49 protein-coding genes, 1 tRNA gene and 1 pseudogene (1 of these 51 running past the window's edge) are annotated in these 57671 nt (G+C 63.6%); 18 read left to right on the forward strand and 33 right to left on the reverse strand.

Annotated elements, in window-relative coordinates; translation table 11 throughout:
- Positions 1-551 precede the first annotated feature (551 nt).
- From R3F72_RS08710 to R3F72_RS08730, 5 genes are all read right to left on the reverse strand, one after another.
- The gene (locus R3F72_RS08710) at positions 552-1538 is read right to left on the reverse strand and encodes a 2-hydroxyacid dehydrogenase (RefSeq protein ID WP_303853857.1); all 987 of its coding nucleotides are present in this window, start codon (positions 1536-1538) and stop codon (positions 552-554) included.
- Positions 1539-1748: 210 nt separating this feature from the next.
- Complete coding sequence (msrQ, locus tag R3F72_RS08715) at positions 1749-2387, reverse strand: protein-methionine-sulfoxide reductase heme-binding subunit MsrQ (RefSeq protein ID WP_087720075.1); 639 nt, start codon at positions 2385-2387, stop codon at positions 1749-1751.
- Positions 2387-3418, reverse strand: a complete 1032-nt coding sequence (gene msrP / locus R3F72_RS08720) for a protein-methionine-sulfoxide reductase catalytic subunit MsrP (RefSeq protein WP_087720074.1) — start codon at positions 3416-3418, stop codon at positions 2387-2389. The genes msrQ and msrP overlap by 1 nt, the downstream gene beginning before the upstream one ends.
- Positions 3419-3572: 154 nt before the next feature.
- Positions 3573-4913: an SLC13 family permease gene (locus R3F72_RS08725; RefSeq protein ID WP_332779450.1), complete on the reverse strand. Its 1341-nt coding sequence runs from the start codon at positions 4911-4913 to the stop codon at positions 3573-3575.
- 116 nt (positions 4914-5029) lie between these two features.
- A complete protein-coding gene (locus tag R3F72_RS08730) occupies positions 5030-5899 on the reverse strand; it encodes a DMT family transporter (protein ID WP_087720072.1) in 870 nt (289 codons plus the stop codon).
- Positions 5900-6047: 148 nt separating this feature from the next.
- Here R3F72_RS08730 and R3F72_RS08735 point away from each other — a divergent pair, with 148 nt between their 5' ends.
- Positions 6048-6872 (forward strand): sugar phosphate isomerase/epimerase family protein, encoded by an 825-nt coding sequence (locus R3F72_RS08735; protein WP_332779451.1) that lies wholly within the window; start codon positions 6048-6050, stop codon positions 6870-6872.
- Positions 6873-6890: 18 nt separating this feature from the next.
- On the opposite strand, the gene R3F72_RS08740 is transcribed toward R3F72_RS08735, so the two are convergent.
- Both R3F72_RS08740 and R3F72_RS08745 read right to left on the reverse strand, forming a co-directional pair.
- Positions 6891-7832 carry an AEC family transporter gene (locus R3F72_RS08740; RefSeq protein WP_332779452.1) on the reverse strand — a complete coding sequence of 314 codons (942 nt, stop codon included), beginning with the start codon at positions 7830-7832 and terminating at the stop codon, positions 6891-6893.
- Between the two features lie 195 nt (positions 7833-8027).
- Entirely contained in the window at positions 8028-8813 is a 786-nt protein-coding gene (locus R3F72_RS08745) for an IclR family transcriptional regulator domain-containing protein (RefSeq protein ID WP_087720069.1), read from the reverse strand.
- A gap of 612 nt (positions 8814-9425) precedes the next feature.
- Here R3F72_RS08745 and R3F72_RS08750 point away from each other — a divergent pair.
- The 4 genes from R3F72_RS08750 to R3F72_RS08765 all read left to right on the forward strand — a co-directional run bounded on the left by R3F72_RS08750 (position 9426) and on the right by R3F72_RS08765 (position 13270).
- Positions 9426-10244, forward strand: a complete 819-nt coding sequence (locus R3F72_RS08750) for a CoA transferase subunit A (protein WP_087720161.1) — start codon at positions 9426-9428, stop codon at positions 10242-10244.
- Complete coding sequence (locus R3F72_RS08755; protein WP_087720162.1) at positions 10241-11050, forward strand: CoA-transferase subunit beta; 810 nt, start codon at positions 10241-10243, stop codon at positions 11048-11050. The genes R3F72_RS08750 and R3F72_RS08755 overlap by 4 nt, the downstream gene beginning before the upstream one ends.
- Positions 11047-12252 (forward strand): 3-oxoadipyl-CoA thiolase, encoded by a 1206-nt coding sequence (pcaF, locus tag R3F72_RS08760; protein WP_087720163.1) that lies wholly within the window; start codon positions 11047-11049, stop codon positions 12250-12252. Before R3F72_RS08755 ends, pcaF begins: the two co-directional genes overlap by 4 nt.
- A gap of 193 nt (positions 12253-12445) precedes the next feature.
- On the forward strand, positions 12446-13270 hold the full coding sequence (locus tag R3F72_RS08765; RefSeq protein ID WP_087720164.1) for an alpha/beta fold hydrolase: 825 nt from the start codon (positions 12446-12448) through the stop codon (positions 13268-13270).
- A 402-nt stretch (positions 13271-13672) separates the two neighbouring features.
- Here R3F72_RS08765 and R3F72_RS08770 read toward each other — a convergent pair whose 3' ends face one another.
- The 5 genes from R3F72_RS08770 to R3F72_RS08790 all read right to left on the reverse strand — a co-directional run bounded on the left by R3F72_RS08770 (position 13673) and on the right by R3F72_RS08790 (position 18789).
- Entirely contained in the window at positions 13673-14206 is a 534-nt protein-coding gene (locus R3F72_RS08770; protein WP_332779453.1) for a LysR substrate-binding domain-containing protein, read from the reverse strand.
- Positions 14088-15482, reverse strand: a complete 1395-nt coding sequence (gene shiA, locus R3F72_RS08775) for a shikimate transporter (protein WP_332779454.1) — start codon at positions 15480-15482, stop codon at positions 14088-14090. The genes R3F72_RS08770 and shiA overlap by 119 nt, the downstream gene beginning before the upstream one ends.
- Before the next feature lie 153 nt (positions 15483-15635).
- Positions 15636-16676 (reverse strand): ABC transporter substrate-binding protein, encoded by a 1041-nt coding sequence (locus tag R3F72_RS08780; RefSeq protein WP_332779455.1) that lies wholly within the window; start codon positions 16674-16676, stop codon positions 15636-15638.
- Positions 16673-18091, reverse strand: coding sequence for a sensor histidine kinase (locus R3F72_RS08785; RefSeq protein WP_332779456.1), 1419 nt, complete (start codon positions 18089-18091; stop codon positions 16673-16675). Before R3F72_RS08785 ends, R3F72_RS08780 begins: the two co-directional genes overlap by 4 nt.
- On the reverse strand, positions 18088-18789 hold the full coding sequence (locus tag R3F72_RS08790) for a response regulator (protein ID WP_087720168.1): 702 nt from the start codon (positions 18787-18789) through the stop codon (positions 18088-18090). Before R3F72_RS08790 ends, R3F72_RS08785 begins: the two co-directional genes overlap by 4 nt.
- Positions 18790-18978: 189 nt before the next feature.
- On the opposite strand from R3F72_RS08790, the gene R3F72_RS08795 reads away from it, so the two are divergent.
- The 5 genes from R3F72_RS08795 (at position 18979) to R3F72_RS08815 (ending at position 23110) form a co-directional block, all read left to right on the forward strand.
- The gene (locus R3F72_RS08795; protein WP_332779457.1) at positions 18979-19968 is read left to right on the forward strand and encodes a Bug family tripartite tricarboxylate transporter substrate binding protein; all 990 of its coding nucleotides are present in this window, start codon (positions 18979-18981) and stop codon (positions 19966-19968) included.
- Positions 19965-20423 carry a tripartite tricarboxylate transporter TctB family protein gene (locus tag R3F72_RS08800; RefSeq protein ID WP_071230786.1) on the forward strand — a complete coding sequence of 153 codons (459 nt, stop codon included), beginning with the start codon at positions 19965-19967 and terminating at the stop codon, positions 20421-20423. Before R3F72_RS08795 ends, R3F72_RS08800 begins: the two co-directional genes overlap by 4 nt.
- Complete coding sequence (locus R3F72_RS08805; RefSeq protein WP_110650437.1) at positions 20424-21935, forward strand: tripartite tricarboxylate transporter permease; 1512 nt, start codon at positions 20424-20426, stop codon at positions 21933-21935.
- Positions 21936-22142: 207 nt separating this feature from the next.
- Positions 22143-22874, forward strand: coding sequence for a transporter substrate-binding domain-containing protein (locus tag R3F72_RS08810; RefSeq protein ID WP_110650436.1), 732 nt, complete (start codon positions 22143-22145; stop codon positions 22872-22874).
- 146 nt (positions 22875-23020) lie between these two features.
- Positions 23021-23110 (forward strand) — tRNA-Ser (locus tag R3F72_RS08815).
- A gap of 65 nt (positions 23111-23175) precedes the next feature.
- Here R3F72_RS08815 and R3F72_RS08820 read toward each other — a convergent pair.
- From R3F72_RS08820 to R3F72_RS08830, 3 genes are read right to left on the reverse strand one after another with little or no spacing between them, the layout of a single operon-like run.
- The gene (locus R3F72_RS08820) at positions 23176-24096 is read right to left on the reverse strand and encodes a DMT family transporter (RefSeq protein WP_239496299.1); all 921 of its coding nucleotides are present in this window, start codon (positions 24094-24096) and stop codon (positions 23176-23178) included.
- Between the two features lie 30 nt (positions 24097-24126).
- Complete coding sequence (locus R3F72_RS08825) at positions 24127-25305, reverse strand: phosphoglycerate kinase (protein WP_332779458.1); 1179 nt, start codon at positions 25303-25305, stop codon at positions 24127-24129.
- Positions 25302-26366, reverse strand: coding sequence for a type I glyceraldehyde-3-phosphate dehydrogenase (locus R3F72_RS08830; RefSeq protein WP_332779459.1), 1065 nt, complete (start codon positions 26364-26366; stop codon positions 25302-25304). The genes R3F72_RS08825 and R3F72_RS08830 overlap by 4 nt, the downstream gene beginning before the upstream one ends.
- Positions 26367-26542: 176 nt before the next feature.
- On the opposite strand from R3F72_RS08830, the gene lhpI reads away from it, so the two are divergent.
- Positions 26543-28420 carry a cis-3-hydroxy-L-proline dehydratase gene (gene lhpI, locus R3F72_RS08835; protein WP_332779460.1) on the forward strand — a complete coding sequence of 626 codons (1878 nt, stop codon included), beginning with the start codon at positions 26543-26545 and terminating at the stop codon, positions 28418-28420.
- 77 nt (positions 28421-28497) lie between these two features.
- Here the strand turns inward: lhpI and R3F72_RS08840 are convergent, their stop codons facing one another.
- The 3 genes from R3F72_RS08840 to R3F72_RS08850 form a co-directional block, all read right to left on the reverse strand.
- Positions 28498-29256 carry an alpha/beta fold hydrolase gene (locus R3F72_RS08840; RefSeq protein ID WP_332779461.1) on the reverse strand — a complete coding sequence of 253 codons (759 nt, stop codon included), beginning with the start codon at positions 29254-29256 and terminating at the stop codon, positions 28498-28500.
- A 201-nt stretch (positions 29257-29457) separates the two neighbouring features.
- Positions 29458-30186, reverse strand: coding sequence for an LrgB family protein (locus R3F72_RS08845; protein ID WP_332779462.1), 729 nt, complete (start codon positions 30184-30186; stop codon positions 29458-29460).
- On the reverse strand, positions 30179-30562 hold the full coding sequence (locus tag R3F72_RS08850) for a CidA/LrgA family protein (RefSeq protein ID WP_332779463.1): 384 nt from the start codon (positions 30560-30562) through the stop codon (positions 30179-30181). Before R3F72_RS08850 ends, R3F72_RS08845 begins: the two co-directional genes overlap by 8 nt.
- A 552-nt stretch (positions 30563-31114) precedes the next feature.
- Between R3F72_RS08850 and R3F72_RS08855 the strand changes: the two genes are divergently transcribed.
- The 4 genes from R3F72_RS08855 (at position 31115) to R3F72_RS08870 (ending at position 35551) form a co-directional block, all read left to right on the forward strand.
- Positions 31115-32167 (forward strand): class I fructose-bisphosphate aldolase, encoded by a 1053-nt coding sequence (locus R3F72_RS08855; protein ID WP_087720179.1) that lies wholly within the window; start codon positions 31115-31117, stop codon positions 32165-32167.
- A gap of 260 nt (positions 32168-32427) precedes the next feature.
- Positions 32428-33480, forward strand: coding sequence for an ABC transporter substrate-binding protein (locus R3F72_RS08860; RefSeq protein ID WP_332779464.1), 1053 nt, complete (start codon positions 32428-32430; stop codon positions 33478-33480).
- A 92-nt stretch (positions 33481-33572) separates the two neighbouring features.
- The gene (locus R3F72_RS08865; protein ID WP_087720181.1) at positions 33573-34016 is read left to right on the forward strand and encodes a tripartite tricarboxylate transporter TctB family protein; all 444 of its coding nucleotides are present in this window, start codon (positions 33573-33575) and stop codon (positions 34014-34016) included.
- Between the two features lie 32 nt (positions 34017-34048).
- Positions 34049-35551, forward strand: a complete 1503-nt coding sequence (locus R3F72_RS08870; RefSeq protein ID WP_332779465.1) for a tripartite tricarboxylate transporter permease — start codon at positions 34049-34051, stop codon at positions 35549-35551.
- 74 nt (positions 35552-35625) lie between these two features.
- Here the strand turns inward: R3F72_RS08870 and R3F72_RS08875 are convergent, their stop codons facing one another.
- Positions 35626-36123, reverse strand: coding sequence for a 6,7-dimethyl-8-ribityllumazine synthase (locus tag R3F72_RS08875; RefSeq protein WP_332779466.1), 498 nt, complete (start codon positions 36121-36123; stop codon positions 35626-35628).
- 613 nt (positions 36124-36736) lie between these two features.
- On the opposite strand from R3F72_RS08875, the gene R3F72_RS08880 reads away from it, so the two are divergent.
- Together R3F72_RS08880 and R3F72_RS08885 are read left to right on the forward strand one after the other, a co-directional pair.
- Positions 36737-37723 carry a sugar-binding transcriptional regulator gene (locus tag R3F72_RS08880; RefSeq protein WP_087720184.1) on the forward strand — a complete coding sequence of 329 codons (987 nt, stop codon included), beginning with the start codon at positions 36737-36739 and terminating at the stop codon, positions 37721-37723.
- A 140-nt stretch (positions 37724-37863) separates the two neighbouring features.
- Positions 37864-38660 (forward strand): annotated as a pseudogene (locus R3F72_RS08885) (ISAs1 family transposase).
- Positions 38661-38913: 253 nt separating this feature from the next.
- Here R3F72_RS08885 and R3F72_RS08890 read toward each other — a convergent pair.
- Genes R3F72_RS08890 through R3F72_RS08920 form a run of 7 tightly spaced genes read right to left on the reverse strand, consistent with a single transcriptional unit; the run spans position 38914 to position 47087 of the window.
- Complete coding sequence (locus R3F72_RS08890) at positions 38914-40416, reverse strand: CoA-acylating methylmalonate-semialdehyde dehydrogenase (protein WP_332779467.1); 1503 nt, start codon at positions 40414-40416, stop codon at positions 38914-38916.
- A 39-nt stretch (positions 40417-40455) separates the two neighbouring features.
- The gene (locus tag R3F72_RS08895; RefSeq protein WP_332779468.1) at positions 40456-41658 is read right to left on the reverse strand and encodes a mandelate racemase/muconate lactonizing enzyme family protein; all 1203 of its coding nucleotides are present in this window, start codon (positions 41656-41658) and stop codon (positions 40456-40458) included.
- Positions 41659-41686: 28 nt separating this feature from the next.
- A complete protein-coding gene (gene araD, locus R3F72_RS08900) occupies positions 41687-43417 on the reverse strand; it encodes an L-arabinonate dehydratase (RefSeq protein ID WP_332779469.1) in 1731 nt (576 codons plus the stop codon).
- A 9-nt stretch (positions 43418-43426) separates the two neighbouring features.
- Entirely contained in the window at positions 43427-44191 is a 765-nt protein-coding gene (locus R3F72_RS08905) for an HpcH/HpaI aldolase family protein (RefSeq protein WP_332779470.1), read from the reverse strand.
- Positions 44192-44194: 3 nt separating this feature from the next.
- Positions 44195-45688, reverse strand: a complete 1494-nt coding sequence (locus tag R3F72_RS08910; RefSeq protein WP_332779471.1) for a tripartite tricarboxylate transporter permease — start codon at positions 45686-45688, stop codon at positions 44195-44197.
- Between the two features lie 12 nt (positions 45689-45700).
- Entirely contained in the window at positions 45701-46189 is a 489-nt protein-coding gene (locus R3F72_RS08915) for a tripartite tricarboxylate transporter TctB family protein (RefSeq protein ID WP_332779472.1), read from the reverse strand.
- A gap of 28 nt (positions 46190-46217) precedes the next feature.
- Complete coding sequence (locus R3F72_RS08920; protein WP_332779473.1) at positions 46218-47087, reverse strand: tripartite tricarboxylate transporter substrate binding protein; 870 nt, start codon at positions 47085-47087, stop codon at positions 46218-46220.
- A 246-nt stretch (positions 47088-47333) separates the two neighbouring features.
- Between R3F72_RS08920 and R3F72_RS08925 the strand changes: the two genes are divergently transcribed.
- Positions 47334-48017, forward strand: a complete 684-nt coding sequence (locus R3F72_RS08925; protein WP_332779474.1) for a FadR/GntR family transcriptional regulator — start codon at positions 47334-47336, stop codon at positions 48015-48017.
- A 62-nt stretch (positions 48018-48079) separates the two neighbouring features.
- Here the strand turns inward: R3F72_RS08925 and R3F72_RS08930 are convergent, their stop codons facing one another.
- The 7 genes from R3F72_RS08930 to R3F72_RS08960 form a co-directional block, all read right to left on the reverse strand.
- Complete coding sequence (locus tag R3F72_RS08930; protein ID WP_332779475.1) at positions 48080-49582, reverse strand: CoA-acylating methylmalonate-semialdehyde dehydrogenase; 1503 nt, start codon at positions 49580-49582, stop codon at positions 48080-48082.
- 54 nt (positions 49583-49636) lie between these two features.
- The gene (iolE, locus tag R3F72_RS08935) at positions 49637-50536 is read right to left on the reverse strand and encodes a myo-inosose-2 dehydratase (protein WP_040244949.1); all 900 of its coding nucleotides are present in this window, start codon (positions 50534-50536) and stop codon (positions 49637-49639) included.
- Between the two features lie 79 nt (positions 50537-50615).
- Entirely contained in the window at positions 50616-52463 is a 1848-nt protein-coding gene (gene iolD / locus R3F72_RS08940) for a 3D-(3,5/4)-trihydroxycyclohexane-1,2-dione acylhydrolase (decyclizing) (protein WP_040244645.1), read from the reverse strand.
- Positions 52460-54412, reverse strand: coding sequence for a bifunctional 5-dehydro-2-deoxygluconokinase/5-dehydro-2-deoxyphosphogluconate aldolase (locus R3F72_RS08945; protein ID WP_040244643.1), 1953 nt, complete (start codon positions 54410-54412; stop codon positions 52460-52462). Before R3F72_RS08945 ends, iolD begins: the two co-directional genes overlap by 4 nt.
- Positions 54413-54457: 45 nt before the next feature.
- Positions 54458-55633, reverse strand: coding sequence for a phytanoyl-CoA dioxygenase family protein (locus tag R3F72_RS08950; protein WP_332779476.1), 1176 nt, complete (start codon positions 55631-55633; stop codon positions 54458-54460).
- Between the two features lie 104 nt (positions 55634-55737).
- A complete protein-coding gene (locus R3F72_RS08955) occupies positions 55738-56568 on the reverse strand; it encodes an SDR family oxidoreductase (RefSeq protein WP_040244947.1) in 831 nt (276 codons plus the stop codon).
- Between the two features lie 19 nt (positions 56569-56587).
- A protein-coding gene (locus R3F72_RS08960) for a Gfo/Idh/MocA family protein (RefSeq protein ID WP_040244640.1) crosses the window boundary here: on the reverse strand, positions 56588-57671 show its 3' portion. The gene runs 47 nt beyond the window's last position; the window shows 1084 of its 1131 coding nt (coding positions 48-1131); the start codon falls outside the window, past its right edge — the gene reads right to left on this strand; it ends in the stop codon at positions 56588-56590.

The raw sequence follows: 57671 nt of genomic DNA on the forward strand, positions 1-57671 counted from the left end.
ATGGCAAGCTCGCAGTTTGTTGGTGTCGGAACCTGTATTCTGCGAGTTTGCCCCTATCCTGCCAATGCTATCCCTCAAAACGTCAACAGGCCCTACAAGAGGTGTTCGGGGGAGATCTTCATCACGAGAGACAGGCAAGTGCGCCACTGACTTCACCTGTCATGCCATGTCTCGATGGCATAAGGGCGATGCGTGGGCGACGAACTGTCGCCCACGCAATTTGCATGCTTGCTACTTCTTGCATGTTCGCTACTTCGTCTGACACTCCGCTTCGGCCTTGGCCGAATTGGCACAGTCATCCGTTTCTCCCCAATGGGAGATCAAGTAGATACAGCCAATCAAACTCAGCACCAAAACCACGATGGCTATTTTCATGGTGTCCCTTTGTCACTATCGGATGTCGCTATCGGAAAGACCCAATCATCGTAGTTGAAGTCCGATAGAAATCTCCGGGATCTTGCCCATTCATAAGCGCGATTCCCGAGTCATGAAGGCCGCGTTTTACCTTGATCAATGGCCAAAGTGCCGCTTTCCATAGAGGGGACGGTGTCTCAGTTCAGCCTGTCGCCCCAGGCTTCCTCGTTGAACGGGCTGATCGGGCGTTTGCCATCCAGCGCGAGCATGATGTTGTCGACTGCGCGCTGGGCCATGGCGGTGCGTGTTTCATGGGTAGCGGAGCCGATGTGCGGCAGTGCGACCACGTTGGGCATCTTGGGCAGCGGAGAATCCGCCTGGAGCGGTTCCTGCTCGAACACGTCGAGACCGGCGCCGCGAATCTGGCCGCTTTCGAGGGCCTGGATCATGGCCTGTTCGTCGACCACCTGCCCGCGGGAGATGTTGATGAAGATGGCGCTCTCCTTCATCAGCTCGAACTCGCGGGCGCCGATCAACTGACGGGTTTCCGGGGTCAGCGGCACGATGGCGCAGACGAAGTCGGACTGCTGCAGCAGCTCGTCCAGTTCGCAGCGGCGCGCGCCCAGCTCTGCTTCCAGAACCGGTTTGGGCGAGGCGTTGGAGTAGAGGATCTTCATGCCGAAACCGAGGGCGCCGCGGCGGGCCACCGCCTGGCCGATGCGTCCGAAGCCGACCATGCCCAGCGTCTTGCCATGAACGTCGCTGCCGAACTGTTCGGGGCCGATGCTGGACTTCCAGTCGCCGCGCTTGACGTACTCGGCCAGTTCCACCACCCGGCGGGCACTCGCCATGATCAGCGAGAAGCCGGTATCGGCGGTGGTTTCGGTGAGCACGTCCGGCGTGTTGCAGAGCAGGATGCCGCGCCGGGTCAGTTCCTCGACCGGATAGTTGTCCACACCCACCGAGATACTGGCGATCGCTTCCAGATTGGGCGCGGCATCGAGCAGTTCCGGGGTCATGTTGACCCCCGCGCCGATCAGCCCGTGAGCTTGTCCCAGCGCCTCGCGGAATGCCGGATCGTCGGCCGATTCGAGCTTGCCGAAGTAGTCGACGTGAAAGCGTTCGCGTAGCTGGTCGAGTTGCTGGTCGTTGAGGCGACGGTACGCCAGGATGCGCTTGCTCATGAAAGACTCTCCGGCTGAAAAATCGAAATATCCGCAGGCGACGACATCGCCGCCTGCGAGGTGAGGGACGCACGAGCTTACCGACAAACCCGGCCCCCTGAGGCAGTGCTTCGACGAAAGTCTAGCGGGAAGGACGCGGTCGGAGACAAGTCCGAACGAAGGAATCTTGGTGTTTGTCACCGGTCACGCGCCCAGCAGGCGCTCGACGCGTTATACGGAGGCCCGCCCGGGCCGCTTGATCAATTGGCGGAATTTCGGCAGCTGCCGGGCGATGGGCGGAATGCGCAGAATCATCAACAGGGCGCCAACGGCGGCATAGAGGCTCCACTGCTCCAGGTCGGCACGGACCACCCAGAGAAAGTGCAGCAGCCCCAGACCCAGCACCAGGTAGACGATCTTGTGCAGCGTCTTCCAGCGCTTGCCCAGCTTGCGCATGGACCACTTGTTGGAGGTCACGCCCATCGCGATCAGCCCGACGAGAGCGAGCATGCCGACGATGATGTAGGGGCGTCGGACGATCTCGCTGCCGAGCCGGGAGAGATCCAGCCCCAGAATGAAAACGGCGTAGCAGAACAGGTGCAGCAGCGCATAGGTCAAGGTCCACAGGCCGAGCTGGCGGCGGATCAGGGTGAAGCCTTTCCAGCGGGTCAGCTTGGTCAGCGGGGTCAGGCTGAGAGTGGAAAACAGCATCCACAGTATGCCCTGGCCGATGTTGAGCAGCAGGTAGCGGCCGGGTTCCGGGCCGGCGGCGTTGATCGCGACCTGGGAGCTCCACCAGGCCAGCGGCACCAGCGCGGCGATGAACACCGCGATGCGCCAGAGCGTCAGCGTGTAGCGGGGCGTCGGCATCAGAAATGCTTCCTCAGATCCATGCCCTGATAGAGACTCGCGACCTCCTCGGCGTAGCCATTGAACATCCGCGTATCGATGATGTTGGGATTGAACAGGCTGTTGGGTAGCCGGCGCTCGGTGGCCTGGCTCCAGCGTGGGTGATCGACCTCGGGATTGACGTTGGCATAGAAGCCGTACTCGTCCGGGGCGATCGCCTGCCAGGAGTTGACCGGCTGTTCCTCGACCAGCGAGATCCGCACGATCGACTTGATGCTCTTGAAGCCGTACTTCCACGGCACGACCAGCCGGAAGGGCGCGCCGTTCTGGTTGGGCAGTTCGCGCCCGTACATGCCGAGCCCGAGAATCGCCAGCGGATGCATCGCCTCGTCCATGCGCAGGCCCTCGGTGTAGGGCCAGTCGATCAGCGCGAACGACGAGTCCTGGCCCGGCATCTGTTCCGGTGCGACCAGTGTCTCGAACTTGACGTACTTGGCCTTCGACGTGGGCTCGGCGCGTTTGATGACGTCACCCAGCGGAATCCCCAGCCACGGAATGACCATCGACCAGGCCTCGACGCAGCGCAGCCGATAGATGCGCTCCTGCAGGCGGGAAGGCTTGGCCAGATCCTCGAGATCGAAGCGCCCGCCGTTATTGACCTCGCCGTCGATCACCACGCTCCAGGGCTGGGTCTTGAGCGCGTCGGCATTGCGGGCGGGGTCGCCCTTGCCGGTGCCGAATTCGTAGAAGTTGTTGTAGTGGGTGGCGTCGTCGAAAGGCGTGAGTTTGTCCAACTGGCGATCGGCAGGCACCACGCTTTCCCATTCGGCGTTGGCCAGCTTGGGCTCGAGCCAGCCTGGCGGATTGCCGGCCGGTACGTCCTGATAGTCGGAGGCGGCCGCCAGAGCGCGTCCCGACAGTGCCAATCCTGCTCCTGCACTCAGGCCCAGGCCAGCCAGCCCGCCCATGAAGCGGCGACGCGAGAGGTAAACCGATTCCGGGGTGACGTCCGATTCGCGCAGGTCGCCGGGTTTGGCAATCTTGATCAACATGATGAGTCTCCAACCGCCGATGATGGCATAGGGTGGATACGCTGGCGGTGCGCGCCTGGATGCGTGTACCGAGACGCCGGCGTACGCCGTGACACCGCATGAGGCTCAGTTTAGGTGATCCATGCCCCGTCCTGCCGGAAAACGCCGGTCGCGTTCAGATCACGCCCAGCCAGCGCCACCAGATGAAATCGAGCGGCCACAACAGCAGGATCGTGACCACCGCCAGCGGCAGCGTGATGCGCATGGCCTGACGGATGCTCACGCCGGAAGTGAGCAGGCCGATGATCAGCGGCGGCGACTGATAGGGGAACACCACGGTCGAGAATCCGATCACCTGAGACATCACCACCGCGGAAGGCGACCAGCCGGTGACATCGGCCAGTTGCGGTGCCAGTGGCGTCATCACCGCGGGAACGCCGGGCAGCGTGACCAGCATGCCCAGGATCGTGCCGATCACCGAGAGCCAGGCGAAGTTGCCGGCAGTCGATTCGGGCGAGAGCGGCAACACGTCGAGAAGCTGGCCGGCGATCGCCTCGCCCAGCCCGCTGTCGTGCGCCAGCGCGCCCAGGCTGACGATCCCGGCGACGTAGATGAACGGTTCGAGGTTCATCTGCTGCAACGGTCTGGCCGGCAGCAGCCCGCTGCCCGGGAACAGGCAGACCAGCGCCACCAGCATGCCGATCCAGGCCGGCGAGATGCCGTGCCAGGCATCGGTCATCCACATCACCACGGCGAAGGCCAGCAGCACGCTCATCAGATTGCCGCTGCCTCCCAGCCTGGACGGCGGCTCGGCCGTAAAGGGCGACGGCGCCACGGCGCGGAACTGCCACAGGATCAACCCCATGATCAGCACCCACTTGAGCAACCCCAGCACGGGAAAGTGCAGCAGCAGATATTCGCCATAGCTGGGCGAGAAGCCGAGCACCGCTTCGCTGGCCCCCATCAACACATTGTTGGGCACGTTGGCCGGCAGAATCGTGAAGGTGGGCAGAAAGCTCGACATGATGCCGCTGAGCAGGACGCCGCTGCGGCCCGGATTGCCCGGGGCGTAGCCGAAGCGGTCGGCCAGAGTCAGCAGGATCGGCACCAGCAGCACGATCCGGCCCATCGCCGACGGCATGAAGAAGGAGGCAATCAGCCCCAGCAGCCCCACGCCGACGACCGCCTGTGGATAACCTGACGCGAGATGAGGTCCGATCCGGGCGGCGACGCGTTCGCCCAGGCCGGTGTGATTGATCGCGGCGCCGATCACCATGCCCGAGAACACCAGCCAGGTCGCGGCCGACTCGAAACCGACGAACGCCGTCGAGGCCGGCGCGACCTTCGCCACGGTGCAGAGGGTGAAGAAGATGAGCGCCGTCAGCCACTGCGGCAGCCAGCCGGTGGCCCACAGGCCGATGCAGAGCACCACTACGATCCCGGCCTGCAGGACCGAGCCGTCGGCGCTGCCCAGCAACAGCCAGCCGAGCGCGCCCAGCAGAGCCAGCAATGACATTCCCTGACGCCAAGGCAAAACGGTAATCGAAGAGGACATCACGACAGATCCGAAGGCGAGCGAGGCGGCAGTATACCAGCGTGAAAAGCGACCATCGGTCGAATCGGGGGGCTGGATCAGCGCTGCAGACTCAGCAGAGTAATGGTGATCAGAATGATCGCCATGCCGAAAAGTTGCAGCGGGGCGAGAGTCTGTCCCAGCACGACGAATCCGAACAGCGAGGCCGTGACCGGCTCCACCATGGCGATCATGGAGGCCGCCGAGGGGGACGTCCGTCTCAGCCCGGGCAGATAGAGATAGAAGGAGATGCCTGCGCCGAACAGTCCGAGCAGCAGAAACCCGTAGGCGTCGCCGGTGAACGGCACTTTCTGCATCTGCCCGATGTCGACGAATGCGAACAGCAGCAGCGTCAGGGTCAGGAAGGCGATCGTCAGGACCGCCTGCGCCGGTCCCTGGGCTCTGGCGTAGCGAAAGCCGAAGATGAACAGGGCGTAGGACAAGCCGGACAACAGGCCGCAAGCGATACCCCAGACCGAAACCTGGCCCGTGCCGCTGCGCAGGATGTCGGTCAGCAGCACGATACCCACCATCACCGCCGTGATCGACGCCCATTTGCCTAGCGTCGGCTTCTCCAGACCGCATGCGAACGACACCAGAAAGACGAACAGCGGCGCGGTGTACATCAGCGTGGCGGCGATCGCCACGTTGGCGTTCGAGATGCTCAGGAAATAGAAGGTGAAGTTGCCGGCCACACCAACGCCAGCCACGACCGACCAGGCGATGAGCCGCCAGTCGAATCGCAGGTTGCGCAACGGATGGAGGACGAACCAGGCCAGCATGCAGACCAGGCCGATCGCGCCGCGATAGAAAGAGATGACGTAAGGATCCCAGCCCTCGTCCATCAGCAGGCTCGCAACGCCGCCCGACAGGCCCCAGAACATGGCTGCAAGCGTGATGTGGACGGTGCCCTTCACCGAATTCGACATGGTTTGATGCCCTCCTTGGCAGATGTTGTCTGTCGTCAGCGTAGATGACGAATCGGATTCGCGAACCTGTGGCGTCGTGACGGTTTCCTTCTAGGCTGAACATCCAGACGGGCCAGATGGGTGGCTCCTGCCAGCCGGGAGAGAATGCGTGAAGCAGGTAACGACAACCGCGATGGCGACGCTCTGTCTGAGCGGAGAATTGACGAACAAGCTGGAGGCGATCGCGCGGGCCGGATTCGACGGCGTGGAGGTTTTCGCCGATGACCTGCAGTCGAGCGGTCTGGCGCCGCGAACCGTGGGGGAGCGTTGTCGGGAACTCGGACTGACGGTCGTCGCGCTACAGCCGTTCCGCGATGCCGAGGCGCTGCCGCCGGCATGGCATCGGCAGATGCTGGAGGAAGCCAGGCGACAACTCGATACGCTGGCCGATCTCGGTGGCGACTTCCTGCTCGCCTGCAGCAACACCCGCGAAGAAGCCCAGAACGACCGGGGCCGATCCGCCGACAGCCTGCGCGACCTGGCCGAACTGGCGGCCGAACGGGAGATGCGCGTGGGCTTCGAGGCGCTGGCCTGGGGACGGCATGTCTTCGACTATCGCGAGGCGTGGCGGATCGTGCAGCGGGCGGATCATCCGGCGCTTTCCATCGTGCTGGACAGCTACCATATCCTGGCTCGCGAACTCGAGCTGGAAACCCTCGCCACGATTCCTGGCGACAGAATCGGCCTGGTGCAGCTGGCCGATTCGCCGTGGCCGCGCGGGCAGGATCTGCAATCGCTGAGCCGCCATCGACGGGCGTTTCCCGGCGACGGCGAATTACCCCTCGAACGATTCATGGAGGCATTGGGCAGGACAGGATATGCCGGGCCGCTGTCGCTGGAAATCTTCAGCGATGCACTGGCGGTCATGCCGACGGGCATGGCCGCGCTCCAGGGCAAGCACGCGCTGGATTCGCTACTGGCCTCGCAGCCATAACAACGCCTCGTTCGGCGGCTATATCAGCCACAGATGGCTCAGCCAGATTCCCAATGCCAGTGTCAGCGCCGACAGCACCGTCGCCATTACCATCGCCGCCGTGCCCAGCTCGCCGAACCCGTAACGCTGGCCCAGCAGCGGATACATCGAGAGCATCGGCGCGCAGGCAAAGATGATTGCCGCGGTGGCGAATACCGGATCGAGCCCCGGGATCAGCAGTACCATCAGCAGTATGCAGAGCGGGTGCAGGGAGAGCTTGGCGAGCGCAATCCGAGTCACACGCTTGACCATGCCGCGCACGCGCAGGCCGCATAGCGTGCCACCGATGACGAACAGCGCCACCGGCGAGGACGAGGCGGCGAGCATCTCGAGCACCCGGGCAATCGGGGCCGGCGGATGCAGGTTCAGCGCGGCGAGCAGCGTGCCCACGGCGATGGCGATGATCAATGGGTGGCGCAGAATGCGTACGGCCACCGGTTTCACCGTCTCCCATACGCCTCCCTTGGCCTGGCGGCCGAGTTCGGCGAGTACCAGCGCCGTGGGAATCACCAGCAGGTTCTCGATCAGCATGTTGAGCGCCAGAGCGATGCCCGCCGTGGGGCCGACCACCAGCACCGCCACCGGATAGCCGATGAAGCCGCTGTTGGAGGCCGACGTGCCCAGGGCATACATCGCCCGGCGCTCCAGCGGCGCATTGCCGCGCAGCGTTACCATGGCGAAGGTGATGGCGAAGGCGAGCCCGGAACCCAGTCCGTAGACCAGCAGATAGGGCACGTTGAAGACCTCGTCCAGCGGACGCTGGAGCAACGCCTGGATCACTAGCGCGGGCAGGGCGATGTTGATCACATAACGGCCCATGCCCTGGATATGGGCTTTGTCGACGATGCGCTTGAGCACCGCGAGATAACCGATGCCCAGCAGGATGAAGATGGGAACGATGGCGCCGAAGATGGTGTTCACGAAACGTTGACCGCTGCCAATTAGACTTATGCCTAATAGCATGAGCCCGAGACGGGCTACCGGCAAGTGGATTCACTCGTACGGCGCCCGTCGTCCTCGGTCAGCAAATGTTTGCAATCAGCGTTGCCAGCCGATGACCTCCAGCGCCTGCTGGCGATGTGTCGCCGTGATCTGGCCGATTGCCCGTGCGAGTTTTCAGTTGACCTGCTGGGCTATCAGTTTCGCCTTCTCGCGAAGCAGGGGCAGGAAGTCTTTCGTTAACGTCTGCATGTCGATCCGCGCCGCGTTGGTGCTGATATTGATGGCGCCCAGCAACCCACCATTGGCGTCGAAGGCCGGGAGAGCCAACGAGCGAAGTCCCGAGTCCAGCTCCTGATCCAGAATACAGTAACCCTGCTGGCGAATCTCGACGAGGCGCACCTCCAACGCCGCTTTGTCGGTGATGCTGTGCTCGGTGTGTCGCGAGAGAGTGACCCGCTCGAGATAGGCGGCGCGCTCTGCGTCCGGTAACTGCGCCAGCAGGACGCGGCCCATGGAGGTATAGGCTGCCGGAAGGCGGGTGCCGATCGACAGTGAAATGGACATCAAGCGGTGATGAGCCGCCGATCGCGCCACATAGGTGACGTCGTCGCCATCGAGTACGCCCATCGACGAGGACTCGCCGGTAACATCGGTGATGTCCTCGAGGTGTTGTTGAATGACGCTGCGATAACCGTTCGAGGAGAGAAAGGCATAACCCAGCTGTAGCGCCTTGGGTGCCAGCTCGAACGAACGATATTGTTTACGCACGTAGCCCAGCGCGTGCAGCGTCAGCAGAAATCGCCGTGCACGCGCACGATTCATTCCCGTCTTGGCAGCGACCTCGCTCAACGTCATCCGTGGTGACTGCTGATCGAACGCGAGTATCACCTCGAGTCCGCTGGCCAGTGCGGTGACGAAGTCGCGATCATCAGGGTTGAGCGTTTCTTCCTTGCTATGCATGCCTGAAGTTCCTCGATATCGATCCAGTCAGTTGCCACGAGCTTAAGGGGTACAAGAAAAGTTCGAAAGCCGAACATCTGTTCTGGAAAGTGCGCGCAGCAAGCCTGCACGATTAACTTGCTGTCGTCGGAAGCCTCCATGTCAGTGCAATAGTGGCTGCCTCGTAGGATGACAGCCTTCGAGTCCTAGATATGCAGGGGGGGCCAAAGCCAGCGTCGTCATGGCATTCCCTTGCACTTCATGATTCGAGGTATTGAAGCGATTCGAACGATCAAATGTCGGATCCGAACATGAACTCGAGCCGCGCACTTCTCCCCTCACGCACTTCTCTCCTACTTCAGGAGGAGTCGTTGCTTTTCCTGGCAACCTTGAATACCAAATCTTGTCACGTCTTATACATTGGTCGTAATCAAGTCTTGTGGCCAAACCGGATATTGGCTCGATAAGTAATATTTAAGTAAATGAATTTCAAGCAATTATCGAGTTTTTCTGCGTTCTTGAAGAGAAAGTATCAATCTAAACCTCCGTTTGACCGGTCAATACCAAAGCGATAGCGTTGTTCGTATCACAAACCTATGTTCGTTATGCGAACGCTATTTGAGAGTCGGACATATGGCTGAATTTCTTTCTCTGCACGACGCCGTCGCGCGTTATGTCGAAGATGGCGCGACCCTTGCCATGGAAGGGTTTACCCATCTGATTCCCTTTGCCGCCGGCCATGAGGTGATTCGTCAGCGGAAGCGCGATCTCACTCTGATCCGCATGACGCCGGATCTGCTCTATGACCAGATGATCGGTGCCGGTTGCGCCAAGCGCCTGATCTTTTCCTGGGGTGGGAATCCTGGTGTCGGTTCGTTGCATCGGCTGCGCGATGCGGTCGAGAAGGGCTATCCCCATCCAGTCGAAATCTTCGAGCATAGCCACGCTGCCATGGCCTGCGCCTTCGAGGCCGGCGCTGCCGGGCTACCCCTGGCGGTGCTGCGTGGTTATATCGGCAGCGATCTGCCCAAGGTCAATTCACAGATCAAGTTCATCGAATGTCCGTTCAGCAGTGAGCGTCTGGCGGCGGTGCCGTCGATACGACCCGACGTAGGCATCGTCCACGCTCAGCGCGCAGATCGACAGGGCAACGTGCTGGTCGAAGGAATTGTCGGTGTGCAGAAGGAAGTCGTGCTGGCGGCCGGCCGTAGCATCGTCACGGTCGAGGAGGTCGTCGATGATCTCGCCGCGGGTCCCAACGCCTGCGTGATTCCGGCCTGGGCAATCGATGCCATCTCGGTGACCCAGCACGGGGCCTACCCGTCCTATGCCCATGGTTACTACCCCCGCGACAACGCCTTCTACAAGGCTTGGGATGCCATCGCCCGTGACCGCGATGCTTTCGATGCGTGGCTTCAAGATCATGTCTTCACTCAGGGAGACGACGCATGAGTGACCGTTATACCGCTGCCGAAATGATGACCGTGACCGCGTCCCGAGCGCTGAGCAACGGCTCTACCTGTTTCGTGGGCATCGGCCTGCCCAGCGAGGCGGCCAATCTCGCCCGCCTGACACACGCACCGGAAGTCGTGCTGATCTACGAATCCGGCACCTTGCAGACCAAGCCGGATGTATTGCCGCTTTCAATCGGTGATGGCGAGCTGTGCGAGACCGCACTGACTACGGTCTCGGTGCCGGAGATGTTCCGCTACTGGCTGCAGGGCGGCCATGTCGATGTCGGCTTTCTCGGCACGGCGCAGATCGACCGTTACTGCAATCTCAACACTACCCTGATCGGCGATTACCGCGAGCCCAAGGTGCGCTTGCCGGGCGGTGGCGGAGCGCCGGAGATCGCGACCAACGCCCGCGAGGTATTCATCACCGTAAAACACTCGACGCGCACCTTCGTCGAGGCGGTGGATTTTGTCACCACGGTCGGGTTCGGGCGTGACGGGACGGCGCGTGACGGCGTGCCCAACATTGGCCGCGGTCCGACTCGTGTCATTACCGATCTATGTGTGATGAAGCCGGATGCCGAGACCAAGGAACTGGTGGTGGTCTCGCTGCATCCCGGCGTCACCCGCGAGCAGGTGCAGGAGGCGACCGGCTGGGAAATCCGGTTCGCCGAGTCTCTCGAGTCGACCCCGGAGCCGGATGATAACGAATTGACGATTCTGCGCGAGCTCAAGGCGCGGACCGATCGCCATCACACGGGTGGTCAGGCCGCCGATCAATCTGACAGAGGGAGCAAGGCATGAACGACGTCTTTCTATGTCGGCCGTTGCGTTCGCCGGTGGGCCGCTTTGGTGGCGCGCTCGCCAGTGTGCGTCCCGATGACCTCGCCGCGCGCCTGTTCGAGGCCGTCCTGGCCCAGCATCCGCAGGTGGATCCAGAGGCGATCGATGACGTGATTCTGGGCTGTGCCAACCAGGCCGGAGAAGACAACCGCAGTGTGGCCCGTATGGCGGCGTTGCTGGCGGGCCTGCCGACTTCCGTGCCCGGCTCGACCATCAATCGGTTGTGCGGCTCGAGCATGGATGCCATCGGCACGGCGGCGCGGGCGATCCGGGCTGGCGAAGCCGACCTGATCCTGACCGGCGGCGTCGAGTCGATGTCGCGGGCGCCCTATGTCATCGGCAAGGCGCAGTCACCCTATTCGCGCAGTCAGAAGATGGAGGACACCACGATCGGCTGGCGTTTCGTCAATCCTCTGATGGAGAAGCGCTACGGCACCCACTCGATGCCGGAAACCGCCGAGAACGTCGCCGAGCAGTTCGGCATTTCGCGCGAGGATCAGGACCGCTACGCCTACCGTTCGCAGCAACTGACCAAGGTTGCCCAGGAGAGCGGAAGGCTCAGCGATGGCATCGTGCCGATCGAGATACCTCGGCGTAAGCAGGAACCGCTGATCTTCGATACCGATGAGCATCCGCGCCCGGACACCACGCTGGAGAAACTGGCCAGGTTGCCGGCGCCGTTCCGCGAAAACGGCACCGTGACAGCCGGCAACGCTTCCGGCGTCAACGACGGCGCAGCGGCGATGTTCGTCGCCAGCCAGGCAGCCGTCGAGCGGTTCGGTCTGGAACCTGTCGCGCGCATTCACGGTATGGCCACGGCCGGTGTCGAGCCCCGGATCATGGGAATCGGTCCTGTGCCGGCAACGCGCAAGTTGCTCGGCAAGCTCGGCATGACGCTCGAGCAGATGGACGTGATCGAACTCAACGAGGCATTCGCCGCTCAGGTGCTCGCCTGCGCCCGCGAACTCGGTATTGCCGATGATGACCCGAGGCTCAACCCCAACGGTGGCGCCATCGCGCTGGGGCACCCGTTGGGCATGTCCGGGGCGCGTATCGTCGCTTCTGCGGCCAATGAGCTGGTCCGTAATAATCAACGCTTCGCGCTTTGCACCATGTGTATTGGCGTTGGACAAGGGATCGCCACTGTCATCGAACGGGTGTGATCGACGTCGAAAGACTGCACGAATAAGGTATTTACGATGGAAGCGGTCACCCAATTTTCCGTACGCATTGTCCAACGCTATCTGCCCAGCGCATTCGTGCTGGCTGTAATGCTAACCGCTATTGTGTTTGCCTTCGGCAAATGTAGAGCCCTTTTGCCTGACCGCACACACTGACTTCTCGAGGAACGTGACAATGCCTTTTGCCAACATTGAAAAGCGTACCGTTGCCTACCGATTGCTGGGTGCCGAGGCCAACCCGCTGGTCGTTCTCGCTCACCCGCTCGGAATGACACAGGCAGTGTGGGACGAGATATTATCGCAACTGCTGCCGCATTATCGTGTGCTCACCTGGGATCTGCCGGGACACGGGGCTAGTCAGGCCTGGCCGCCGGAGGGCGGCGCGATAACGCCGGCCGATCTGGCCGCTGAAGCGCTGGCGCTGGCCGATATCGCCGGTGCCGAACGCTTCCACTTCGTCGGCACCTCGATCGGTGGGGTGATAGGCCAGCAGCTGATCGCCGCGCATGGCGAACGTCTGCTGACCGCCACGTTGACCAACACCGGGGCGGTGATCGGGAACGCCGAATTGTGGAATACCCGAGCCGGCCGCGTGCGTACCGAAGGGCTCGCAGCCATGACGGGGGAGATCGTGCCTCGCTGGTTTGCGCCAGCCCGGATCGAAGCCGAACCGGCGCTGCAGGACGGATGGTGCGTTCAGATGGGACGCGGCGATGCCGAGTCCTACGCCCGGCTGTGCGAGATGCTGGGGCGAGACACGTTCACAGGACGCCTGCATGGCAAGCGTGTATCGATCCTCTTGCTCGGTGGTCTCGAGGATGCGGCCACGCCGCCGGCCACGCTCGAAGCATTGGCGCAGGAGTGCGATCAGGCGCCGCTCGAGATCTTCGAAGGCGTGGCGCATGTGCCCTCTATCGAAGCCCCGGCACGCTTCGTCGCGGCACTCTTGAGGCACTGGGCAGGGCGTGATGATGTCGAAGATCAGGACGTCAGCGAATAGGGTATCGATCGCACTTCCGGTTTCGAAATTCTGAAAGCGGATATTGGATATGGTGGCGCACTTGGAATGTGCCACTGTCATCCCTTTATTGTTCGGCCGCCCTTACTAGCAGACGGCACGCGGCTGGCATGAGACATTTTATGGATAGGCGAGGCTGCCCTGTGAAACCTTGTCGTAGCGCATGGATTACAAAGGCTGAGTCGATGTGTCGCCTGATGAAATGGCCCGTTCTGCGCTATCAGCGGTGGCTCGAGCGGCGAGCGCGTGATGCCGCTCAGGAGCCGATATCGTGGCTGTGATCAGCCCGGGCGGGGATAAGAATGTCCTGCAGTGTCGGTATCGCCAGCTAATCTGGACGGATGTCAATACGAGGATGTTTTAAACATTACGGCGTGTCTCACGTCATGGATAACGCCCCTTCACTCGATTTTCTACCAGCTCCCGCAATATATCGTTGGTCATTTGCATCGCCGGTGTCACAGGTTCACGACGACGGCTGCAGATGATCGGTGAGGTGATGTTGCGCTCCGCCAGCCGTACATAGGTAACTTCGTCACGCTGCATGCGCATGACCTGCTCCGGCACCAGACTGAAACCAAGATCCGAGGCGACCAGACCGATCGCGGTCTGTAGTTCGTTGGTTTCCTGAATGACCTTGACTTTCAAACCCCTGAGTCTGAACAGGCTGAGCACGGCATCGGCATAGCTTGGACGAGGCGATGCCGGATAGATGATCAGAGGATACTCGGCTAACTGAGCCAGTGTCGGGATGGTACCCACCAAGGGATGATGTGCCGGCAGTGCAGCCACGATTGGCTCATCGAACAGCACCTTCTGCGCGATATCGGGATCGTCCAGACGTATACGGCCGAAACCGATATCGATTCTCCCCGCCTTGAGCGCCTGGACCTGATTGACGGTCGTCAATTCCAACAACAGCTACGGCAGAAACCAGACAGCCGGCGGCCAGATAGACGGCAACCGGGACCCAGCTGCCGTCGTAGAGGTCGACCAGGGCGGCGGCGATGAACGGGGTAAAGCCGCCGCCGATCACGCTGGCGACCTGATAGCCGACCCCGGCGCCGCTGTAACGGTAGGCGGCGCCGAACAGCTCGGCGAAGATTGGCTGCTGCACGCTGACCACCATGTCGTGGGCGAGATTGGCCAGTGCTACGGCGAAGATCACGATCCACAGGATCGAGCCGGCCTGCAGCGCTATGAAGAACGGGAAGGCGGCCAGCACGCCGACGATGGCGCCGGTGATATAGACGCGCCGACGCCCCAGCGTGTCGGCCAGCCAGGCGAACAGCGGGATGGTGACGCAGCTGATCGCGCCGACCAGCAGGCCGATGTGCAGAAACAGGTCCCGCGATAGATCGAGATAGCCGGTGGAGTAGCTCAGCGCGAAGGTGGTCACGATATACATCGTGAACAGCTCGGCCAGGCGCATGGCGATGATCGTCACGAAGGCGCCGGGGTGGCGTTTGAGCGCTTCGAGTATCGGTGGTCTGGCCGGCTTCTGGTCGTTGCGCTCGACCGCTTCGACGAACTCCGGCGACTCTTCGAGGCTCGAGCGGATCTTCAGCGCAACCAGCACCAGCACCACGCTGAACAAAAACGGCAGGCGCCAGCCCCAGGCCGTGAAATCGGCGTCGCTCAATCCGTAGCTGAGCAGCGAGACGCTACCGGTGGCCAGGATCAGACCCACGCCGTAGCCCACCTGCACCCCGCTGGAGTAGAACGCACGACGGCCGCGTGGTGCGCTTTCCACCGCCATCAGCGCCGCACCGCCCCATTCGCCGCCCACCGCGAAGCCCTGGATCGCGCGCAGCGTGACCAGCAGAATCGGCGCCCACACGCCGATCTGTGCGTAGGTCGGCAGCAGCCCGATCAGTGCCGTCGCGCCACCCATCAGGATCACGGTCAGGATCAGCATGCGCTTGCGTCCCAGGCGATCGCCGTAATGACCGAAGACCAGGCCGCCCAGCGGGCGGAACAGAAAGCCGACGCCAAAGGTGGCCAGCGCGGCCAGCGTGCCGGCGGCGGGGCTGACGTTGGGGAAGAACTGCGAATTGAAGACCAGCGCGGCGACGATGCCGTAGAGCAGAAAGTCATACCAGTCGACCACGGCACCGACGAAGCTGCCGATGGCGGCGCGTTTGGCCTGGTTTGTCGACTGGGCGGGGGCGGTGGTCGCTGCGGTTACGCTCATCCGGAACTCTCGGTCATCGGTGTCTTGGCATCGAGGCGCCTGCTTCGGTCGCTGTATCGATGTGGCGGCGCCGTATCTTACGGCATTGCGACGACGGGCACAGGGGCAATTCGGGAGCCGTCGCCATATCGGTATCGCCCATTCCGACATCCCTCATTCTGAAAGGATCTGGATCTCCCGATCCCAGCGGCGCAGGAACGCCTGGCGGCGCAGCGGGTCGACGAATGCCAGCAGCGTGGCGTTGATCGGAATCGGGTAGAGATGGTCGCCGACCTGATCGCGCAGCCGCTGGGCGGTGTAGGGGCCGACGACATCGTCGCGCACGCTGAACAGCGGCGTCTGGCCGGCCAGGATGTGCTGGCCGCGCCGGCTCAGAAGGAAGCGGACGAAGCGTCTGGCGGCGGCCGGGTGTGGCGCGTCACGGTGGACGAATGCCATCCGCATCAGCACCAGCGAGTAGTCGTTGGGGACCTGGACGATGATGTCGGGATGGGTCTGTGCCCAGAGCATCGCATAGGAACCCAGCAGGTTGTAGCCGAGCCAGTACCGGCCGTCACTCAAGCCTTCCAGCATGCGCTGGGTGGTGGTTTCGAGGTTGACGGTGGCGGCGCCCATGGCGGCGATCAGATCCCAGATTCGCGGTGTGTAGCGAGCATCCTGCTGGAACAGGGTGTAGCCGACGCCACTTTCCTGCGGCGAGTAGCTCACCACGCGACCATCGAGCCACTGGCGATAGTGAGTCAGCAGATCGAGCAGGTCGCGGTGGGTTTCCGGTGGCGGCATGTGTGAAGCGAGCTCGAGGCGATAGGCCATCACCACCGGCTCGAAGGTGAAGCCGAACACTTCGTTGCGCCATTTCGCCCATGCCGGCCACTGGTCGACTTCCGGCGTGTCGAGGGGCTGAGCCATGCCTTCGTTGCTGAGCGCCAGTTGCCACGGCATGGCGGAACTGATGACCACGTCCGGCGGCGATTCACGGTCCCGGGCACGTCGGTCGGCCTCCAGCGTCGAGCGGTCTCGATAGTCGAGATCGATCTGCGGATTCTCGGCGGCGAAGGCGTCGAGTACCGGATCGACGATCTGGCGATCCAGCGCGGCTTCGATGATCAGCTTTTCGCCGGCTCGGGCGGTGCCAGTCCCGACAAGAATCAGCCACAGAGCAAAGCCGAGCATCACCTGCAGGCGTCGTTTCATGTCCTGCTCTCCTCGGGTGGCCGACAGCGGGCCAGCGTCAGGGTGACCCGGAGTCCTCGCGGCTGCCGGTTGGAGACCGACAGCTGGCCGCCGTGGCGCACGGCGATGGATTCGGCGATGGCGAGCCCCAGCCCGGAGCCGCGCGTATCCTGGCGCCGGCCGCGTTCGAACGGCTGGGTCAGGCGGCCGAGCGATTCGGCATCGACGCCGGGGCCGTCGTCCTCGATGGAGAGCGTGACCCGCTCGTCGTCGCCGTCGTCGTGGGCGAGTCCCAGCGTGATTTCGCTGCCGGGCGGCGTGTAGCGACAGGCATTGTCGAGCAGGTTGTTGAGCAGTTCGTGCAGAGCCCAGCGTTCTCCTTCGACCCATACCGGCGTGGGCATGTCGATGACCAGGCCGAGATCGTGATCGCGGCTGTCCTGACGGTCGGCCCAGTCGGTAGCGACCTCGCGCATCAGCCGATCCAGCGCCAGCGGCTGGCGTTCGTGTCCCGGCCCCAGGTGCTGCAGCCGGGTCAGGCTCAACATCTGGCCGGCGAGACGGCTGGTGCGTCCGGCGCTGTCGTGAACGGTCTCGAGCGCCTGACGCCAGATGGCCGGCTCGCGGCTGGTCAGCGCCAGTTCGCTGGTGCTCTGCAGCCCGGCCAGCGGGGTCTTGAGCTGATGCGAGGCGTCGGCGATGAAACGCAGCAGCGCGTCGCGGTGATGACGCTGGTCGGCGAACAGCCGGTTGAGGGTCTCGACCAGTTCGAGCATCTCCTTCGGCACGCCGAGCCTGAGCGGGCTGATGTCGTCGGCGCTTCGGTCGCGTAGCGTCTGGCGAAGGCGACGCAGTGGCGCCAGCATGGTGCGCATGGCGATCGCCACCAGCGCGGCAGTGATCAGCACCATGGCGGCGAAGCGGGTGGCGCTCTTTCGGAACAGCTCCTGCGCCAGCAGGTCGCGGCCATGGCGTGTGTGTCCGACCCACAGCTGCACCGGCTCCTGGGTGTCCCAGCCGGCGGAATCCACTTCGCGGCCGCTGAGGCGAATCGGCTGGCCGTCGTAGACGGCGTCGAGATAGACCGGCTGTAGCCTGGCCTCTGCCTGCATCGCGTCGGTGATCGGCAGGTCGGCATTCTGGGTGATGATGCGACCGTTGTCCGCCTGCAGCCAGTAGAACACCCGCTCCTGCCAGCGGGTGGCGAGGATCTGCAGTGCCGAGGCGGGCATTTCCACGGTGGGGTTGCCCTCCGGCCATTGCAGCGATTCGGCGATGGTCAGGCTGGCAGCTTCCAGTTGACCGTCCATCGCTCGATCGGCGGCCTTGCGTGCGCTGGTGTAGGCCTCGATCAGTAAAAGCGTCCCCAGCCCGGCGACGATGGCGATGAGCCATAGCGCCAGGCGTCGCTTGAGCGATGTCTGCGGCGGTATCACTCGGGATCTTCCTGCGGTGCGCCAGGCTCATGTTTGTCCGCTGTCTCTTCCAGCCGATAGCCCAGACCGCGCAGCGTACGAATCGACAGGCCGGAGCCCGCCAGGCGCTTGCGCAGCCGGCTGTAGACATCGAGCGCGTTGGCGCCCACCGCCTCGAAGCCGAACAGCCGGTTCTCCAGCGCCTCGCGCTGCACGATTCGCCCGGCGTTGAGCATCAGCGCCTCCAGCAGGCTGAATTCCCGTCGTGGCAGATCCAGCGAGGTCTCGTTCAGCCAGGCACTGGCAGAGCGGGTGTCCAGTTTCAAACCGCCGAAGCGCACGCTGTTGTCGAGCCGCTGCTGACTACGCCGCAGCAGGGCGCGAACCCGCGCTTCCAGCTCGCTGATCGAGAACGGCTTGGCGAGATAGTCGTCGGCACCGAGATCCAGCCCGCGGACTCGATCCTCCAGCGCATCCCGCGCGGTCAGAATCATTACCGGCGTGGGGTCGGCGTGGGCGCGTAACCATTCGAGCACGCCGAGACCGCTGCCATCGGGCAGACCGAGATCGAGCAGGACCAGGTCGAAGCGGCCCTGGCGTAGCGCCTGGATGGCGTCGTCGACGCGTGATAGTGCATCGACAGTGTAACCGTGGCGAGTCATTGCCTGGCTCAGCGAGCGTGACAGCAGCGGATCGTCTTCGATCACGAGCAGGTGCATGGCGGTTTCTCGAGGCCATCTGCTAGCCATGTCTTGTACGACTAATGTCCTATACGACAAAGGCTTAGATGACAGGTTGATGAAAGGTTAGCGCTCTAGCATCGCGCCGTCGGTAGGCAAAACCGGCCCGAGTCCGGTGCCCGCCACGAGATTTTGCGAGCATAACAACCCAGGTAGGAGACGCACAGCATGCCCAACTCTCGATTCCTCTCTCGCTGGCTGGTTGCCGCCGTGACCGGCGGCGCGCTGCTGGCCGGCGCCGTTCAGGCCCAGGCCAAGCCGCCCGAGTGTATCGCACCAGCCAAGCCGGGTGGCGGTTACGATTTGACCTGTCGTCTGGCGGCCAACGGCCTGCAGGACGCCAAGCTGATCGACGAGCCGATGATGGTCAGCTACATGCCGGGCGGTATCGGCGCCGTGGCTTATAACCATGTCACCGGCGTGCGCGACGACGATCCCAATTTGATCGTGGCCGCAAGCACCGGTGCTGCGCTCAACCTGGCGCTGGGCAAGTTCGGTCTCGAGCACAAGGTCGACGACGTTCGCTGGCTGGGTGCGCTGGGTGTCGACTACGGCGCGATCGTGGTCCGCAAGGATGCGCCGTGGAACAACCTCGATGAGCTGATGAAAGCGCTGAAGCAGGACCCGTCCGGCGTGGTGATCGGTGCCGGCGGTACCGTCGGCAGCCAGGACTGGATGAAAGCGGCGTTGATGGCCAAGGCCGACGATGTCGATCCGCGCAAGCTGCGCTACGTCTCCTTCGAGGGCGGCGGTGAAGCGCTGGCGGCACTGCTGGGCGAGCACATCCAGGTGTTCACCGGCGACCTGGCCGAGCTGAAACCGCAGCTCGACAGCGGCGAGATCCGCATTCTGGCGGCGCTATCCGAAGAGCGCATGGGCGGCCCCTACGCGGACATCCCCACCGCCAAGGAGCAGGGCTACGATGTCGAATGGCCGATCTGGCGCGGTTACTACATGGGGCCGAACGTCAGCGACGAAGCCTATCAGCAGTGGGCCGATCGCCTGCGCGAGCTGAACGACACCGAGAGCTTCAAGGCGCTGCGCGAGGGTCGCGGGCTGTTCCCGATGTCCAAGTTCGGTGATGATTTCCATCAGTACGTGCAGCAGCAGGTCGCCGACTTCCAGCAACTGTCCAAAGAAGTGGGTTTGACGAAATGAGACTCGCCGCCGACCGAATCCTGAGTTTGCTGTTGCTCGGTCTGGCGGCGTTCATCGCCGTCCAGGCCTGGCAGCTACAGGTGCCGTTCAGCTACGACCCGGTCGGGCCGAAAGCATTTCCGCTGCTGCTGTCGGGTCTTCTGGCGGTTCTGGCGATCGTGCTTTTCATCCGTCCCGGCGCCAGCGGCCAATGGCCGAGCGGCGCGTTGCTGTTGCGCCTGGTCATCACCATGGCAGTGCTCGGCATCTATGCGGCGCTGTTCATCAATCTGGGTTACCTGGTGACGACCGCTCTGGTCAGCATCGTCATCGCCTGGCTGTTCGGCGCCACGCCGATGAAAGCGATCATCGGCGGATTGCTGCTGGCGCTCGGCAGCTATCTGCTATTCACCTACGGATTGGGAATCTCGCTGCCGACCGGTAGCTGGATCGAGCCGCTGCTGGGGAGCAATTGAATGTTCGATTTTCTGATCCAGGGCTTCGGTGTCGCCCTGACCCCGCTCAATCTGGGGCTGGCCTTCCTGGGCGCGCTGCTCGGCACGCTGTTCGGCGCCCTGCCGGGCATCGGGCCGATCAACGGTATCGCCATCCTGATGCCGCTGGCCTACACGCTGGGGCTGCCGGCGGAGTCCGCGCTGATTCTTCTGGCCGGCATCTACACGGGGTCCGAATACGGCGGCCGCATGTCGAGCATTCTGCTCAACGTGCCCGGTGACGCCGGCGCGGTCATGACCACGCTGGACGGCCATCCGCTGGCCAAGAAGGGCCTCGCCGGGCCGGCCCTGGGTCTGTCGGCGGTCAGTTCGTTCATCGGCGCCACCGTGGCGATCATCGGTTTGACCCTGTTCGCCCCGCTGCTGGCGATCGTTGCCGTCAAGTTTGGCCCCGCCGAATTCTTCGCGCTGATGATCTTCGCCTTCGCTTCCATGTCCGCGATGATGGGCAAGGATCCGGTCAAGACGCTGATCGGCGCCGTGCTGGGCGTGCTGATCTCGACGGTCGGCGTCGACTCCGGCACCGGCGTGCTGCGTTTCACCTTCGACATGCCCGAACTCTACGACGGCATCGACTTCGTGGTGATGATCATCGGCCTGTTCGCGGTCAGCGAGATCCTGCTGATGCTCGAGCACGCCTTCCGTCACGATCAGGAAGGCGAGATGGCGCCGATCGGTCGGGTCATGGTCAAGATGAGCGAAGTGCTGTACTGCAAGTGGGCGATCCTGCGCTCCAGCGTGATCGGCTTCGTCATCGGCGTGCTACCGGGTACCGGCGCCTCGGTCGCCAGCGCCGTGGCCTACACCACCGAAAAGCGCATCAGCGATCACGACAACAGCTTTGGCACCGGCAACATGCGTGGCCTGGCCGCGCCGGAAGCGGCCAACAACGCCTCTGCCGCCGGCTCTTTCGTTCCCATGCTGACGCTGGGTATCCCCGGCTCCGGCACCACGGCGATCCTGCTCGGCGCGCTGATGCTCTACAACATCAACCCCGGTCCGATGATGTTCCGCGAGCAGCCGGTAGTGGTGGGCGGTCTGATCGCGTCGCTCTACATCGGCAACGTCATGCTGCTGCTGCTGAACCTGCCGCTGGCCGGCGTGTTCGCCCGCGTGCTGCAGGTACCGCGCTGGCTGCTGGTGCCGAGCGTAGCGATTCTCGCCTTCGTCGGCGTCTATCAGCTGCATTCCGACCTGATGGCGATCTACCTGATGCTGATCATCGGCGTGTTCGGCTACCTGCTGCGCAAGTTCGGCTTCTCGTTGGCGCCGGTGGTGCTCGGCTTCGTGCTGGGCGGCTTGATGGAAGAGAACCTGCGCCGGGCGCTGTCGATCAGCGGCGGCGACGTCGGCATCCTGTTCCAGTCCGGCCTCTCCATCGGGCTGTGGATCGCCGCCGCGTTGGTGGTGCTGATACCGATGTTCGCCGGCAAGCTGAAGGCGAAGTTCCTGCCGGCGGCCAAGGCTTCCTGACGCGATATCGTTACCGGCTCGAAGATATCGCTTATGAATTCGACGGCCCCGCTCAGGCGGGGCCGTCGTCATTGGAATGGTCTTTACGAAAGATCGCGGTTCACAGGTATCGCTATTTTAAGGGCGCCGTCTTCGGCGAGTGTCTGTCGATCTCCGGCTATAGTGCGTGAAGATGCCTGGCGTGGTGCTGATCAAGGAGCGTGATTCATGAACGATGACAAATCAGCGGTAATCGAGGCGCTGGCGCCGGCAGGGCGACTGCGCGTCGCCATCAACTACGGCAATATCGTGCTTGCGCAGCGCGGCGAGGATGGCGAGCCGGCTGGTGTCTCGGCGGTACTGGCGCGGGCGCTGGCAGCCGAGCTTGGCGTGGAAGCCGAATTCGCCACCTTCGACGGTGCCGGAGACGTGTTCTCGGCGATCGACGACGATGCCTGGCGCATCGGCTTTCTCGCCCGTGATCCGGTGCGCGCCGAGAAGATCCAGTTCACTGCGCCCTACGTGGTCATCGAAGGCACCTATCTGGTGCCGAAAACCTCGCCGTTTCGCGATGTCGACGAGCTGGATCGCAGCGATGTTCGCATCGCGGTGGGCAAGGGCGCGGCCTATGACCTTTACCTGACCCGCGCGCTGCAGCAGGCAAGCCTGGTGCGCGCTGCCACGTCGGCGGCGGCCATCGAGCTGTTCGTCGAGCGGCAACTGGAGGCGGCTGCCGGCGTTCGTCAGCCGCTCGCGGCCTATGCCGGATCGAACCCTGGCTATCGTGTCCTGCCCGGTCGCTTCACGGCGATCGAGCAGTGCATGGCGATACCCAAGGCGCAGGCATCGGACGCGGTCACGCGTTATGTCGAGGACTTTCTTGCCCGCATGAAGCGGGAGGGCCTGGTGAAGCGTGCGCTGTCGGAAAGCGGCCAGGACGAGACGCAGGCGGCGGAGTGAGCCGGCAGGCGCTGGAAAGCGGGAATATTTAGATCGCGACGTTAACGTTTCGATTCTTTTCTGTTATTTTTTCCGCCGCGGGAGGATCGTGAGCCGGTATCGACGCCATAAGCGTGGGTCACTAGGCTCGGCGCGAGTCTCGCCAAGGAGAGGTGGCAGAGTGGTCGAATGCACCGCACTCGAAATGCGGCATACCTTCGCGGGTATCGAGGGTTCAAATCCCTCCCTCTCCGCCACGAATGATGAAAGCCGGCTCATGGAGCCGGCTTTTTCGTTTCTGGACTCCTCGCAGCATCGGCGTTCAGGCGCCTGCTCTCGCCGGCATCACTTCCAGAATCGCGGCGGTGATCACCAGCGCTGCGCCCAGCCCTTGTAGCCAGGCCAGCGACTCGTTGGCGAACAGCGCCGCCGAGAAGACGCCGACGAGCACTTCGCTCATCATCAGGATGCCCAGCCGGGCGGGGGGCAGATGGCCGGCTGCCCAGACGACGAGGGCCAGCGATGCCGACCACCACAGAATCGCCGCGGCGAGGATCCAGCCTGCTACGCGCCATCCGGTTTCCATCGACGGCAAGCCGGGCCAGGGAGAGAGAAAGGGGGCCAGCAGCACGGCGGTGACCAGGGCGCCGATCGCGAACAGGAAGCTGCCTTCTCCGGGGCCGAGGGTGTTGTGGGAGCGCATGCCGCTGGAAGCGACTGCCCACATCAATCCCGAGGCCAGCCCCAGCCAGTCACCGATGCCGTGCGGCAGCGGGGAGCCGTTGGCGCCGAGCACCAGTCCCAAACCGACCAGCCCCACGAGGATGACGGCTACGCGTCGCCCAGTGAGCGGCCAGCGCCACCATAGCCGTTCGATCAGGGTGCTCCAGACCGGGGTCAGGTAGAACAGCAGAATGACCACGGCGACCTGGCCATGAACCAGGCCGATGGAGTAGAGCATGAACGCCGCCCCGCCCAACGTGACCGAGGCAAGCCCCAGTGCGGACGAACGGGCAAGCCGACGACGCTGGACCAGCGCCCAGGGGGAGAGCACCACGCATGCCGTGGCGGCGATGATCAGCGATCCCCAGACGCCGCCGAGCTGGAGCGCCTCGATGCGGCGAACGGGATACCAGTAGACCCCCCAGAGCGCGCCGGCCAGCAGAATGCCCAGCGCTGCCAGCCGTGCCGGAGAGACACGGCTGGCGAGGTCGAGAGGGAATGGCGTCGCCTTCCTTGGCACGCTAACTCCTTGTCTGAAGCGAATCGGGAATCAGCTCGAGGCCTTTTCCTGCGCGGCTTTCTCCAGCGCGGCCACGGCGGGCAGGGTCTTGCCTTCGACGTACTCCAGGAAGGCGCCGCCGCCGGTGGAGATGTAGGAAACCTGATCGGCGATGCCGTACTTGTCGATCGCTGCCAGGGTATCGCCGCCACCGGCGATCGAGAAGGCAGGGCTCGCGGCAATCGCCTTCGACAGTACCTTGGTGCCGTTGCCGAACTGGTCGATCTCGAACACGCCGACCGGGCCGTTCCAGAGAATGGTGCCGGCATTTTCCAGCAGGCTGGCGAGGTGCTGGGCGGTTTCCGGGCCGATGTCCAGAATCATCTCGTCGTCGCCGACCTGATCGACCGGCTTGACGGTCGCCGTGGCGGATTCAGAGAACTCGGTCGCCACGACGACATCGGTCGGCAGCGGAATCTCGACCCTGACCATCAACTCCTTGGCCTTGTCGACCAGATCGGCTTCATGGAGCGATTTACCCACCCCGTAGCCGGCCGCGGCGATGAAGGTATTGGCGATGCCGCCGCCGACGATCAACTGATCGCATTTCTCCGACAGCGAATAGAGCACATCGAGTTTGGTCGACACCTTGGAGCCGCCGACGATCGCGGCCATCGGACGCTTGGGCGCGCTGAGCGCCTTTTCCAGCGCATCGAGCTCGTTGGCCAGCAGCGGCCCGGCGCAGGACTGCGGCGCGAACCGGATCACGCCATGGGTAGACGCCTGGGCGCGGTGGGCGGTACCGAAAGCATCCATGACATAGATATCGCAAAGGGCGGCGTAGGCCTTGGCCAGCGCTTCGTCGTCTTTTTTCTCGCCATTGTTGTAGCGCACGTTCTCGAGCAGCACGACTTCCCCGTCGGCGATCTCGACCTTGCCGTCGAGATAATCCTTCTCCAGCCGTACCGGTTTGCCGAGCAGGCTGGAGAGATGCTCCGCCACCGGGGCCAGCGAGAACTCGTCGGCGGGCTCGCCCTCGGTGGGGCGTCCGAGATGGCTCATCAGCATGACGCTGGCGCCGCCATCGAGTGCCGCCTTGATGGTTGGCAAGCTGGCGCGAATCCGCGCATCGCTGGTGACCTTGCCGCCCTTGACGGGCACGTTGAGATCCTCGCGGATCAGTACGCGTTTCCCGGCGAGATCCAGTTCAGACATCTTGAGTAGGTTCATAGGGTCCTTTCCTTACGGTGAAGAGAAGTGACGGGGTCGGAAACGGCGGAGGGCAGTTCGAGCCAGTGGCGGGCGACGTCGAGCATCCGGTTGGCGAAGCCCCACTCGTTGTCGAACCAGCACAATAGCTTGAGCAGGCGGCCGCCGGCCACGCGGGTCTGGGTGGCATCCACGATACCCGAGCGCGGATCGTGGTTGAAGTCGACCGAGGCCATCGGTTCGTAGGTCATGCCGAGCAGCCCCGGGTAGCGTTCGCGACTCGCGGCGGCCAGACAGGCGTTGACGGCAGCGGCGTCGGTCTCGCGCTCGAGCGAGATCGCCATGTCCATGGCCGAGACGTTGATGGTCGGCACGCGTACGTGAAGACATTCGAAACGATCCGCCAGATGCGGCATCAACCGGCCGATGCCGCGTGCCAGGCCGGAGTCCACGGGGATGATCGACTGCATCGCCGACCGTGTCAGGCGCAGGTCGCTGTTGTGGTAGGCGTCGATCACCGGCTGGTCGTTCATCGCCGAATGGATGGTGGTGGTGACGCCGTGGGAGACGCCGAAGCTGGCTTCCAGCACGTCGAGGATCGGTATCAGACAGTTGGTGGTACACGAGGCCGCCGAGACGATGCGCATGTCGCGGGCGATTGCTGCGTGATTGACGCCATAGACGACCGTGGTGTCGACGTCGGTCTCCGCCGGTTGGGAGAACAGCAGCCGCGCTGCGCCGGCCTGGAGATGGCGCTCGGCCGTGGCGCGATCCTTGAAGCTGCCGGAGCACTCCAGCAGCAGATCGATCCCGAGTTCGCCCCACGGCAGCGCTTCCGGTTCGGCAGCGTTGAGCACCCGAATGGTGCGGCCGTTGATGACCAGGCAGCCATCCCGTGCTTCTACCTGACCGGGAAAGCGTCCATGAGTCGTGTCGTAGCGAGTCAGGTAGGCGATCGTCTCGAGGTCGGAAAGCTCATTGATGGCAACGATTTCCAGCGGCAGGTCGGGGCGTTCGATCAGCGCGCGCAGCACGCTCTGGCCGATGCGGCCGTAGCCGTTGATGGCGACGCGGTAGGTCATGGGCGAATCGTGAATCCTGATAACCCTGGGAAGAGCGAATGGGAGCATCTTAGCGCATTCGGTCCTGGTGGGCAGAATTCGAGCCTGAGGCACGCTGGACGGGAAAATCTCGATCGAATCGGGTAAACCGCTGGACGACGCCAGGGCTGCCCCATAGTTTGAGGTGATGTTCCGCGTTGCTGGGTGATATCTCCGATGTCTATCGTTGCGAAGGCGCTGCCGAGATTGTCGGGTTCGGCGTCGCATTCTCGGGCCCGTTCGTCATGAGGCGCCATCTCGAGTCGTTGTCGTTCTATCTTTCCGCCACTGAATGCCTGGTCGAGGGCGAGGGCAGCGGGGTGGTGCTGGCCAGTTCGACGCCGCTCAGCCTGTGGGGCGGCGTGGACCCGGACCGAGGCGAAATCATCGATCGCCACCACCCGTTGTGCGGCGAAGGCATCGCCGGGCGGGCGCTGGTCATTCCCCACGGGCGGGGGTCGTGTACCGGCAGCGTGGTGCTGCTGGAGGCCATCCACGCCGGGCAGGCGCCGGCGGTGATCGTGCTCAACCGGGTCGATGACATCATCGCCCTGGGCGCCATCGTCGCCGAGGAAGTCTTGTCGCTGTCGGTGCCGATCGTGGTGCTGGACGACGCGCGTTTCGCCATGGCGCAGGCGGCGCATCTCGTCACGCTCCATCGGGGCAGGCGGCTGGTACTGAGCGGCCCGCGACTGGCGGGCCTGGCCAGCGTGACGGCCGGCGGGGAGCTCGGGCACGAGCCGGCCCCGGCGATTGCCGCCAACGACGGGTTCGCGCTCACGCCGGCGGATCGGCGCTGTCTCGACGGCGAGGACGGCCCGGCGGCCCAGGCCGCCATGCGCATCGTGTTGCGCATGGCGCGTCTGCAGGGCGCGCTCGGACTGCTCGACGTGACTCGGGTACATGTCGATGGCTGCATCTACACCGGCCCCGCGGGACTGGCCTTCGCGGAACGACTGGCCGCGTGGGGCGGCCGGGTACGCGTACCCACCACGCTCAACGCGATCTCGGTGGATCGCCGCCGCTGGGAGGCGGACGGCGTTCCCGATGCCCTCGGCGTTCCCGCCAGCCGCCTGGCCGATGCCTACGTGGCGCTGGGGGCGCAACCGACCTACACCTGCGCGCCCTATCTGCTCGACGGCCCGCCGCAGCTGGACGAACCGATCGCCTGGGCGGAGTCCAACGCGGTGGTCTATGCCAACAGCGTGCTGGGCGCCCGGACCAACAAGACACCGGATCTGCTGGATATCTGCATTGCGCTGACCGGCCGCGCGCCCTCTTCAGGCTACTATCTGGAGACGAATCGGTGGGCTCGACTCCGCGTGGATCTGCCGCCCTTGCCGGCAGCGGATGAGTCGCTGTATCCGCTGCTGGGCTACGTGATCGGCGCCTATGCCGGCGATCGGGTGCCGGTCATCTGTGGGCTGGACATCTCGAGTGGCGAGGCGCCGTCGGCGCTCAAGGCGTTCGGGGCGGCCTTCGCCACCACGGCGTCGGCGGGCCTGTTTCATGTCGCGGGTGTCACCCCGGAGGCCGTGGATAGCCAGACAGCGCTGGGAGGCGTGCCACCCGAGGCGAGCTGGGCGCCGACGATGGCCGATCTGCGCCGTGGCTGGCTGGAGCTCAATGGCGAGCGGGGCGAACGCGTCGATCTGATCGCGCTGGGGAATCCGCACTTTTCGCTGGACGAGTTCGCGACGCTGGCTTCGCTGTGCCGTGGTCGGCGCAAGCACGATGACGTCGAGCTGATCGTCACGACCAGCCGGCACGTGGCAGGGCAGGCCCGGCGCGCCGGCCATCTGGCGACGCTGGAAGCCTTCGGTAGCCGAATCATGACCGATACCTGCTGGTGCATGCTCCAGGCGCCGATCGTCGCGCCGTCGGCCCGCACGATTCTGACCAACTCCGCCAAGTACGCCCACTATGCGCCAGGGCTGGTGGGGCGGCAGGTGAGATTCGCCGGACTTTCGACATGCGTGACTGCCGCCGTCGACGGCCGGCTTGCCGCCGCGATGCCGGCCTGGCTAGGCGAGTGAAACAGCGGATGGCGGCTGTTTCTGGTCGCCTGCAGTCAGTGGTCGCCTGCGGTCAGTCGCCTGTGGTCAGTCGCTCGTCAGCGGTTCTTCGTCAACTGGGCGGCAATCGCGTTGAGCTGCTCGGCCAGGGTTTCCGGCATCTCCATGGGAAGCAGGTGACCATAGCCGGGAAAAACCTCGAGCTTGCCTTGCGGAAGGTGCGGCATGACTTCGGCACGCTGCGTCTCCGGTGGCAGCGACGGGTCCTGGTCGCCGACCAGCACCCAGGCCGGATAGGCCAGCTTGCCGACGGTCTCGCGCCAGTCCTCGGCATAGGTCGTCGTCGGCCAGGCGCGCCACGCGGCCGGGTTGGCGTTGATGGCATCTTCCACCGCCTGCTGGTAGAGCGTCGGTGCGAGTGACACCTCGCTGGCGCCGTCGATGAACTGGCGCGCCTGGGCTTCGCTGAAGTCGAATTCCCGCTGGAACCGATGCTCCTCCTCGCCGATCGACTGCGGCCCCGGCGGCGACGGCGCGATCAGGATCAGCGCGCGTAGCCATGCCGGGCGATTGGCGGCGACGGTCATCGCGATGCGCCCGGAGAACGAGTGGCCGACCAGGATCACGTCGTCGAGCTTGGCGGCATCGATGCACTGCTCGACGTGCCGTGTCATCGAGGCGACGTCGAACCCGGCCACCTCGCTGGCGCGGCCGAAGCCCGGCATGTCCAGCGTGACGACCCGGTATCGATCGTCGAGCAGCGGCAGCACCGCCTCCCACTCATGATGGGAACTGCCGAAGAAGTGCATGAGCACCAGCGTCGGGTCTCCCTGACCGCTGTCACTGGCTATCGTCATCGGGTGTCTCCTGTCGAGGTCATCGAAATGTTCGACGAACTGCTATCAGCGTAGCGCGATCTTCGCCGCTGTCAGGGGCGAGCGCGGTACGGCACGCCGTTCGATGGAGAAGCCATTCGGCAGAACGCCTGCAGAAAGCGGCTTCAATAGACAGAAACGGCTTCAATAGACATAAGCGGTTTCAATAGACAGAAAACGCTTTCAGTAGAAAAGATGCCAGACGAGCGGCAGCACGATGGCGGTAAAGGCGCCGGTCAGGCTCATGCCCAGCGAGGCGAAGGCACCGGCGACCGTGCCGAGTTCGAACGCGCGTACGGTGCCCAGGGCGTGCCCGTTGATGCCCAGCGCCAGGCCGATCAGCCGTGGGTCACGAATACGCAGGATCCGGCTCAGCCACTCCACCCCGAAGATGGCGGTAATGCCCGTCGTCAGCAACGCTCCCATCAGCAGCGCCCGCGAGCCGCCGAGTTCTTCGGCCAGCCCGAGCGCGATGGGCGAGGTCACCGACTTGGGCGCCAGCGAGGCCAGCACGTCCTTCGGCGCGCCCATGATGGCGGCGATGATCACCGCGTAGCAGGCGGCCAGCGTCGCCGACAGCGGGAGCGTCATCAGAATCGGCTTCCACAATGCGCGTATCTGCGGCAGCTGCTGGTAGAGCGGGACGGCCAGCGCGACGGTAGCCGGGCCCAGCAGCAGCATCAGCCAGCTGGCGCCCCGGTTGTAGTCATCGATGCCGATGGGCAACGAGGCGACGACCACGGCAATCGTGATCGCTGCGATCAGCATCGGTGGGCACCAGCTGGGTCGGCGCATCAGCTTGAACAGGCGAATGCCGAAGAAGTAGGCGCCGAGAGTGAGCGCGATCGCCGCGATCGGCGACTCGAACCACTGTTGCGGCAACTGCGAAAGACGCGCGAGCCAGTCATTCATGGTCGATGCTTCCGAGAGGATTGGTGGGCTCGTCGTCGGCGGGGAGGTAACGGCGCATCAGCAGCAGGCTCGACAACACGCTGAGCAGCGTGCCGGCGATCAGGGCGGTCAGAATCGCGGCCCATTGGTCTGCAAATTGATCGGCGACAAAGAATATCTCGACGACACCGGGCATGATCAGCAGTGCCAGCATGGCGATCAGCGGTTGGCTGACATGCACGACATCCGGATTCATGCGACCGCGATAGCCGAACCAAAGCGTCAACAGCAGCATGCCTATTACACCGCTGGGCATCGGAATGTGAAGTAGCTGCACGAAGGTCTGCCCCAGCAACAGAAAGGCAAGCAGCCACAGAAAGCCGCGCAGAACGGACATCGCTGAAACCCCGGATCGCTGAAAGGTTAGCATCATACCAAAGGCGCAACGTTCCCCCGCAGGTTGATGCGAAAGACGTGATCCTCGGCGATGGCTCAAGACTTTCCCATGACGATTTTCAGCCATTGCCCGGATACGAAATGTGACAGTCTGGGAGGCCCCGTCAGGCGTCCGACAGAAGAGACAGGCGATGCAGAAACGGTGCATGGACGTGAACTGCGACGCATTGTCGCTTATTCTTGGCGACGTTCTACGGCTAATCGATGATCGCCGCGGCTGGAGAGAGGGCTGCAGTATGGGCAGCGCGGCGTGAAACGGTTGCGCGTGGGGGCGGTGAATGCGCACCTGATCGGGTTCCGTGGGACCGGTCGTGCGACGTCATCGGCTGGCGCCAGTCTTTCCGGACGGTACGCGGCGCAGCAACGCGGTTCGCGCTGAAACGGCCACAGGCCCTAGAGCAGCCATTATCGGGTAGCCATCTTTGGTAGAGAGGGAAACGGCCCAGGTCGAGATTCCCCGGATGACCCATCTTGAGGACAGAGGAAAAGCAACATGACCGATATTGCCAAGTTACTGGGCAAGGAAGCCGACAGCCTTCTCAGCTATACCTGTACGGGTTTCAAGAAAGAAGACCTGTATCTCCCGGGGCCCGATTTCGTCGACCGCGTATTCTCCGATACCGACCGCAGCCCGCACGTGATGCGTAACCTGCAGACGCTGTTCAATACTGGTCGTCTGGGTGGCACGGGCTATCTCAGCATCCTGCCGGTCGATCAGGGTATCGAGCATTCGGCTGGTGCCTCCTTCGCGCCCAACCCGATGTATTTCGATCCCAAGAACATCGTCGAACTGGCGCTGCAGGGCGGCTGCAACTGCGTCTGTTCCACCCTGGGCGTGCTCTCGTCCGTCGCGCGGCGCTACGCGCACAAGATCCCGATGATGCTCAAGCTCAACCACAACGAGAGCCTGACGCTGCCGGCGATGTACGAGCAGACCATGTTCGCGCAGATCGAGCAGGCTCACGACATGGGCTGCATCGCGGTCGGCGCCACGATCTACTTCGGTTCCGAAGATAGCCGTCGCCAGATCCAGGAAGTCAGCGAGGCGTTCGAGCGCGCGCACGAGCTGGGCATGGTCACCGTGCTGTGGTCGTACCTGCGCAACCCCGAGTTCAAGAAAGACGGCACCGATTACCACGTCTCTTCCGACCTCACCAGCCAGGCGGTGCATCTGGCGGCGACCATCAAGGCGGATATCGTCAAGCAGAAGCTGCCGGAGAACAATGGCGGCTACAAGGCGATCGGTTTCGGCCATACCCACGACAAGGTCTACAGCGAACTGACCAGCGATCATCCGGTCGATCTGGCCCGCTATCAGGTGGCCAACTCGTTCATGGGACGCGCCGGGCTGATCAACTCCGGCGGTGGCTCCAAGGGCCATTCCGACATGGGCGAAGCCGTGCGTACCGCCGTCATCAACAAACGTGCCGGCGGCATGGGTCTGATCTCCGGTCGCAAGGCGTTCCAGAAGCCGCTGAAGGAAGGTATCGAGCTGCTCAACGCCGTCCAGGATGTCTACCTCTCCAAGGACGTGACAATCGCCTGACAGACTCGTCGAACGTTAGACGTTCGCCAACCGTTGCAGAAGCCCGGCCATGGCCGGGCTTTTTTCGTCCCGTTATCAGCAAGTTGCCCAAGCCGAGCGGTTGCGACTTTGGTCGGGCGACTTAAGTTGAATTGTCTGACAAAGTCGCTTTCTCTACCGTGCAAGGCGTGTTCGATGATAACGCTATCATTTGGTTCCACCGGGGGCGGCGCATCGGGTTGCGCTTCGCATGTGGGACAACGGTATGAGGGAGACGCATCATGAAAGCGATTTTGGGTAAGACCTGTCTGGCCGTGCTGGCCAGTGCCGCCATTGGCGTATCGGCTTCCGCCCAGGCCGCCGACGACTGTCCGCTGCCGGGCAACCTGCGCGTCGTGATCGGTTCGACGTCGACCGGCGGCGATACCTATCAGGTGTCCAGCATGGTGGTCGACCAGTTGGCCGAGCAGCTCGACATCAACGCCAAGGTCGACGCCGTCGGTGTCATGCCCGGCTTCCAGGCGCTGGAGCGTAGCCGGCACGGCAACACGATCATGATCTTCCATGATGGCTCCTATCTGGGTCATCTCTACGGCGTGAACGGCTATCCCGACATCTTCAGCAAGTTCGTCGTCGGGCCGACCATCGCCATCAACCCGGGCAACGCTTACCTGGTACCGAAAAGCTCGCCCTATCAGTCGATGAGCGACATCATCGAAGCCGCCGGTGACGGCAAGCAGGTGAAGGTCGCCATCCAGCCGGGCGGTGTTTCCGAGATCGGCTTTACCGCGCTGAAGAACGCCGTGCGGATGCAGTATCCGGGCAAGGAGAGCAACATCGTTGCCGTCAACACCGGCTCCCAGGCGGACAAGAACCAGCTGCTGTTCGACGGGGCGGTGGATGTGATCAACGGTTCGGTCCAGGCCAACGAGCAGTACACCCAGCTGCCCGCCGACGACCAGAAGGCGATGCGCTTCGTCTGGATCACGGCTCGAGAGAAGACCATTGCCCAGACCAACGAAGAAGGCATGGGTGATACCACGCGCGAGCAGTTGCTGCAGTACGTGACGCCGAACGCCAGCGTGCCGATGGGCGAGGACCAGGACTTCACCTTCGATAAGGAATTCTTCCTGCTGTACAACAAGGACATGGATCCTGCCGCGATCGACTGCATCGACAGTGCCCTGGCCGACGTGTACGAGGGGGATGAGCTCCAGGAGCAGCTGAAGCGCTCGTTCTTCGTGCCCGACTACAAGCCGACCCAGGAAGCGGCCAGCTATCTGGAAGAGAAGAACGACGACTACAAGACCATCATCAGCGACCTGAAAGGCTGATCCTGCCGCGTGCCGGCCGGCGAACGTCGGCCGGCACGATTAGGTTGCACCACGGAGGCGGCCGGTGGCGCCCCGCGCACGTGCCGCTTTCCATGGAAAGCCAATGGCTGTCGCTGCTCGATGTCAGCATCGACTTCGACCAATCGCATCTCTTCTTTCCCCGTATCGTCACCTGGATCCTGGTCATCCTGCTGGCGATGATCGTGATCACCCGCTATCGGCTGCTGGTGCCCGGCCTGAAGCGTGCCGGCCGTGTACTGGCAGGGCGCGAGGGCGAGTTCGACCACAAGCGCTTCTTCGGCACGCTGGCGTTGACGACGGCTTACTTTTATCTGATGAGCGTGCTGAGCGACGTGTTCCCCAACACCGGCTACAGCTTCCTGATCATGTCGGTGCTGTTCGTGTTCCTGCTGTCGCTTCTGTACGTCGATCATCTGACGCGGCGGCTGTTCATCATTCTGGTGCTGAACGCGCTGATTGCCCCGACGCTGGCCTGGTATGTGCTGGCACAGCTGTTCCGCATCACCTTGCCCTGATCTTTTTGGCCTGACCATCGGAGACTCGTCTCATGGATATCCTGTCTCACCTCACGCCGATGTTCTTCGGGCTGATCGCCGCGGGAACCCTGATCGGTATCATCTTCGGCGCGATTCCCGGCATGACCGCCACCATGGCGGTGGCCGTCTGTCTGCCGCTGACCTATGCCTTCGGGCTCGAGAATGGCATCGCGCTGCTGCTGGGGCTTTACGTCGGCGGTATTTCGGGCGGGATGGTTCCCGCCGTGCTGATCAACATTCCCGGCACGCCCTCGTCGATCACCACCACCTTCGACGGCTATCCGATGGCCAAGCGGGGCGAGGGCGAGCGCGCGCTCAAGATCGGCATCGTCGCCTCGGTCTTCGGCGGGCTGTTCAGCGCCGCGGTGCTGTTCTTCTTCGCGCCGGTGCTGGCGGATTTCGCGATCAAGTTCTCCTACGTCGAGAAGTTCCTGATCATCCTGTTGGCATTGACCGTGATCGCCTCGCTTTGCTCCAACATGTTGATGGGTATCTTCAGCGGTGTACTGGGCGTCTGGCTCAGCCTGATCGGTACCTACTCGATCACGGAGGGGGGCAACGGTGAAACCCGTCTGATGTTCGATTTCATGGAGTATTACCTGATCGATGGCTTTTCGCTGCTGCCGGTGCTGATCGGTATCTTCGGGCTGACGACCGTGCTGCTGGACGCCGAGAAGGGTTTCAAGGACGAGACGGGTCAGGGGCCGATTTCGCTCAAGGGCGGTGCGAAGTTCAAGTTCAACGTATTCAAGGGCCAGTTGCTCAACCTGGTGCGCTCCTCGAGCATCGGCACCTTCGTGGGAATTCTGCCGGGCGTCGGTGGCAGCGCCGCTTCGGTGCTGGCCTACAGCCAGGAGAAGAACTTCTCGCGTGACTCTTCCCAGATGGGCAAGGGCGCGCCGCAGGGGATCGTCTCTTCGGAATCTTCCAACAATGCGTTGACCGGTGGCGCGCTGGTGCCGCTGCTCTCGCTGGGCATCCCCGGGGATTCCACCACCGCGATTCTGATCGGTGCCTTCACGCTGCAGGGCATTCAGGTCGGCCCGCTGTTCATCGGCAACAACATCGATACCTGGTATCTGATGATCATCGCCTTGCTGGCGGCCAACGTGCTGATGTTCGGCATCATGTACTTCGCAATCCGCCACATCGCCAAGGTGATCGAGGTGCCGAAGTACATTCTGTACCCGCTGATCATCATGATGTGCGTGGTCGGCGCCTACGCGATCAATTACGGCATCATGTTCGACGTCTGGACCCTGCTGATCTTCGGGATCTTCGGCTGGGTCGCCCATAAGATCGGCCTGGAAACGGTGCCGCTGATCATCGGCTTCATCCTGGGCAAGTCGGCGGAGGTCTACTTCGTGAAAAGCATCGAGTCCTACGGCAACCTGTCGATCTTCTTCACCAAGAGCCCGATCGCCATGTCCCTGTGGGTGCTGATCGCGGTCTCGCTGGCCTTCGCGATCTATCTGCGGGTACGCAACCGTCGGCAGGCGACCGTCGCAAGCTGAGCCAGACCTGCAACGCAAAAAAAGCCCACGCCATCGAGGATGGCGTGGGCTCTTTACGTCGGGATAGCGAACGATCAATCAGCGCTTAGCTTGCGCACCTGATTGAGGTTTTCCATCGTCGTCAGACACGCCTCGGCCGCTTCGCGCCCCTTGGTCAGGAAGTGCTGCCGGAAGAAGGTTGCATGCGCCTCGTGCTCGTGGAAGTGATGCGGCGTGAGCACGGCGGAGAGCACCGGCACTTCCTGCTCGACCTGCAGCGACATCAGCGCGTCGATCACCGCGGTGGAGACGAAGTCGTGGCGATAGATGCCGCCGTCGACGACGAACCCTGAGGCGACGATCGCGGCGTAACGGCCGCTCTTGGCCAGCAGTTTGGCCTGCAGCGGAATCTCGAATACGCCCGGGACGGTGAAGGTGTCGACCTGTTCCACGGCAAAGCCGCGTTCGGCGACCGCGTCGAGGAAGGCAGCGTGACAGTTGCCGACGATATCGCCGTGCCAGTCGGCGCGGATAAAGGCAATGCGTTGCGACAGCGTCTGGGAGGAGAGCTGCGGGGGGTAGGACTGATTCATGGTCGTTTCCTATTCAGATGACCGAGGTCACGTTAACCAGAATCAGGGCTGCGGGTCCGCTTGGGAATCACGGGAGGCAGTTGGCATGGGCGTGAAAACGGCGAAAATCACCGATAACCACGCGGGGCCGACCGAATCGTCGTCGCAAGGGGAACCGTTCTCTTTCATCCGGACTATGACCGTCGGCTTCGGAATTGCACCGAATCTGCTGACCCCGCCGCCGTAGACGCTGGCTAAATGTCTGCGCGATCGAATCGCTACGTTACGCGGTGCTCGAAAACTCGGCTAACAACTCGTTATGCCTCGTCTTCTGCGCGCCGGGTGCCTTGCGCTTCAATCTGCTCGTCGATTTATCCAGCGCCTCCGGGAAATTAGGCAGGCGCTCGCGGGCTTAGAGGCTGGCGTGTCTTTTCACGCCGCATCATTACCGCCGGTGGGGACTTTCACCCCGCCCTGAGAACCGACTGCGGCGAACCGCAATCCGCCGATAGTCTACGCCGTTCCTGGCCCGCGAGAAAGCCGGAGTCGAGGGCGCTTGTGGTATCGTGAGGCGGCCAAGCCGGGCCGGATTCGACCTTTCAGGATTCGATTTTCTCAAAACATGGAAGCGTGCATGAACGAGCGCAACGAAAACGCCGATATCGCCCTGATGACGGAAATTGCCACCCTCTATTACACCGAGGGGGAAACGCAGGAGGTCATCGCCAATCGGCTGGGGATCTCTCGCGTCAAGGCAGGGCGGTTGCTCAAGCGCGCGCAAGCCGAAGGGATCGTCGACGTTCGGGTGCGCCAGCACCCGGCGGTCAGCGCGGAAATCGAGCAGGCGCTCAAGCGGCGTTTCGGCATCAAGCGCGCATTGATTGCCCTCGATCACGCCGATGCCGACGTCCAGCGGGCCAACGTGGCCAGCCTGGTGGCCGACCATCTCTCGCGGCAGTTGAGCGACGGGGCGATCGTCGCCGTCGGCATGGGCCGCAACGTCGGCGCGGTGGCGGACAACGTCTTCGAGCAGGGCCAGCGCCAGTGTTCCTTCGTCTGCGCCATCGGGGGATCGGTGCGGGCCGGGGAGTACATGAACCCGGACCATATCTGTCGGCGCCTGGCGATCAAGTTCGGCGGTGACAGCGAGACGCTCTACGCCCCGGCCCTGGTGCAGAATCTCGAGCTGCGCGACGCGATGTATGAAAATCCGACCATTCGCCAGACGCTGGACCGCGCCCGGCGCGCTGATCTCGCCCTGATCGGCATCGGCGACCTCAGCGAGAACAGCAACATGGTGCGCATGGGCTGGTTCACGCCACAGGAGACCGCCGAGGCGCGGCTTTCCGGTACCGTCGGCGACATGATGGGTTACGACTTCATCGATATCTACGGCCGTCCGTCGCTGACGCCGATGCAGGGCCGCGTGATCGGCCTGACGATCACCGATCTGGCGCGGATCCCCGATGTCATCGCCATCGCCGCCGAGAACACCAAGGCGGCCGGCATTCTCGGGGCGCTGCGTACCGGCGTGATCGATACGCTGGCGACCAGCGTCACCAATGCGCACACGATTCTGCGCCTGGATGAAGCGACACGGGTCGATGACGAGCCTAATTAACGTCGCCAGTCCCTAACAAGTCGCAGCAAGCCAGGGCGATCGCACGTCGGTAATCGATCGCATTTGAAGGATTGCGTGTGAGCCGGTATAGCTGGGCATTTGGTCAGAGTTCCCTCATGCCCCAGTCCTCACACCCCATCATGGGTGTTTTCGTTGCCGTCACCGATCCCCGCCAGTCCAGCAAGGTTCATCATTCCTTGTCGGACGTGCTGACCATGGCGGCCTGCGGCATCCTGGTTGGCGCTGACACGTTCGAGGAGATCGAACTCTGGGCCAGGGGGAAGCTGTCCTGGCTGCGGCAGTACCTTACCTTGCCCAATGGGATTCCCTCGCACGATACCTTTGCGCGCCTCTTAGGGCTGATGAGCCCAGCAGAGTTCGAAGCTGCCTTCCGACACTGGGTCGAAAGCGTACTGCCTGGCGTCTCGCCGCAGGTGGTGGCGCTGGACGACAAGACCAGCCGGCGATCGGCCAAGGCCTGTGAAGGACAACCAGCCACAACTCAGGGAGGCCATGGAAGACTTCTTCGACACCTTCCTGTCGGAGCCACCCGAGAGAACGTCTCATCAGGTCAGTGAAATCGTCAACAAAGATCACGGGCGGCGGCGCTGCCATGTCTTTGAGGCGCGGGAATGCCCGACTCGCTGGCCAGACCTATATCCGTAGCCTGGCTCCCGATGCAGAGCGGTTGGCCAGGGCGGTGCGTCAGCTCTAGGGCATCGAGAACCGGATGCACTGGTGCCTGGATGTGGCCTTTGCCGATGACTAGATGCGAGCACGGATGGCCCACGCGGCGCATAACTTGGCCAACTTCAAGCGCCTGATGCTTAACCTGATTCGGCTGGATGCGGTGAAGCGCAAGGGCAGCTTCAAGACCCAGCGGATCATTGCGGCGACATCGGATGACTACCGCGCCCACCTACTCGGGATTGAATGAGAATGGATCGCTACGTGCGATCGCCTTGCGCAGCAAGCCGAGTGGATAAAGAGTCATTACTGTGGCTCGACTCCGGTCATCTCTGATTGCCAAGAAATACCTGCCCGAAGCCTAATAGGTGTCCGGCATCAGTAGACAGCTACAGCAGCTCATTATTGGCGCGAAGAGCATGGGAGAGCCGACACCGCGTTACGGCGGTGTCGGTGACAGCTAGTATAGGAAGAGGCTGTCGAGCCGTTGATAAGCTGGGATGTCAATGCGTCGGCATCGTGAAGTGGCTGGTCTCTTCGCGAATACCGCTGGGCCAGCGCTGGGTGATGGTCTTCATGCGCGTATAGAAGCGCACCCCGTCGCTGCCATGCATGTGCAGCGGACCGAACAGCGAACGCTTCCAGCCGCCGAAGCTATGGAAGGCCATGGGTACCGGGATCGGCACGTTGACGCCGACCATGCCCACCTGGATCTGCTCGCAGTACTGGCGTGCGGCATCGCCATCACGGGTGAATATCGCCGTACCGTTGCCGAACTCGTGAGCGTTGATCATCGACACGGCTTCGTCGAAGCTGCCTGCGCGGGCGATGGCCAGTACCGGCCCGAAGATTTCCTCGGCATGGATGCGCATGTCCGGCTTGACGTGATCGAACAGCGTGCCGCCGATGAAATAGCCGTTGCCGGCCTCCTTGACGACCGTCTCGCGGCCGTCGACGACCAGCTCGGCGCCTTCCTCGACACCGGTGGCGATATAGTCCTTGACCTTTTCCCGATGCTGGCAGGTAACCAGCGGGCCCATGTCGTTGTCCGGTCCATCGACCAGCCCGGGGCCGACGCGCAGGGTGTCGAGTTTGGCGATCAGTTTTTCGCGTAGGCGGCTGGCGGTTTCCTCGCCGACCGGCACGGCCACTGAAATCGCCATGCAGCGTTCACCCGCTGAACCGTAGGCCGCGCCCATCAGGGCGTCCACGGCCTGGTCGAGGTCGGCATCGGGCATGATCACCATGTGATTCTTGGCGCCGCCCAGGGCCTGGACACGCTTGCCATGGCTCGAGGCAGTGGCATAGATGTATTCAGCGATCGGTGTGGAACCGACGAAACTTACCGCCTGGACGCGCTGGTCGGTGAGCAGCACGTCGACGGCTTCTTTATCCCCGTTGACCACGTTGAACACGCCATCGGGCAGGCCGGCCTCGCTGAGCAGTTCGGCCAGGCGCATCGGTGTGGACGGGTCCTTCTCCGAGGGTTTCATGACGAAGGTGTTGCCACAGGCCAGAGCGATGGGGAACATCCACATCGGCACCATCGCCGGGAAGTTGAACGGCGAGATGCCGGCGCACACGCCCAACGGCTGCATCATCGAGAAGCTATCGACGCCGGTGCCAACGTTCATGGAGTGCTCGCCCTTCTGCAGGTGCGGGATGCCGCAGGCGAACTCGACGACTTCCAGGCCGCGTGTCAGCTCGCCCTTGGCATCCGAGAATACCTTGCCATGCTCGCTGGAAATCAGGCGTGCCAGTTCGTCGGCGTTGCGCTCGACCAGTTCCTTGAACTTGAACAGAATGCGTGAGCGCTTGAGCGGCGTCATTTTGGCCCATGCCGGGAAGGTGTCAGAGGCGACGCGTACCGCGTCTGTTGTTTCAGCAGCCGACGAGAGCGCTACCTGGAGCGACTGCTCACCGGTGGCGGGGTTGTAAACCGGTGCTGTACGGCCGCTTTGGCTGGCAACGGCTTGGCCGCCGATAAAATTACCCAATGTGTTCACGGTTCGTCTCCTTGTGACGTTAGCTAATTTGAAAAGGCGTTAAACGCTCTCACGCACGATGAGGTCGTCACGCTGAAGGAGTCCTTCCGACAGAGTAATACCGAGCCCCGGCTCGCTTCCGGCATGCAGCATGCCGTGCTTGACCTCGGGCAGGCCGTCGATCAAATCTCGATACCATGTCGCCATGCTGGCCCTGACCACCTCCTGATAGATAGCGGTCGGCGCGTGGAGTGCCAAGTGCATTCCAGCCACCAACGTGACAGGGCCGGTGCAGTCATGGGGAGCCAGGGGCTTGTTGAAAACCTCGGCGAGAGCGGCGATCTTGCGCGCTTCGCTCAAGCCCCCGCACCAGGCGACGTCCACCATCACGAAGTCGACGGCGCTGGCGCTGAGCATGTCCTTGTAGGAGGCCGCCCCCGCCAGGGTCTCGCTGCCGCACAGCGGCACATCGATTCGGCTTCGCAGCATCGCAAGCTCGAAGTTGTCGTCCATCTTGTGCAGCGGGTCCTCGACCCAGGCCACCCCGAACTCCTCCAGCCCGCGGCAGATGCTTTCCGCTGCCTGCCCGCCCCAGAGACTGTGCAGCTCGCACATCACGTCGATCCTGTCACCCACCGCCTTGCGCACCTTCTCGAAGGGCGCCAGCCCCGCCTTGAGATCCCCGCGGGAGATGCGGTGGCGGTTCTTGCTGGCGAAGACGTCGAAGGGCCAGATCTTCATCGCCTTGTAGCCTTCGTCGAGCAAGCCCGCTGCCAGCTCGCCGGCGTCGCGCATGAAGGCAATCTGATCGTCGTAGGGGCCGCTTGCCACGTCGTCCTTGCCGATGTCGCGGCGCTTGTTGCCCACGGCGCTGGAGTTGAAGTTGTAGCCTGCGCAGGTGTTGTAGACATCGACGGCGAGCCGCGAAGCGCCACCCAGCGCCTCGAAGACCGGCACACCGGCGCGCTTGCCCGCCAGGTCCCATAGGGCGATGTCGACGGCGCTGGCCGCACGAGTCTCGACGCCGGCGGCATTGAACCCTAGGTAGGGCTTGGAAAGATGGTTCGACAGCGCCTGGATGTGGCGGGCTTCCTGGCCGATCAAGTAGGCCGCGAACTCGTCATGGATCGTGGCTTCCACCGCGGAGGCGCTGCGAAAGCTTTCGCCCAGGCCAACCAGACCGTCATCGGTTTCGATCTGCACCCATATCAGGTTCGGGTACCGCTTCACTCGTGTCGTCTTGACGTTCTTTATCAAGGCCATGTCGCGCTCGCTTGTTGTTGGTCGGGGATCAATAGATGTCCGGCTCCGGCGTGGCACCTCCGAAGCCGCTTTCCAAGAAGTCAAAGTCGCAGCCTTCATGGGCCTGCTTGATGTGCTTCAAGTACATCCAGGTGTAACCGCGGCCATATCTCGGCGCCGGCGGTACGTGCGCGGCCTTGCGTCGCTCGAGGGTCTCGTCGTCGACGAGCATGTCCAGGCGACGGGCAGTCAGGTCGAGTCTGATCAGGTCGCCAGTCTCGAGCAGCGCCAACGGCCCGCCGACATGCGACTCTGGCGAGACGTGCAGTACGCAGGCACCGTAGGAGGTGCCCGACATGCGGGCATCGGAAAGCCTCAGGATGTCGCGACAACCTTGGTTGAGGAGTTTCTTGGGCACCGGCAGCATGCCCCACTCGGGCATGCCGGGACCGCCTTGGGGGCCGGCGTTACGCAGTACCAGCACATGATCCGGAGTGACGTCGAGCGCTTCGTCGTTGATCGCCTCAAGCATCGAGGGGTAGTCGTCGAACACCAGCGCCGGGCCGGTATGGTGAAGAAAGCGCGGGTCGCAGGACGCCGGCTTGATGATCGCCCCGTCGGGGGCGAGGTTGCCCTTGAGCACAGCCAACGACCCCTCATGGTAGACCGGGCGCTCGAGCGGACGAATCACGTCCTCGTGGTAGACCTTCGCATCCGCCAGCGCCTCGCCGAGCGTTCCCCCGGTGACATTGCCGGCCGCCAGGTCGAGCCGCCCGGCCAGCTGTTTCAGAAGCCCCTTCAAACCGCCGGCGTAGTAGAAGTCCTCCATCAGGTAGCGCTCGCCCACCGGGCGAACGTTGGCCAGGACCGGCACCTTGCGACTCAGCGTATCCAGGTCGTCGAGGGTGAGGTCCACCCCCGCCCGGCGGGCCAACGCGATCAGATGAATCACCGCATTGGTGGAACAGCCAAGCGCCATGGAAGCGATGGCCGCGTTCATGAACGCCGCTCTGGTCAGAAACGTCTCGGGCCGGCGATCCTCCCAGACTATCTCGACGGCAAGCCGCCCCACGGCGCTGGCCATTCGGATATGGTTGGTGTCCGCGGCGGGAATCGAGGAGGCCCCCGGCAGCGTCATTCCCAGCACGTCGGCGATGGCGGTCATCGTCGAGGCGGTACCCATGGTCATGCAGTGCCCGTAGGAGCGGGCGATGCCGGACTCCACCTCTCGCCACTCATCGATGCCGATCAGCCCCGCGCGGCGGTCGTCCCAATACTTCCAGGCATCGGCGCCGGAGCCCAGGGTCTCGCCGCGGTAGTTGCCGCGCAGCATCGGCCCGGCAGGCAGATAGACGAAGGGCAGACCCATCGAGATCGCGCCCATGGTGAGCCCTGGCGTAGTCTTGTCGCAGCCGCCCAGCAACACGGCGCCGTCCACCGGGTGCGAGCGCAGAAGCTCCTCAGTCTCCATGGCGAGCAGATTGCGGTAGAGCATCGTCGAAGGCTTGACGAAATTCTCCGACAGCGAGAGCGCCGGCAGCTCGATCGGGAAACCACCGGCCTGATGGATGCCCTTCTTGACCCAGGCCACACGCTCCTTGAAATGAGCGTGGCAAGGGTTGATGTCCGACCAGGTATTGAGGATCGCGATGACCGGCTTGCCTTCCCAGTCCTCGGGGTCGTAGCCCATCTGGCGCAGGCGCGAACGATGCCCGAACCCCTTCAGCGTATCGGGCGCGAACCAGCGCGCCGAGCGCAGTTCTGCGTAGGAAATAGCCATGACGTGCCCTTAGTTCGCGTGGGAGCGCTCGATGGCGCCGAAAAGTTCCTTGAAGCCGGTCACCAGCATCCAGGTATCCGCGCCAATGGCGACGTAGTCGAAGCCCGCGGTGAAATACGCGTTCGCTTTCGCCGCCCCATAGCCGAGAATGCCCGCCGCGATACCGGCATCGCGGATGCTCTTGAGGCCTTCCTCGATCAGTCGGGCGTGCTCGGCGTCCTCCTTGGCGCCCGCCTTGCCGAGCGAGGCCATCAGATCCCCCGGGCCGATGAAGATCGAATCGATCCCTTCCACCGCGGCGATCTCGGGGATATTGCGGATGGCCTCGGGAGATTCGACCTGCACGATGACGGTGAGCTCGTCGGCATAGGTGTTGAGATAGCGGCTGTCGGTGCCGTAGCCGTTGGCGCGCACGACGCCGGAAATGCCGCGTATGCCGCTGGGCGGGTAGCGCGTCCAGGAAACCACTTCCCGCGCCTGCTCGGCGGTCTCGATCATCGGGAACATCAGGTTGCGCGCGCCGATGTCCAGCAGGCGCTTGGTGATCACCGGGTCGCTGCAGGGCGGGCGAACGACGCACCGGGTCGCGTCGACGGCGGCGCGCAGCTGGCTCATCACCGTCATGGCCTCGTTGGGAGAGTGCTCCATGTCGATGAGCAGCCAGTCAGCCCCGCACAGCGACGCGATCTCCACCGAACTCTCGCAGCTCAGGCTCATCCAGAGACCCGACTGGGGGCGCCGCGCCTGAAGGTCCTGCTTGAAGGCATTGTGCATTGTCTACTCTCCACTACCGAGGGGTTGGGGGCTCTTCTTGCGAAACAGAAAGAACAGCAGAAGGACTGTTGCCGCCAGCAGCGCAAGGCTGATGGGCTGGGTGAAGAAGCGCGTCCAATCGTCGTTGAATACCGTCATGCCACGGCGCAGGTTGGACTCGGCGATGCCGCCGAGAATCAGCCCGAGGATCACCGGCGCGGTGCCGAAACCGAACACATTCAGCAAGAACCCGAGCGCGCCGAAGGCCAGCGCCAGATACATGTCGAAGGTATTGCCGGTCGCTGCATAGACGCCGAGCAGCGACAGCACCAGAATCGACGGCATGAGGTAAGCCTCCTTAACCCGCAGGATCTGGACGAAGAGCTTGATGCCGAACAGCTGGATCAGAAACATGAAGATATTGGCGAGCAAAAAGGCCACGAAGATCGAGTAGATCAACGCCCCGCTTTGCTCGAAGAGCATCGGCCCGGGTCGAATGCCCTGGATCGTCAGCCCCCCCATCAGCACGGCGGTGGCAACCTCGCCGGGAACGCCGAGCGTCAGCATGGGAATCAACGCGCCGCTGGCCATGGCATTGTTCGAGCTCTCCGTGGCGATCAAACCCTCGTCGTGGCCGGTACCGAACTTCTCCGGCGTCTTCGACATCCGCCGCGCCTGATCGTAGGAGAGAAACGAGGCAACGCTCCCCCCCGCTCCGGGAATGGCGCCCACCAGCGTGCCGATCAGCGTGCTCGAAGCGACCACTTTCCAGGCTCGTCTAAGCGTGCCCCAGGGCGGCCGGGCCGAGGTCAGCGCCTGCTTCTTGAGCGGCTCCTTCTTCTGGTAGATGCGCTCAAACACGTCGTGAAATACCTGGGAGATAGCGAACAGCCCGATCAAGGCCGGCAGCAGGTTTACGCCGGTGATCAGGGAGGGCTCGCCCATGGTGAAGCGCAAAACGCCAGTGATCGGATCCGACCCCACGGTGGAGAGAAAGATGCCGAGACACCCGGCGACCAATCCCTTGAGGATCGACTTCGTGGAAACGGCCGCGATGACCACCAGTCCGAGAATGGCGAGGGAAAAGAACTCCGCAGGGCCGAAGCGTAGCGCGAAGGTGGCGATCGGTGGCGCGAATAGAATCAGCAGCAGCGCCCCTAGCATACCACCCACGAAGGAGGATGCGATGGCCAGGCCCAGCGCGCGCCCGGCCTCGCCCCGGCGCGTCATGGGGAAACCATCCAGGGTGGAGGCGACCGAAGAGGGCGTGCCGGGCACGTTGAGCAGGATGGCGGGTACCGCGCCGCCCGCCACCGCGCCACAGAAGGCCCCCAGCAGCATGCCGATGCCGAGCTCCGGTGGAAAGCCGAAGGTCAACGGAATCAACAGGGCGATCGCCATGGTCGCGGTCAGCCCCGGCAAGGCCCCCATGACCAGCCCGAGGAACGTGCCGAATGCAATACCGAGAAGCACCTTGATATCGACCAGGATGCCCAGAGACGCAACGATATCTGACATGATCTATATCCGTTAAGGGAGCGTGACCTTGAACACGTAGCTGAACACCACGTAGGCGACGAGGGAAAAACCAGCGGCGAAAAGCAGCGAAGAGAGAAGGCTTGAAGGACTCCAGGCCGAACGCCCTTCAGCGTCGCCGACCAACATCGCCTTGTAGCCGGCGACAGTGACGAACAGAAACAGCGTGGTCACGACGATGAAGCCCATCGCCTCGCTGAAGACGACATAGCCCGTCGTCGTCACCATCAACAGGACGAAGTACGCCACCGCCTTGTAGCTCACTGCGGGCATCGACACATGGCGTTCCCGCAGCCAGAGCAGCACGTCCCGAACCAGCACGCACAGCGTGAGCACCAGGCCCAGCACCAGCGCCAGACGCGGGAAGAACGCAGGAGAGATTCCTGCTCCGCCGCCGGCGGGCAACTGGTTCGCCTGAAACAGCATGGCGCCCAGAAAGAGCACCAGTGCCGCATCGAAAAGCAGTCTGAACAGGTGGATCATGTCGTTCTCCCGCAAGCGTGGCCGGTGATCACTGACGCAGCTGTTGCGCCAGCGGCACCATGTTGGCGGCGGTGCGTTCGACAAACGCGTCGAGCTCGTCACCGTAAAGGGGCGCGACGTCGGCCCCGAGGTTGCTCATTACCTGTTGGAACTCCGGGTCATCCAGCGCCGTTTGCAGCGCATCGACCCACTGCTGGCGGATATCGTCATCGAGCCCGGAAGGAGCTGCGATACCCCGCCACTGCAGGGTAGTGACATCGAACCCTTGGTCGATGAAGGTAGGCACACCGCTGAGCAGCGCGCTCTCGCCGGTGGTGCCGAGCCCGGTCAGCTGACCGCTCTCGACGGCGGAGGCAACGGCGATGGGCGCCGTGACCACTGCATCGATATGTCCGCCCATGGCGGCGGCCAGCGCGTCGGCGTCGCCGCCGTAGGGCACCATCTGCGCCTCGATGCCAAGTCCTTCGACGATAGCGACCGCCATGATGTGTGCCGAGGAGCCGACGCCAGGGAAACCGATTCTTACAGGCGTGTCACTGGCAGCCACGTCATCGAGCCCTTGCCACCCAAGCTGCGGATTGGACGTCAATACGTAGGGCTCTGCGGTGACGCGAGCGATGTAATCAAAGTCGTCGTACTCGAAGGTGGCGTTGCCCATACCCTGCAGCGTGAAGATGGCGTTGTTGGGAATGGTAACGGTGAACCCATCCGCCCGGGCGGCCAGCACCTGGGTATACCCCACCACGCCCCCGCCGCCAGCAATGTTCTGAACGGTCACGCTGGTGTTCAGAATTTCCTCGAGGGGCTTTTGTAGCGCGCGGGCGAAGCTGTCGTTACCGCCGCCGGCGGAGTAAGGCACGACGATCTTGATCGTACGGTCGGACAGACTCTGCGCCATGGCGGCACTTGAAGAGAGGGCGCACACGAAAAGAGCGGAAGCACTCATTATTAGTTTAAGGTTGTTATATCGCACGTCGGCACCTTTATTGTTTGGGGAAGGGTCGTATCAACCAACATTGATATAGTAGCAACGAGTAAAAAATAGTAATAATATACTTTGGTTTATGCGATTAACGCTTGATTTAACTAGGAATATACAAATATAACTATCTAATAATTACTAATTTTTACAGGAAAAGCGATCATGGCCACATCAATGAAGGACTTCGCTATACAGCAGTTGAGGCGTTTCTTGAGCGAGCCCCAGTGGCGCAACGGCGGCAAGCTCCCCTCGGAACTGCAGCTTGCCAAGGAAATCGGCGTTTCGCGTCCGATCGTTCGCCAAGCGTTGGCCACGCTGCGAGACGAAGGGCTGCTTACCTCGAAAAGGGGGTCCGGGCACTACTTTCAGCCGCTCGACAAGACAGCTTCGAACATCTTTGGCAGCTCGCGCAGCATCAAGGGTGTTTCCGACTGCTTTCGCTTTCGGGAGGTCATCGAGTGCGCGGCGGCGGCGGAAGCCGCCCGCGTAGGCGACGAGGAGCACTTGGCGCATATCGAGGAGGCTGCCCAGGCGATGAAAGCTAGCTCGATCAACGAGCAGGAGGCGTTCGAAAGAGAGTTCGCCTTTCACTTGGCCATCGCGGAAGCGACGCGCAATCCCTACTTCCCGATGACGCTCGAACTGTTGAAACCACAGATACAGACCGGCTTCGAGATCGGCCGCTTTTTGCGCGATATCCCCATCCACACCACGGCAAGCCAAGTGGTGACCGAGCATATCGAGATTGTAGAGGCGATACGCAAAGCAGACGCCAGCCGAGCCGAGAAGCTGATGCGCAATCACTTGAAACGCGGTCGAGAGCGCTTCATGGGGTACGAAGACTGACGTCGAGGAGAAAGTCGTCATCGCCCCAGGCGTTGCCCGGCGCGATGACGCAGGAGGAAGGCTTAAAGCGTCGGCATGGTGAAGTGATTGGTCTCTTCACGGATGCCGCTGGGCCAGCGCTGGGTGATGGTCTTCATGCGCGTATAGAAGCGCACTCCGTCGCTGCCGTGCATGTGCAGCGGGCCGAACAGCGAGCGCTTCCAGCCACCGAAGCTATGGAAGGCCATGGGCACCGGGATCGGCACGTTGACGCCGACCATGCCCACCTGGATCTGTTCGCAATACTGGCGGGCGGCGTCACCGTCACGGGTGAAGATGGCGGTGCCGTTACCGAACTCGTGGTCGTTGATCATCGCCACGGCGTCGTCGAAGCTCGCCACTCGAGCAATGGCCAGCACCGGGCCGAAGATCTCCTCGCGGTGGATGCGCATGGACGGCGTGACACGGTCGAACAACGAGCCGCCGAGGAAGAAACCATCGCCAGCACCCTCGATTGTGGTGTTGCGGCCGTCGACCACCAGCTCGGCGCCCTCGTCCACGCCGGCCTGGATATAACCCTTGACCTTCTCCAGGTGCTCGTGGGTGATCAGCGGGCCCATGTCGTTGTCGGGGCCGTCGACCAGGCCGGGGCCGACACGTAGCGCCTCGAGCTTGTCGATCAGCTTCTCGCGCAGGCGGTTGGCGGTCTCTTCGCCCACCGGCACCGCCACCGAGATCGCCATGCAGCGCTCGCCGGCGGAGCCGTAGGCGGCCCCCATCAGCGCCCCGACGGCCTGGTCCAGGTCCGCGTCGGGCATGATCACCATGTGGTTCTTGGCGCCACCCAGGGCCTGGACGCGCTTGCCGTGGGCCGACGCCGTCGCGTAGATATACTCGGCGATGGGCGTGGAGCCAACGAAGCTGACCGCTTCGACCCGCTCGTCGGTGAGCAGCACGTCGACGGCCTCCTTGTCGCCGTTGACCACGTTGAAGACGCCGTCGGGCAGGCCGGCCTCGGTGAGCAGTTCGGCCAGGCGCATCGTCGTGGACGGGTCCTTTTCGGAGGGCTTCACCACGAAGGTGTTGCCGCAGGCCAGGGCGATGGGGAACATCCACATCGGCACCATGGCCGGAAAGTTGAACGGCGAAATACCGGCGCACACGCCCAGCGGCTGCATCATGGAATAGCTGTCGACGCCGGTGCCGACGTTCATCGAATGCTCGCCCTTCTGCAGGTGCGGGATGCCGCAGGCAAACTCCACCACCTCCAGGCCGCGGGTCACCTCGCCCTTGGCGTCGGAGAACACCTTGCCGTGCTCGCGGGTGATCAGCCGCGCCAGCTCATCCGTATGCTCCTCGACCAGCGCCTTGAATTTGAACAGGATGCGCGCTCGCTTGAGCGGCGACACTTTCGACCAGCCGGCGAACGCATTGTCTGCGACAGCGACTGCCTTGCGGGTTTCGTCGGCGGAGGCCAGGGCGACCTGCGCGCTCTGTTCTCCGGTGGCGGGGTTGTAGACCGGGGCGAAGCGCTCGCTGCGACCGGTCACGATCGTGCCGTTAAGATAGTGATCAATCTGGTTCATGCGTGTGCCTTCTGATTCGTGTGTGAGCGAAGGGAGAGAGATTGACATTCTCGATTACTCTACGACGGTGAAGCCCGCCTGCTCGGCCAGCAAACGCAGGTTGCGGTAACCCATGCGCGCGTAGGTCAGCGGATGGGCGACTTCCGGGTCCTGCTCGGCCTCGACCACCAGCCAGCCCTGATAGCCGGCTTCGCTGAGGTGCTTGAGCGTGGGCAGAAACTCGACGTTGCCGTCGCCGGGAACGGTGAACAGGCCGTCGAGCACGCCGTCGAGGAAGCTCTTGTCGCGATTGCGGACGTCCTCGAGCACCGGGAAGCGGATATCCTTGCAGTGCACGTGCTTGATGCGCGAGGCGTAGTGCTGGGCAATGACCAGCGGATCGCCACCGGCGCCCACCAGGTGACCCAGGTCGAGCAGCAGGCCCACCGAGTCGCGGGTGCTGTCCATCAGCCTTTCCACGTCGGCCTGGCTTTCCACCACCGTGCCGAGGTGGTGATGGTAGGCCATGTGCACGCCCTGTTCCCTGAGGTAATCGCCGACGATGTTGAGGCCTTCGGTGAGGCGCTGCCACTCGGCCTCGCTGAGATGGGGGCGCTGTGATAACGGGTAGGACTGATCGCCGTGCACACAATGCGTGACCTCGCAGAACACCATGACCTGGGCGCCGCACTGCTTGAGCAGATCCAGGTGATCCTTGACGGCCTCGATCTCCTCCTCGGGGCTGCGTTCCAGTAGTTGGCTGGAGTACCAGCCCGATACCAGCGAAAGGTCATGCTCACCGAGAACTTTGGAGAGGGCATCCGGTGTACGGGGAAACTTGTTGCCCAGCTCGAAGCCGGTAAAGCCGGCTTCCCGACCCTCGGTAAGACAGACGTCCAGAGGAGTGTCGGCGCCCAGACTGGGCATGTCGTCGTTGGTCCAGGTCAGTGGATTGATGCCGAGACGTACGCTCATGATCGTGCCCCCTTGCATGCCGTTGTCGTAGCGGCATGGCGTCGAAGTGAATGGCTTGGATTTGTTCATTGCCAGGCCGTTAGCGATGCTGACGGCTCTTGGCTTCCAGGTAGTGTCGGTAGGCTTGCTGCACCTGGGGCCGCTGGGAAACCTCCGGCACTGCCACGTCCCACCAGGCGCCGCCCTGTTCGGTGCTCGGCAGCGGGTCGGTGTCGAGGGCGATGACATAGGTCGAGTCAGCCGCGCGAGCACGCTCCAGGGCCGCCTCCAGTTCGGCAATGCCGGCGACCGATTCGGCCTGGCAGCCCAGCGAACGGGCATGCGCGGCGAAATCGATCTTGGGCGCCCCGTCGGGTACCGTGCGGCAATCCTCGAGCAGGTTGTTGAAGCCGGCGCCGCCGGTGGCGTGCTGCAGGCGGTTGATGCAGCCGAAACCGCGGTTGTCGAGCACTACCACGATCAGCTTGTGACCGAGCATCACCGAGGTGGCGAGTTCCGAGTTGTGCATCAGGTAGCTGCCGTCGCCGACCATCACGAGCACCTCGCGCTCAGGGCGGGCCATTTTCACGCCCAGCCCACCGGCGATCTCGTAACCCATGCACGAGAAGCCGTACTCGACGTGGTAACTGCCGGGCCCCGAGCATTGCCACAGCTTGTGCAATTCGCCGGGCAGGCCGCCGGCGGCACACACCACGGTACTGTCGGCGCCGGCCTGGCGATTGACCGCGCCGATCACCTCGGCGTCGCTGGGCAGTCGCTCGCCGCGGTCGGCCGTCACCGCTTCGACGATCTGCTGCCAGTCGCGCTTGAGACCGTCGGCGAGCTCACGCCAGTCCCCGGCGACTTGCCACTGAGCGAGCCCTTCGTCGAGGCGCTCGAGGCCGATCCGGGCATCGCAGGTCAGCGGCAGTGCGTCGTGCTTGTGGCTGTCGAAGCGACCTACATTGAGCGCGACCAGGACAAGCCCATCGCGCTCGAACAGGGCCCTTGAGCCGCTGGTGAAATCCTGCAAGCGGGTGCCGACGGCGAGGATCAGGTCAGCCTCCTCGGCCAGGCGGTTGGCGGCATGGCTGCCGGTAACGCCGATGGCGCCAACATTGCAGGGGTGGCGGTCGGACAGCGCGCCCTTGCCGGCCTGGGTCTCGGCGACCGGGATGCCGTACTGGCTGGCGAAGCGCCCCAGCGTGTCGCAGGCGTCGGCGTAATGCACGCCACCGCCGGCGATTATCAGTGGCTTGCGTGCGTGTTGCAGGGCGCTCAGCGCCGTGTCCAGCTCATGGAGATCCGGCTGCGGCCGGCGGATGCGATGCACGTGCGGGGCGAAGAACGACGCAGGATAGTCGTAGCCGAAGGTCTGCACGTCCTGCGGCAGCGACAGCGTCACCGGGCCGCAGTCCACCGGATCGAGCAGGGTGGCGATGGCCTGGGGCAGGCTGGCCAGCAGCTGCTCGGGGCGCATGATGCGATCGAAATAGCGCGATACCGGGCGGAAGCAGTCATTGACGGTGACGGTGGGGTCGCCGAAGTTCTCGAGCTGCTGCAGCACCGGGTCGGGAGCGCGCGAGGCGAAGGTGTCGCCGGGCAGCAGCAGGACCGGCAGGCGATTGGCATGGGCCAGTGCGGCGGCGGTGACCATATTGGCGGCGCCGGGGCCGATCGACGACGTCGCGGCCATCAGGCGGCGCCGGCCATTGGCCTTGGCGAAGGCGATCGCGGCATGCGCCATGGTCTGTTCGTTGTGCGCGCGCAGCGTCGGCAGTTCCTGGCGGGCATGGTAGAGCGCCTCGCCGAGGCCGGCGACGTTGCCGTGGCCGAAGATCGCGAACACGCCCTCGAAGAGCGGGAGCTCCTGCCCCTCGATCTCGATGCGCTGGGCGGCAAGATAGCGGACCAGCGCCTGGGCCATGGTCAGGCGAGTGGTATTCATGACAGGACTTCCTCGGCATTGGACTGGCTGGCGCGTAGGCGCTGCCACTCCTCGATCAGCTCGGCGTAGTTGCTAGCCACCTTGTCGACCAGCTGGGCATCGTCGAGGTCGCCGGCCAGCCACTCGCGGCTGGGGCCGGCGAACAGCGTGCGGCCCACGGTGAAGCCCTTGCACTGGCGGTGGCGTGCGGCGGCGGCAAATCCGCGCTTCATCTCCTCCATGGGCGCGTCCAGGCCCAGCAGCACCACGCCGCGGCAGTGCGGGTCCTGGGCGTCGATGATTTGGCTGACCGCTTGCCAGCCTGCATCGGTGAGGGTGGGCAGCTTCCACCAGTCGGGGCGGATGCCCAGGTTGTAGAGCCGCGCGAGGGCGCGGGCCAGCGTCCGGTCGTCGACCTCCGACGCCTCGGGGGGGATCACCTCGATCAGCAACTCAAGATCGTTGGCGCAGGCCGCCTGGTAGAGCTGACGCAGGCGGGCTTCCTGCTCGAGGCGCAGCGCCAGCGCATCGTCCGGGTGATAGAACACCAGGCACTTGATGATGTGCTCGCGTGGCCAGTGGCGCAGCTGGCTGCCCAAGTCGTCGCCATGCTGGAAGCGCAGCGGCCGCGAGCCGGGCAGCTCCACCGGCCGGCCGATCCACCACTGCTTGCCGGTGGCGTCGTTGAGGGCATCCTGGCCGAACACGTCGTCGACCAGAATCGCCGGCGTCTCCAGCCCCGTGCGCCGGGCTCCCTCCTCGGCGGCCCTGACCAACAACTGCTTGAGGGCGTGAATCCGCGCCGGGGCGGCCTTGACCTCGCGGGCCATGACGGTGAGCTGGCGGCGATGATCGAAGGCCAGGCCACAGACCTGCGGCCATTCGGCGGGTGAGCGGGTGGTAACTCGGTGCAGATGGTTGAGGTGCGCGTCGCGGTCGGGTCGTTTTACCGACTTGCGGCGGCCCAGGTAATTGAACAGTTCCTCCTCGGTGGGCATCGCCGGGGCGCAGCCGTGACGCGAGACCACCAGCGCGCCGCAGGCGTTGGCGTAGCTGGCGCTGGTGACCCAGTCCGCACCGCGCAGCCAGCCGCGCATCAGGCCGCTCATGAAGGCGTCGCCGGCACCCAGCACGTTGAGGACTTCGACCTTGACGCCTTCGACCAGGATGCCGTCCTTGATACGTCCGGGAATGTCACCTTCGAAGATCACGCAGCCCAGCGCGCCGAGCTTGCAGACCAGGGTCGCCGCGCTGACCTCGCGCACGGCGCGCAGCGCGGCCAGCGTATCGGTGCTGCCGCCGGCGATGTGGAACTCCTCCTCGGTGCCGACGATCAGGTCGAAATCGCCCAGCCAGGCTTGCAGGTCGGTGGTCACCTTGGCGTCGGCGACGAAGCGGGTCTCGCCATCGCCGGGGGTGGTCAGCCCCCACAGCACTGGCCGGTAGTCGATATCAAGCACACGCTTGACGCCGTGCGTGGCGGCGGCGTCGAGCGCCTTGCGACAGGCACGACGGGTGGTATCGGTGGACAGGTGGGTGCCGGTAATGGCCAGCGCCTGAGCGCGGGCGAAGAAGGCCGGGTCGATGGCATCGGCATCGATGGCCATGTCGGCGCAATCACGGCGGTAGAACAGTAGCGGGAAGCTGTCGCGATCCTTTAGCGCCAGCAGTGCCAGACCGGTATGCCGTTCGGGATCGGTCTGCAGGGCGCTGGTGTCGACCCCGGCGCGTTCGAGTTCCTCGCGCACGAAGTTGCCCATCTGTTCGCTGCCGACCCTGGATAGCATGGCGGACTTGAGCCCCAGCCGCGCGGTGCCGTAAGCCATGTTGCCGGAACTGCCGCCCAGGTACTTGGCGAAGCTCGAGACATCCTCCAGGCGGCTACCGAGTTGTTCCGAGTAAAGGTCCACCGCGACACGGCCGAGGCAGATCAGATCCAGAGAGCGCGGATCCTTGGATGGTTCGAGCATGGTGATTCCTTACGTCGCTTGTCGTTGGTCTGACGCCCGTGTCGGTCAGGGCAGACACGCTATAGTTTGTTGTTGCAGGTGATCGGATAGCTGCCGAGTGGGCCAGTTTTCGTGGAGCGCCCGCTCTAGCAGCTGTTGCTGTGTGTCCGGCGCCATGCCACCGCGTGGTGGGCTATTGTCGAGGTTGGCCGGGAAGGCGTAGCCCTCGGCGACGGCGGCGATGAACGCGCGAACGCACACCGACAAGCCTTCGCGGGCGAAGCGCTCACGAAGAGCGGGGTAGCTGGCCTGGATCAGCCTCTGGCGATCGACCGACTCCATGGCGCGACCGAATGCCGAAGAAACCTGTAGCAGATTGGCCATGCGGCGTCGGTCCTGGCTGCGGTTGGCGCCGGCTGCATGGAAGAGCGCCGGGTTGAAGAACACGCCATCGCCCTTGGCGAGCGGTAGCTGGACATGTTGTTCGGCGAACACTGCCTGAAAGGCCGGGTCGCGCCAGGCCAGGTAGCCCTGCCGATAGGTCTGGGAGTAGGGGAGCAGTTGGGTCGGTCCGCTTTCCACGGGCATGTCGCTGTGAGCGATGGCGCCCTGCAGCGTCAGCAGCTGAGAGGCCACCTGCATCGTCAGCGGGAACCGTTCAACGCTCTCGCTGGGCTGGAAACCGAGGTGATAGTCACGGTGGGGGCTCTGCGCCTGACCGCCGGGATTGACCACGTTGACCTGCGAGGTGACCTGATAGCCGGGGCCCAGCCAGGCCTCGCAGACCAGCGCCAGCAACGGGTTGGCGTAGTAGTCGACGAAGCCGCTCGGGTCCTCCAGGCCATGCTTCTGGAAGGCGTTCCAGATGCGGTCATTGCTACCCGGCGGCGCGAAGTGATCACCGTGAGCGCCACTGGACTTCTCCGCTTCTATGATCGCGACGAAGCTGTCGCTGGCGGCATCGACGGCAGGATCATCGCCATACATGCCCTGAATGACCAGTACGCCCGGGCCCTCGAGCAGGCAATGGTGCCACTCGTCGCAGAGCCGGCGGGCCCCCGACGCGTGCTGGCTCACGTCAAGCACGGTCGCGGCCGCATAGATGGGCACCTTGGACTGGATCTGAGTCGCCTCGGGATAGCCCGCTGCCGGCGTCTGCTGCTCGCATAGCGCCGCGAAAGCCTCCACGTCCAGGCTGCCGGGCGTGGCGAAGTGACGCGATGCGAACAAGGTCTCGCTCATGAGTGCCTTCCTCTGAAGTAGGGCCATCGTCGAGGACGACCGGCCATTTAGGGGGTAGCCGCTGCCGGCTTTGTCGCACGGGACTCGCGGTCCCGGTAATGTGCTCAATGGGTCGGCAACGTCATGGCGGCGCGGGGTTGCGGCGTGTCCTCGTAGCAGCCCAGCACGCTCTGGTCGAAGTCGATGATCGTCCCGGTCATCATTCCCGAGTCGCCACTGACCAGAAACGCCACGCCGCCGGCGACTTCCTGAGGGTCGAGCAGTCGGCCGGCCGGCTGCGCGGCGGCGGCCCTGGCCAGCCAGTCGTCGTCGGCAGCGTGAAAGGTCTTCTGGATGTTGTCCTCGCCGGGGGTATTCATCCAGCCGATGTTGAGCCCGTTGACCCGGATGCGGTTGCGCATCAGCGAGAAGGCGGCGTTGCGGGTCAACGTGGCCAGGGCGCCCTTGCTGCCGCAGTAGGCGCTGATGAAGGGTTGGCCGCCGTGGCCGGACATGCTGAGGATATTGACGATGCGGCCCTCGATGCCATCGCGGATCATCAGTTTGGCGGCGTCCTGCATAAGGAAGAACGGCGCCTTGGTATTGACGTCGAATAACCGGTCGAAGGCGGCTTCATCGGTATCGAAGAGGGTGCCGCGCTCGGTATTGCCGGCGCAGTTGACCAGGATGTCGAGGCGCCCGAAGCGCTCGTCGGCGGTCTGAATGATGCGACGACAATCGGCGACCTGGCCCAGATCGGCAGTCACGAAGACGGCCCGACAAGTGGACGACGAGAGCGAATCCGCCAAGGCCTCGCCCTTGTCACGAGAGCGTCCGCAGAGGATCAGCCCGGCGAGGCCAAGCTCGCTGAGGCGCCGGGCGACGGCCTCGCCGAGGCCTTGGGTGGAGCCGGTAACGACAGCGACCTGGCCGCTGAGAGAGGTGTGCTGTGTCATCAGAATTTCCTCGTAGGGGTTAGGCGCCATCCAGCGCTATCCAGCCGCCATCGTGATGCGAGCGCTCGATGGCATCGATCAGGGCATTGACCCGCCTGGCCTGGCGGAAGTCGGGAGAGAGCGGCTGGCGGCCGGCCAGTCCCTCGATCAGGTCACGGATCTCGATAATCTTCTGGTCGTTGTAGCCAAGCCCATGCCCCGGAGCCGGGCAGAAGTCGGCGTAGTCCGGGTGCTCCGGGCCGATCAGCAGAGTGCGAAACCCGCGCCGGCCGCGTGGCCCCTCCTGCTGGTAGAGCTTGAGCTCGCTCATGCGCTCCTGGTCGAAGGTGATGGCACCCTTGGTGCCGGTGACGGTGTAGGCGAGACCCAACTTGCGCCCTGAGGCGATGCGCGAGGTCTCGATGCTGCCGATAAGGCCGCTGTCGAAGCGCAGCAGTGCCTGGGCATGGTCATCGTTCTCGACCGGGTGCATGCCGCTGCCATCCGCCATCGGGCGTTCCGTGATCACGGTCTGGAGCTGGCCGCAGACCTGGGTGATGGACTGTCCGGTCAGGTACTCGGCCATGTTGAGAATGTGGGAACCCAGGTCACCCAGGGCGCCGGCGCCCGCGGTTTCACGAAAGGTATGCCAGTCGTGGTGCTTGGTCGGGTCGGCCAGGTAATCCTCGTTGTGGCGGCCACGAAAGTGGATCACCTCGCCGATTTCGCCGCTGGCAATGATCTCCCGAGCCAGCTGGCTGGCTGGGTTGCGCACATAGTTGAAGCCGACCAGTGTCTTGACGCCGGCGCGCTCAGCCGCCGCGACCATCTCGACGGCGTCGGCATCATTCAGCGCCATGGGCTTCTCCAGGTACACATGCTTGCCCTGGGCGATGGCCGCTAGCGCCATCTCCTTGTGCAGGAAATTCGGCGCGCAGATGTCCACCACGTCGACCCGAGGGTCGGCTACCAGTACTCGCCAGTCGCCGGTAGCGCGGGCGAATCCCAGCTCCCGGGCCTTGCGGGTCGCCAGAGTCTCGTCGACCTCGGCGAGCAGCTCACAGATCGGTGTCGCGGACAGGTCAAACACCCGGGGCGCTGCGTGCAGGGCAATGGCATGCGCC

Source organism: Salinicola sp. 4072 (assembly GCF_036663415.1).
GTDB lineage: Bacteria > Pseudomonadota > Gammaproteobacteria > Pseudomonadales > Halomonadaceae > Salinicola > Salinicola salarius_A.

Bases quoted from the DNA above. Each gene is read 5' to 3' on its own strand.
- R3F72_RS08800 (WP_071230786.1), top strand. From the start codon at position 19,965: ATGAGACTCGCCGCCGACCGAATCCTGAGTTTGCTGTTGCTCGGTCTG.
- iolD (WP_040244645.1), bottom strand. From the start codon at position 52,463: ATGAATACCACTCGCCTGACCATGGCCCAGGCGCTGGTCCGCTATCTT.
- R3F72_RS08845 (WP_332779462.1), bottom strand. From the start codon at position 30,186: ATGAATGACTGGCTCGCGCGTCTTTCGCAGTTGCCGCAACAGTGGTTC.
- msrP (WP_087720074.1), bottom strand. From the start codon at position 3,418: ATGTTGATCAAGATTGCCAAACCCGGCGACCTGCGCGAATCGGACGTC.
- R3F72_RS08950 (WP_332779476.1), bottom strand. From the start codon at position 55,633: ATGAGCGAGACCTTGTTCGCATCGCGTCACTTCGCCACGCCCGGCAGC.
- R3F72_RS08915 (WP_332779472.1), bottom strand. From the start codon at position 46,189: ATGATCCACCTGTTCAGACTGCTTTTCGATGCGGCACTGGTGCTCTTT.
- R3F72_RS08855 (WP_087720179.1), top strand. From the start codon at position 31,115: ATGACCGATATTGCCAAGTTACTGGGCAAGGAAGCCGACAGCCTTCTC.
- R3F72_RS08780 (WP_332779455.1), bottom strand. From the start codon at position 16,676: ATGAAACGACGCCTGCAGGTGATGCTCGGCTTTGCTCTGTGGCTGATT.
- R3F72_RS08880 (WP_087720184.1), top strand. From the start codon at position 36,737: ATGAACGAGCGCAACGAAAACGCCGATATCGCCCTGATGACGGAAATT.
- R3F72_RS08905 (WP_332779470.1), bottom strand. From the start codon at position 44,191: ATGCACAATGCCTTCAAGCAGGACCTTCAGGCGCGGCGCCCCCAGTCG.
- R3F72_RS08825 (WP_332779458.1), bottom strand. From the start codon at position 25,305: ATGAACCTACTCAAGATGTCTGAACTGGATCTCGCCGGGAAACGCGTA.
- R3F72_RS08805 (WP_110650437.1), top strand. From the start codon at position 20,424: ATGTTCGATTTTCTGATCCAGGGCTTCGGTGTCGCCCTGACCCCGCTC.
- R3F72_RS08955 (WP_040244947.1), bottom strand. From the start codon at position 56,568: ATGACACAGCACACCTCTCTCAGCGGCCAGGTCGCTGTCGTTACCGGC.
- R3F72_RS08875 (WP_332779466.1), bottom strand. From the start codon at position 36,123: ATGAATCAGTCCTACCCCCCGCAGCTCTCCTCCCAGACGCTGTCGCAA.
- R3F72_RS08730 (WP_087720072.1), bottom strand. From the start codon at position 5,899: ATGTCGAATTCGGTGAAGGGCACCGTCCACATCACGCTTGCAGCCATG.
- R3F72_RS08930 (WP_332779475.1), bottom strand. From the start codon at position 49,582: ATGAACCAGATTGATCACTATCTTAACGGCACGATCGTGACCGGTCGC.
- iolE (WP_040244949.1), bottom strand. From the start codon at position 50,536: ATGAGCGTACGTCTCGGCATCAATCCACTGACCTGGACCAACGACGAC.
- R3F72_RS08920 (WP_332779473.1), bottom strand. From the start codon at position 47,087: ATGGCGCAGAGTCTGTCCGACCGTACGATCAAGATCGTCGTGCCTTAC.
- R3F72_RS08865 (WP_087720181.1), top strand. From the start codon at position 33,573: ATGGAAAGCCAATGGCTGTCGCTGCTCGATGTCAGCATCGACTTCGAC.
- R3F72_RS08710 (WP_303853857.1), bottom strand. From the start codon at position 1,538: ATGAGCAAGCGCATCCTGGCGTACCGTCGCCTCAACGACCAGCAACTC.
- R3F72_RS08895 (WP_332779468.1), bottom strand. From the start codon at position 41,658: ATGGCCTTGATAAAGAACGTCAAGACGACACGAGTGAAGCGGTACCCG.
- msrQ (WP_087720075.1), bottom strand. From the start codon at position 2,387: ATGCCGACGCCCCGCTACACGCTGACGCTCTGGCGCATCGCGGTGTTC.
- R3F72_RS08750 (WP_087720161.1), top strand. From the start codon at position 9,426: ATGGCTGAATTTCTTTCTCTGCACGACGCCGTCGCGCGTTATGTCGAA.
- R3F72_RS08765 (WP_087720164.1), top strand. From the start codon at position 12,446: ATGCCTTTTGCCAACATTGAAAAGCGTACCGTTGCCTACCGATTGCTG.
- araD (WP_332779469.1), bottom strand. From the start codon at position 43,417: ATGGCTATTTCCTACGCAGAACTGCGCTCGGCGCGCTGGTTCGCGCCC.
- R3F72_RS08745 (WP_087720069.1), bottom strand. From the start codon at position 8,813: ATGCATAGCAAGGAAGAAACGCTCAACCCTGATGATCGCGACTTCGTC.
- R3F72_RS08925 (WP_332779474.1), top strand. From the start codon at position 47,334: ATGGCCACATCAATGAAGGACTTCGCTATACAGCAGTTGAGGCGTTTC.
- shiA (WP_332779454.1), bottom strand. From the start codon at position 15,482: ATGAGCGTAACCGCAGCGACCACCGCCCCCGCCCAGTCGACAAACCAG.
- R3F72_RS08945 (WP_040244643.1), bottom strand. From the start codon at position 54,412: ATGCTCGAACCATCCAAGGATCCGCGCTCTCTGGATCTGATCTGCCTC.
- R3F72_RS08910 (WP_332779471.1), bottom strand. From the start codon at position 45,688: ATGTCAGATATCGTTGCGTCTCTGGGCATCCTGGTCGATATCAAGGTG.
- R3F72_RS08860 (WP_332779464.1), top strand. From the start codon at position 32,428: ATGAAAGCGATTTTGGGTAAGACCTGTCTGGCCGTGCTGGCCAGTGCC.
- R3F72_RS08850 (WP_332779463.1), bottom strand. From the start codon at position 30,562: ATGTCCGTTCTGCGCGGCTTTCTGTGGCTGCTTGCCTTTCTGTTGCTG.
- R3F72_RS08840 (WP_332779461.1), bottom strand. From the start codon at position 29,256: ATGACGATAGCCAGTGACAGCGGTCAGGGAGACCCGACGCTGGTGCTC.
- R3F72_RS08790 (WP_087720168.1), bottom strand. From the start codon at position 18,789: ATGCACCTGCTCGTGATCGAAGACGATCCGCTGCTGTCACGCTCGCTG.
- R3F72_RS08870 (WP_332779465.1), top strand. From the start codon at position 34,049: ATGGATATCCTGTCTCACCTCACGCCGATGTTCTTCGGGCTGATCGCC.
- pcaF (WP_087720163.1), top strand. From the start codon at position 11,047: ATGAACGACGTCTTTCTATGTCGGCCGTTGCGTTCGCCGGTGGGCCGC.
- R3F72_RS08810 (WP_110650436.1), top strand. From the start codon at position 22,143: ATGAACGATGACAAATCAGCGGTAATCGAGGCGCTGGCGCCGGCAGGG.
- R3F72_RS08830 (WP_332779459.1), bottom strand. From the start codon at position 26,366: ATGACCTACCGCGTCGCCATCAACGGCTACGGCCGCATCGGCCAGAGC.
- R3F72_RS08725 (WP_332779450.1), bottom strand. From the start codon at position 4,913: ATGTCATTGCTGGCTCTGCTGGGCGCGCTCGGCTGGCTGTTGCTGGGC.
- R3F72_RS08795 (WP_332779457.1), top strand. From the start codon at position 18,979: ATGCCCAACTCTCGATTCCTCTCTCGCTGGCTGGTTGCCGCCGTGACC.
- R3F72_RS08755 (WP_087720162.1), top strand. From the start codon at position 10,241: ATGAGTGACCGTTATACCGCTGCCGAAATGATGACCGTGACCGCGTCC.